Annotated in this window: 50 protein-coding genes and 2 tRNA genes (2 of these 52 running past the window's edge); 29 read left to right on the forward strand and 23 right to left on the reverse strand. The window is 68.1% G+C overall.

Going from position 1 to position 56,728, the window contains the following annotated elements; translation table 11 throughout:
• Together KK7_RS0102705 and KK7_RS0102710 are read left to right on the forward strand one after the other, a co-directional pair.
• Nucleotides 1-148, forward strand: partial view of an isopenicillin N synthase family dioxygenase gene (locus tag KK7_RS0102705; protein WP_010543108.1) — the 3' portion only. 803 nt of this gene lie to the left of the window's left edge; 148 of the gene's 951 nt are visible here — the last part of the coding sequence; its start codon lies off the left edge, out of view; its stop codon occupies nt 146-148.
• 135 nt (nt 149-283) lie between these two features.
• The gene (locus KK7_RS0102710) at nt 284-1,576 is read left to right on the forward strand and encodes a homoserine dehydrogenase (RefSeq protein ID WP_010543109.1); all 1,293 of its coding nucleotides are present in this window, start codon (nt 284-286) and stop codon (nt 1,574-1,576) included.
• 15 nt (nt 1,577-1,591) lie between these two features.
• Here KK7_RS0102710 and KK7_RS0102715 read toward each other — a convergent pair whose 3' ends face one another.
• Together KK7_RS0102715 and KK7_RS0102720 are read right to left on the reverse strand one after the other, a co-directional pair.
• A complete protein-coding gene (locus KK7_RS0102715; RefSeq protein WP_010543110.1) occupies nt 1,592-1,921 on the reverse strand; it encodes a hypothetical protein in 330 nt (109 codons plus the stop codon).
• Between the two features lie 79 nt (nt 1,922-2,000).
• On the reverse strand, nt 2,001-2,336 hold the full coding sequence (locus tag KK7_RS0102720; protein ID WP_237709116.1) for a hypothetical protein: 336 nt from the start codon (nt 2,334-2,336) through the stop codon (nt 2,001-2,003).
• Nucleotides 2,337-2,512: 176 nt separating this feature from the next.
• Between KK7_RS0102720 and glpX the strand changes: the two genes are divergently transcribed.
• Both glpX and KK7_RS0102730 read left to right on the forward strand, forming a co-directional pair.
• On the forward strand, nt 2,513-3,481 hold the full coding sequence (glpX, locus tag KK7_RS0102725; protein WP_010543112.1) for a class II fructose-bisphosphatase: 969 nt from the start codon (nt 2,513-2,515) through the stop codon (nt 3,479-3,481).
• Between the two features lie 82 nt (nt 3,482-3,563).
• Entirely contained in the window at nt 3,564-5,411 is a 1,848-nt protein-coding gene (locus KK7_RS0102730; protein WP_010543113.1) for a CocE/NonD family hydrolase, read from the forward strand.
• A gap of 131 nt (nt 5,412-5,542) precedes the next feature.
• On the opposite strand, the gene KK7_RS0102735 is transcribed toward KK7_RS0102730, so the two are convergent.
• From KK7_RS0102735 to KK7_RS0102755, 5 genes are all read right to left on the reverse strand, one after another.
• Nucleotides 5,543-6,313, reverse strand: coding sequence for an ABC transporter permease (locus KK7_RS0102735; protein ID WP_010543114.1), 771 nt, complete (start codon nt 6,311-6,313; stop codon nt 5,543-5,545).
• Complete coding sequence (locus KK7_RS0102740) at nt 6,310-7,236, reverse strand: ABC transporter ATP-binding protein (protein ID WP_010543115.1); 927 nt, start codon at nt 7,234-7,236, stop codon at nt 6,310-6,312. Before KK7_RS0102740 ends, KK7_RS0102735 begins: the two co-directional genes overlap by 4 nt.
• 142 nt (nt 7,237-7,378) lie before the next feature.
• The gene (locus KK7_RS0102745) at nt 7,379-8,143 is read right to left on the reverse strand and encodes a DsbA family protein (protein WP_010543116.1); all 765 of its coding nucleotides are present in this window, start codon (nt 8,141-8,143) and stop codon (nt 7,379-7,381) included.
• A complete protein-coding gene (locus tag KK7_RS0102750; protein WP_010543117.1) occupies nt 8,143-9,519 on the reverse strand; it encodes a M48 family metalloprotease in 1,377 nt (458 codons plus the stop codon). The genes KK7_RS0102745 and KK7_RS0102750 overlap by 1 nt, the downstream gene beginning before the upstream one ends.
• Before the next feature lie 105 nt (nt 9,520-9,624).
• Complete coding sequence (locus tag KK7_RS0102755) at nt 9,625-12,282, reverse strand: Rne/Rng family ribonuclease (protein WP_010543118.1); 2,658 nt, start codon at nt 12,280-12,282, stop codon at nt 9,625-9,627.
• Here KK7_RS0102755 and KK7_RS22800 point away from each other — a divergent pair.
• The 5 genes from KK7_RS22800 to KK7_RS20010 all read left to right on the forward strand — a co-directional run bounded on the left by KK7_RS22800 (nt 12,275) and on the right by KK7_RS20010 (nt 18,231).
• Nucleotides 12,275-12,556, forward strand: a complete 282-nt coding sequence (locus KK7_RS22800) for a hypothetical protein (RefSeq protein WP_157999974.1) — start codon at nt 12,275-12,277, stop codon at nt 12,554-12,556. The two genes, KK7_RS0102755 and KK7_RS22800, sit on opposite strands and share 8 nt — an antisense overlap.
• Nucleotides 12,557-12,689: 133 nt before the next feature.
• Entirely contained in the window at nt 12,690-13,688 is a 999-nt protein-coding gene (locus tag KK7_RS20005; protein WP_010543119.1) for an N-acetylmuramoyl-L-alanine amidase family protein, read from the forward strand.
• A gap of 65 nt (nt 13,689-13,753) precedes the next feature.
• Nucleotides 13,754-16,255, forward strand: a complete 2,502-nt coding sequence (locus KK7_RS0102765; protein ID WP_029622699.1) for a penicillin-binding protein 1A — start codon at nt 13,754-13,756, stop codon at nt 16,253-16,255.
• Between the two features lie 81 nt (nt 16,256-16,336).
• Complete coding sequence (gene prfB, locus KK7_RS0102770; protein WP_029622701.1) at nt 16,337-17,464, forward strand: peptide chain release factor 2; 1,128 nt, start codon at nt 16,337-16,339, stop codon at nt 17,462-17,464.
• Nucleotides 17,461-18,231: a class I SAM-dependent methyltransferase gene (locus KK7_RS20010; protein ID WP_010543122.1), complete on the forward strand. Its 771-nt coding sequence runs from the start codon at nt 17,461-17,463 to the stop codon at nt 18,229-18,231. Before prfB ends, KK7_RS20010 begins: the two co-directional genes overlap by 4 nt.
• A gap of 29 nt (nt 18,232-18,260) precedes the next feature.
• Here KK7_RS20010 and KK7_RS0102780 read toward each other — a convergent pair whose 3' ends face one another.
• Both KK7_RS0102780 and KK7_RS0102785 read right to left on the reverse strand, forming a co-directional pair.
• Nucleotides 18,261-18,503 (reverse strand): hypothetical protein, encoded by a 243-nt coding sequence (locus KK7_RS0102780; protein WP_010543123.1) that lies wholly within the window; start codon nt 18,501-18,503, stop codon nt 18,261-18,263.
• A 107-nt stretch (nt 18,504-18,610) separates the two neighbouring features.
• Nucleotides 18,611-18,955 carry an L-rhamnose mutarotase gene (locus KK7_RS0102785; protein WP_010543124.1) on the reverse strand — a complete coding sequence of 115 codons (345 nt, stop codon included), beginning with the start codon at nt 18,953-18,955 and terminating at the stop codon, nt 18,611-18,613.
• Nucleotides 18,956-19,090: 135 nt separating this feature from the next.
• Here KK7_RS0102785 and KK7_RS0102790 point away from each other — a divergent pair, with 135 nt between their 5' ends.
• Nucleotides 19,091-20,125 (forward strand): LacI family DNA-binding transcriptional regulator, encoded by a 1,035-nt coding sequence (locus KK7_RS0102790; protein ID WP_010543125.1) that lies wholly within the window; start codon nt 19,091-19,093, stop codon nt 20,123-20,125.
• Here KK7_RS0102790 and KK7_RS0102795 read toward each other — a convergent pair.
• Together KK7_RS0102795 and KK7_RS0102800 are read right to left on the reverse strand one after the other, a co-directional pair.
• A complete protein-coding gene (locus KK7_RS0102795; protein WP_010543126.1) occupies nt 20,122-21,423 on the reverse strand; it encodes an ATP-binding protein in 1,302 nt (433 codons plus the stop codon). The genes KK7_RS0102790 and KK7_RS0102795 overlap by 4 nt on opposite strands.
• On the reverse strand, nt 21,420-22,091 hold the full coding sequence (locus KK7_RS0102800; protein WP_010543127.1) for a response regulator: 672 nt from the start codon (nt 22,089-22,091) through the stop codon (nt 21,420-21,422). The genes KK7_RS0102795 and KK7_RS0102800 overlap by 4 nt, the downstream gene beginning before the upstream one ends.
• Before the next feature lie 111 nt (nt 22,092-22,202).
• Here KK7_RS0102800 and KK7_RS0102805 point away from each other — a divergent pair, with 111 nt between their 5' ends.
• Nucleotides 22,203-22,817: a hypothetical protein gene (locus KK7_RS0102805; protein WP_010543128.1), complete on the forward strand. Its 615-nt coding sequence runs from the start codon at nt 22,203-22,205 to the stop codon at nt 22,815-22,817.
• Nucleotides 22,818-22,856: 39 nt separating this feature from the next.
• Here the strand turns inward: KK7_RS0102805 and KK7_RS0102810 are convergent, their stop codons facing one another.
• Nucleotides 22,857-24,488: an alpha-L-fucosidase gene (locus KK7_RS0102810; RefSeq protein WP_010543129.1), complete on the reverse strand. Its 1,632-nt coding sequence runs from the start codon at nt 24,486-24,488 to the stop codon at nt 22,857-22,859.
• 331 nt (nt 24,489-24,819) lie between these two features.
• Nucleotides 24,820-24,906: transfer RNA gene (locus KK7_RS0102815), tRNA-Leu, on the reverse strand.
• A gap of 145 nt (nt 24,907-25,051) precedes the next feature.
• Here KK7_RS0102815 and KK7_RS0102820 point away from each other — a divergent pair.
• The 8 genes from KK7_RS0102820 (at nt 25,052) to KK7_RS0102855 (ending at nt 35,985) form a co-directional block, all read left to right on the forward strand.
• Nucleotides 25,052-25,987: a complex I NDUFA9 subunit family protein gene (locus KK7_RS0102820; RefSeq protein WP_010543130.1), complete on the forward strand. Its 936-nt coding sequence runs from the start codon at nt 25,052-25,054 to the stop codon at nt 25,985-25,987.
• Nucleotides 25,988-26,062: 75 nt separating this feature from the next.
• Nucleotides 26,063-26,869, forward strand: a complete 807-nt coding sequence (locus KK7_RS0102825; RefSeq protein WP_010543131.1) for an undecaprenyl-diphosphate phosphatase — start codon at nt 26,063-26,065, stop codon at nt 26,867-26,869.
• Between the two features lie 122 nt (nt 26,870-26,991).
• Entirely contained in the window at nt 26,992-28,455 is a 1,464-nt protein-coding gene (locus KK7_RS0102830; protein ID WP_010543132.1) for an NAD(P)-dependent oxidoreductase, read from the forward strand.
• Nucleotides 28,452-29,141: a DUF2059 domain-containing protein gene (locus KK7_RS0102835; protein WP_010543133.1), complete on the forward strand. Its 690-nt coding sequence runs from the start codon at nt 28,452-28,454 to the stop codon at nt 29,139-29,141. The genes KK7_RS0102830 and KK7_RS0102835 overlap by 4 nt, the downstream gene beginning before the upstream one ends.
• A complete protein-coding gene (locus tag KK7_RS0102840; protein WP_010543134.1) occupies nt 29,141-29,905 on the forward strand; it encodes a DUF2059 domain-containing protein in 765 nt (254 codons plus the stop codon). Before KK7_RS0102835 ends, KK7_RS0102840 begins: the two co-directional genes overlap by 1 nt.
• Before the next feature lie 46 nt (nt 29,906-29,951).
• Nucleotides 29,952-34,472 (forward strand): glutamate synthase large subunit, encoded by a 4,521-nt coding sequence (gltB, locus tag KK7_RS0102845; RefSeq protein WP_010543135.1) that lies wholly within the window; start codon nt 29,952-29,954, stop codon nt 34,470-34,472.
• 171 nt (nt 34,473-34,643) lie between these two features.
• Nucleotides 34,644-35,315: a glutathione S-transferase family protein gene (locus KK7_RS0102850; RefSeq protein ID WP_010543136.1), complete on the forward strand. Its 672-nt coding sequence runs from the start codon at nt 34,644-34,646 to the stop codon at nt 35,313-35,315.
• A gap of 55 nt (nt 35,316-35,370) precedes the next feature.
• Complete coding sequence (locus KK7_RS0102855) at nt 35,371-35,985, forward strand: YbhB/YbcL family Raf kinase inhibitor-like protein (RefSeq protein WP_010543137.1); 615 nt, start codon at nt 35,371-35,373, stop codon at nt 35,983-35,985.
• Between the two features lie 18 nt (nt 35,986-36,003).
• On the opposite strand, the gene KK7_RS0102860 is transcribed toward KK7_RS0102855, so the two are convergent.
• The 4 genes from KK7_RS0102860 to KK7_RS0102885 form a co-directional block, all read right to left on the reverse strand.
• The gene (locus tag KK7_RS0102860; protein WP_010543138.1) at nt 36,004-36,861 is read right to left on the reverse strand and encodes an SDR family oxidoreductase; all 858 of its coding nucleotides are present in this window, start codon (nt 36,859-36,861) and stop codon (nt 36,004-36,006) included.
• 497 nt (nt 36,862-37,358) lie between these two features.
• A complete protein-coding gene (locus tag KK7_RS0102875; RefSeq protein WP_010543139.1) occupies nt 37,359-38,414 on the reverse strand; it encodes a GGDEF domain-containing protein in 1,056 nt (351 codons plus the stop codon).
• Nucleotides 38,415-38,671: 257 nt separating this feature from the next.
• On the reverse strand, nt 38,672-39,223 hold the full coding sequence (locus KK7_RS0102880; protein WP_010543140.1) for a peroxiredoxin: 552 nt from the start codon (nt 39,221-39,223) through the stop codon (nt 38,672-38,674).
• Nucleotides 39,224-39,276: 53 nt separating this feature from the next.
• A complete protein-coding gene (locus KK7_RS0102885; RefSeq protein WP_237709117.1) occupies nt 39,277-40,338 on the reverse strand; it encodes a phospholipase A in 1,062 nt (353 codons plus the stop codon).
• Between the two features lie 70 nt (nt 40,339-40,408).
• Between KK7_RS0102885 and hisN the strand changes: the two genes are divergently transcribed.
• Entirely contained in the window at nt 40,409-41,191 is a 783-nt protein-coding gene (hisN, locus tag KK7_RS0102890) for a histidinol-phosphatase (RefSeq protein WP_010543142.1), read from the forward strand.
• A gap of 7 nt (nt 41,192-41,198) precedes the next feature.
• Here hisN and KK7_RS0102895 read toward each other — a convergent pair whose 3' ends face one another.
• Both KK7_RS0102895 and KK7_RS0102900 read right to left on the reverse strand, forming a co-directional pair.
• A complete protein-coding gene (locus tag KK7_RS0102895; protein WP_010543143.1) occupies nt 41,199-42,314 on the reverse strand; it encodes an SGNH/GDSL hydrolase family protein in 1,116 nt (371 codons plus the stop codon).
• A 41-nt stretch (nt 42,315-42,355) separates the two neighbouring features.
• The gene (locus tag KK7_RS0102900; RefSeq protein ID WP_010543144.1) at nt 42,356-44,488 is read right to left on the reverse strand and encodes an AsmA family protein; all 2,133 of its coding nucleotides are present in this window, start codon (nt 44,486-44,488) and stop codon (nt 42,356-42,358) included.
• Nucleotides 44,489-44,640: 152 nt separating this feature from the next.
• On the opposite strand from KK7_RS0102900, the gene rpmI reads away from it, so the two are divergent.
• The 7 genes from rpmI to KK7_RS0102935 all read left to right on the forward strand — a co-directional run bounded on the left by rpmI (nt 44,641) and on the right by KK7_RS0102935 (nt 50,075).
• Nucleotides 44,641-44,844, forward strand: coding sequence for a 50S ribosomal protein L35 (gene rpmI / locus KK7_RS0102905; protein ID WP_010543145.1), 204 nt, complete (start codon nt 44,641-44,643; stop codon nt 44,842-44,844).
• 14 nt (nt 44,845-44,858) lie between these two features.
• Nucleotides 44,859-45,224, forward strand: a complete 366-nt coding sequence (rplT, locus tag KK7_RS0102910) for a 50S ribosomal protein L20 (RefSeq protein WP_010543146.1) — start codon at nt 44,859-44,861, stop codon at nt 45,222-45,224.
• Between the two features lie 89 nt (nt 45,225-45,313).
• Nucleotides 45,314-45,931 carry a LysE family translocator gene (locus tag KK7_RS0102915; protein WP_010543147.1) on the forward strand — a complete coding sequence of 206 codons (618 nt, stop codon included), beginning with the start codon at nt 45,314-45,316 and terminating at the stop codon, nt 45,929-45,931.
• 71 nt (nt 45,932-46,002) lie between these two features.
• Nucleotides 46,003-47,094 (forward strand): phenylalanine--tRNA ligase subunit alpha, encoded by a 1,092-nt coding sequence (pheS, locus tag KK7_RS0102920; protein WP_010543148.1) that lies wholly within the window; start codon nt 46,003-46,005, stop codon nt 47,092-47,094.
• Nucleotides 47,091-49,514 (forward strand): phenylalanine--tRNA ligase subunit beta, encoded by a 2,424-nt coding sequence (gene pheT / locus KK7_RS0102925; protein ID WP_010543149.1) that lies wholly within the window; start codon nt 47,091-47,093, stop codon nt 49,512-49,514. The genes pheS and pheT overlap by 4 nt, the downstream gene beginning before the upstream one ends.
• Before the next feature lie 4 nt (nt 49,515-49,518).
• A complete protein-coding gene (locus KK7_RS0102930; RefSeq protein ID WP_010543150.1) occupies nt 49,519-49,935 on the forward strand; it encodes a hypothetical protein in 417 nt (138 codons plus the stop codon).
• 63 nt (nt 49,936-49,998) lie between these two features.
• Nucleotides 49,999-50,075: transfer RNA gene (locus KK7_RS0102935), tRNA-Arg, on the forward strand.
• Between the two features lie 58 nt (nt 50,076-50,133).
• On the opposite strand, the gene KK7_RS0102940 is transcribed toward KK7_RS0102935, so the two are convergent.
• The 4 genes from KK7_RS0102940 to gyrB all read right to left on the reverse strand — a co-directional run bounded on the left by KK7_RS0102940 (nt 50,134) and on the right by gyrB (nt 55,495).
• Nucleotides 50,134-51,393, reverse strand: a complete 1,260-nt coding sequence (locus KK7_RS0102940; RefSeq protein ID WP_051121221.1) for a DUF445 domain-containing protein — start codon at nt 51,391-51,393, stop codon at nt 50,134-50,136.
• A 37-nt stretch (nt 51,394-51,430) separates the two neighbouring features.
• On the reverse strand, nt 51,431-52,165 hold the full coding sequence (locus KK7_RS0102945; RefSeq protein WP_010543152.1) for an SDR family NAD(P)-dependent oxidoreductase: 735 nt from the start codon (nt 52,163-52,165) through the stop codon (nt 51,431-51,433).
• A gap of 242 nt (nt 52,166-52,407) precedes the next feature.
• The gene (locus KK7_RS22435) at nt 52,408-52,896 is read right to left on the reverse strand and encodes a hypothetical protein (RefSeq protein ID WP_138983907.1); all 489 of its coding nucleotides are present in this window, start codon (nt 52,894-52,896) and stop codon (nt 52,408-52,410) included.
• Nucleotides 52,897-53,002: 106 nt separating this feature from the next.
• Nucleotides 53,003-55,495, reverse strand: a complete 2,493-nt coding sequence (gene gyrB, locus KK7_RS0102955; protein ID WP_010543153.1) for a DNA topoisomerase (ATP-hydrolyzing) subunit B — start codon at nt 55,493-55,495, stop codon at nt 53,003-53,005.
• Between the two features lie 92 nt (nt 55,496-55,587).
• Here gyrB and KK7_RS0102960 point away from each other — a divergent pair, with 92 nt between their 5' ends.
• Nucleotides 55,588-56,583, forward strand: a complete 996-nt coding sequence (locus tag KK7_RS0102960; protein WP_010543154.1) for a ligase-associated DNA damage response exonuclease — start codon at nt 55,588-55,590, stop codon at nt 56,581-56,583.
• Between the two features lie 13 nt (nt 56,584-56,596).
• On the forward strand, nt 56,597-56,728 hold the start of the coding sequence (locus KK7_RS0102965; protein WP_010543155.1) for an SOUL family heme-binding protein. The gene runs 474 nt beyond the window's last position; the window shows 132 of its 606 coding nt (coding positions 1-132); it begins with the start codon at nt 56,597-56,599; its stop codon lies off the right edge, out of view.

Below are 56,728 nucleotides of genomic sequence, written 5' to 3' on the forward strand. Positions count from 1 at the left end.
GTTCTTCCTGCATCCGGCGCCGGATTTCCTGATCAAGACGCTGCCCGGCTGCATCAGCGCGGAAAAGCCGAACCGCTATCCGGAGCCGATCACCGCGCATGACTATTTGCACGAGCGGCTGGTCGAGATCGGCCTGATCAAGAAATAAACAGGGCGTGGGCCTGCCCGCCCGCGACAAAATCTGTCTTTCCTTCTGCAAAGGGAAGGCGCTAGGGACCAGGGACGGCGGCAGGGCGGAAGCGCTCGGCCGCCGCCTTGCTGTACGGATCTAGAGGAACGACGAATGGCGGAAGCGTTGCGCGTGGCATTGGCGGGGCTCGGGACGGTGGGCGGAGGCGTGATTCGCCTGCTCGACGCCAATGCCGAGCTGATTAGCCGCCGCGCCGGCCGCCGAATCGAGGTGGTCGCCGTTTCCGCCCGCGATCGCACCAAGGACCGCGGCATCGACCTGTCGCGCTTCGACTGGGTCGACGATCCCGTCGAACTCGCCCGCCATGCCAAGGCGGACGTGGTGGTCGAGCTGGTCGGCGGGTCGGACGGCCCGGCCCTGGCGCTCGCCCGCGCGGCGCTGGGCGCCAACAAGAGCTTCGTCACCGCCAACAAGGCGATGATCGCGCATCATGGGCTGGAGCTTGCGCAGGCGGCGGAAGACGCTTCGGTCGCGCTGAAGTTCGAGGCGGCCGTCGCCGGCGGCGTGCCGGTGATCAAGGGCCTGCGCGAAGGTGCCGCAGCCAACGCGATTTCCCGCGTCTACGGCATCCTCAACGGCACCTGCAATTTCATCCTGTCGAAGATGGAGGCCGAGGGCCGCGACTTCGCCGAGATCCTCGCCGAGGCGCAGGCGCTGGGCTATGCCGAGGCGGACCCCACCTTCGACATCGACGGTATCGATGCCGCGCACAAGCTTTCGATCCTCGCCAGCATCGCCTTCGGCACCCAGCCCGCCTTCGGCGACCTGAAGGCGAGCGGCATCCGCCATATCCTGGCCGCCGACATCGCCGAGGCGGCGACGCTCGGCTACCGCGTGCGGCTGCTCGGCATTGCGGACGCGGGCGCGCACGGGCTGTTCCAGCGCGTCCATCCGCACCTCGTTTCGCTCAGCCATCCGCTGGCGCACGTGACCGGTTCGACCAACGCCGTGGTCGCGGAAGGCAATTTCGTCGGCCGGCTGCTGTTCCAGGGTGCCGGCGCCGGCGACGGCCCCACGGCCAGCGCGGTGGTGGCAGACCTGATCGACATCGCCCGCGGCGAATTCGGCCCGCCCTATGCGATGCCGGCGACGGCGCTCGTTTCCCAGCCCCCGGCGGACAGCGGCGAGCGGCGCGGCCGGTCCTATGTGCGCTTCACCGTGGCGGACCGGGTCGGCGTGCTGGCGGAGATCGCCGCGGCGATGCGGGATGCCGGCGTCTCGATCGAGAGCCTGATCCAGCGCGGCGTCAGCCCCGACGGCAGCGCCCTTGTCGCCATCGTCACGCACGAGGCGCCGGAACGGAGCATCGCCCAGGCGCTGGAAAAGCTGCGGGGGTCGCAGAGCCTCACCGGCGAGCCGATGTGGATGCACATCCTCGACGCGTGAGCGCCGGTCGATAGATCAGTAGTTCAGCCGCAACAGCCGGTGGCCGCTTCCCGGGCACACCGGCATGCCGGTGCGGTTGCAGGCAGGGCCCGCGGCCGCCTGAAGCATCTCCATCTTGCGGTCGATCACCGTCTCCTGTGCGCGGGTCAGGCGGAAGCGGTTGCGCGCGGCGCGGCTGCCGCAATCGCGCTCGACATCGCAGGTGCTGATCAGCGGAGATCTTTCAGGGGCAGGGCGTGCCGATCGGCGGAGCGTCGCGCGGATCACGGCCGGCCGCTCTGCCGGTGCCGCAGCCAGCGCGCCGGCCATGCTCGCGCTTTGCAACGCCAGTGCGATCAACAACATATGCCCTCCTGTCGTGTCCCGCGGACCGAACGCGCCGAAACACCGCCGGTTGCGCAGCCATGCAGGGCTTTCGCCGCGCTCACGGGGCGAGTTCCCGCTGCTGCGTCCGCACCGTGCCGTCGAACCCGACCGTCATGGTAACGCCGACCTTGCCGCACTTGGCCATGAAAGCCCCCTTGCCGCAGGCGACATAGCCCTGCTGCATCGGATCGCCGATCAGGCGGTTCAGCCGCGCGGCATCGGAATCACGGCTGAGATCGGGCGTGACGAAGGGGACGCGGTAGCGATCCGCCTCGCGCCGGGAACAGACGATGATCTCGCCCTGGTCGCTCGGGGCCCGGCACGGAACCTCCGCCCGCGTCAGCGTGCGGTAGTCCGCAACCGCGGTGGCGACCATGCTATTTTGCGCGAACATCAGTAATGCCAGCAACATCGTGTCGATCCTCCACGATTCCACGCAAGGATAGCGCGATTTCTTCTAGAAATCACTAAAGCTCTTCGGGGAACGTCGCTGACAACGTTAGCACGGTCGACAGCACGCCGGTGGGCTCCTATCGCGGTGCACAAATCGAACAGGGGATCACTGAAACGATGCCGAACGCAAGCCATGTTCTCGACCGTGTCCTGGTGCTCGAAATGGTGCGCGTCACCGAAGCCGCGGCGATCGCCGCCTCCAGCCTGATCGGCCGGGGCGACGAGAAGGCCGCCGACGCCGCCGCGGTCGAAGCGATGCGCGAGGCGCTGAACCAGCTCTACATGGACGGCACCGTGGTGATCGGCGAGGGCGAGCGCGACGAGGCGCCGATGCTCTATATCGGCGAGAAGGTCGGCTCTGCGATCGGCAAGGGTCCCAAGATCGACATCGCGCTCGATCCGCTGGAAGGCACCACGATCACCGCCAAGGCCGGCCCGAACGCGCTGGCGGTGCTGGCGGTGGCCGAAGAGGGCAACCTGCTCAACGCGCCCGACGTCTACATGGACAAGATCGCGGTCGGCCCCGGCTATCCGCAGGGCGTGATCGACCTCAACAAGACCCCGACCGAGAATGTGCAGGCAATCGCCGCCGCCAAGGGCGTGAAGCCCAGCGAGATCATCGCCTGCGTGCTCGACCGTCCCCGCCACGAGAAGCTGATCGCCGAGCTGCGCAGCATCGGCTGCGGCATCATGCTGATCTCCGATGGCGACGTGGCCGGTGTGATCGCGACCAGCGATCCGGATACGACCATCGACGTCTATATGGGCCAGGGCGGCGCCCCCGAGGGCGTGTTGGCCTGCGCTGCGCTGCGCTGCGTCGGTGGGCAGTTCCAGGGCCGGCTCATCTTCCGCAACGAGGACGAGCGTGCCCGCGCCCGTAAATGGGGCATCGAGGATCTGGACAAGGTCTATTCGCTGGAGGAACTCGCCAAGGGCGACTGCATCTTCGCCGCGACCGGCGTGACCGACGGCTCGCTCCTGTCCGGCGTCAAGCGCGTCCGCGGCAAGATGACCACCGAGAGCGTGGTGATGCGCGCCAGCTCGGGCACCGTCCGCTGGGTGAAGGGCGAACACCGCGTCGACTAACGGGCTGCAACGGCGCCGCCGGCTTGATCCCGGCGGCGTCTTGCTCCACTAAGTCACCCTGACTTCAGGGGGACGAACGAACATGCGGCATTGGCTGGTTTCCGTAGCGCTCGCGGCACTTGCCGCCCCTCTCGTGGGCGCTGCGCCGCCCCAGCTTACGCCTACCGCGACCGAGGCGCCCTTCGTGTTCGAAGAGGCGATGATCCCGATGCGCGACGGGGTGAAGCTCCACACCGTCATCCTGCGCCCCAGGGACGCCAGGGGGCCGCTGCCGATCCTGTTCCAGCGCAGCCCCTATGGCTCGCCCGATGCCGCGCCGCCGCGTGTGCCGAACAGCTGGGCGCCGCTGGTGCGCGACGGCTATATCTTCGTCTTCCAGGACATGCGCGGCCGCTTCAAGTCCGAAGGCGGCCCTTTCACCCTCTCCACCGAGGTGAAGACCGGCAAGGGCGCGGTCGACGAGGCGACCGACGCCTATGATTCGATCGACTGGCTGGTGAAGAACGTGAAGCCGAACAACGGCAAGGTGGGCATGTGGGGGGTGTCCTATCCGGGCTTCACCGCCGCGATCGCGCTCGCCAAGCCGCATCCGGCGCTCAAGGCAACCAGCCCGCAGGCGGCGTGGATCGACTATTGGAAGAACGACGACCTGCATCGCTGGGGCGCGATGCGGCTCACCTATGCCAGCGACTGGGTGAACAGCCTTCAGGCCGACAAGACCAACGACGGCATCCCCCTCTACGACCGCTACGACACGTACGACTGGTTCCTCCACGCCGGCTCGCCCGACGAGATCGAGAAGACCTATTTCAAGGGCCGGGTGCCGCGCTATCGCGAGATGATCGAGCATCCCGACTATGACGAGCACTGGAAGAAGCAGGTCTGGTCGAACGCGCTCGGCAAGACGACGGTGCCGACGCTCAACGTCGCGGGCTATTGGGACCAGGAGGATCCCTGGGGCAGCTGGAAGATCTGGGAAAAGCAGCGCGCCAACGATCCGAACAAGCTCGCGCTGATGGTCGCGGGACCCTGGGCGCACGGCACCTGGCACTCGCCCGCCAACAGCCTGGGGCGCATTCCGTTTGGCGTCGACAGCGGAGTGCAATTCATCGAGCAGATCGAGGCGCCGTTTTTCGCCTATTGGCTGCACGGCACCGGCACCAGGCCCGACTTCGCGCTGAAGAGCTTCCAGTCCGGCTCGTGGCAGTGGAAGACCTATCAAACCTACCCGCTGGCCAATGCGCAGGCGACCAACCTGTACTTGCACGCCGACGGCTCGCTCAGCTTCACCGCGCCGGCGGCGGGGGAGGGCTGCCGCGACTATGTGAGCGATCCGGCCCGCCCGGTGCCGTTCCGCCCGCGGCCGATGTCGGCCACCTATGCCACGCCCGACTGGCGCTGGTGGGAAGCCGAGGACCAGCGCTTCGTCGACGACCGGCCCGACGTGCTCAGCTATGTCTCCGCGCCGCTGGAGAACGACCTGACCGTCACCGGCGAGGTCACCGCCAAACTGATGGCCTCGACCAGCGGCACCGACAGCGATTTCGTCGTCAAGCTGATCGACGTGTTCCCCGAGAACTACGAGAAGGCGCCGACCGCGCCGGGGGCCTATGCGAAGGGCCTCAACGGCTATGAGCTGCCGATCGCGATGGAGATCCGCCGCGGCCGCTACTTGAAGAGCTTCGAGCAGGCGACGCCGCTGGTGCCCGACCAGGTGACCGCCTGGGACTTCCCGCTGCGCGACCACGACCATGTGTTCAAGAAGGGCCACCGGATCATGGTGCAGGTCCAGTCGAGCTGGTTCCCGGTAATCGACCGCAACCCGCAGACCTTCGTGCCGAACATCTACAAGGCCAAGCCGGAGGACTATCGCAAGGCGACGCAGCGGGTGTGTGCGGGGTCTGCGGTGACGCTGCCGGTGGTGAAGTGATCTGACTTCTTAAGCCCCTCCTCCTTGGAGGAGGGGTTGGTGGTGGAGGGATGCCAGACCAGACGTTGGTCTCGGTGAGACGCGCCCCACCCCAACCCCTCCCCTGAAGGGGAGGGGCTTAAGGTAGGCGTTCAGTTCTTCAGCCGATACCCGGTCCGGAAGATCCACACGATCAGCCCCAGGCACAGCAGCAGGAACACGCCGGTAAAGCCCAGGCTCCAGGCGATGCCGACATCGCCGTGCCCGAAGAAGCTCCAGCGGAAGCCGCTGACCAGGTACACGACGGGATTGAACAGGCTCACCGTGTGCCAGGGCTCGGGCAGCATGTCGATCGAGTAGAAGGCGCCGCCCAGGAAGGTGAGCGGCGTCACCAGCAGCGAGGGCACGATGTTGAGCTGTTCGAAGCTCTTCGCCCAGATGCCGATGATGAAGCCGAACATGCTGAAGGTAACCGCGGTCAGTACCAGGAAGGCGAGCATCGCGGCGGGATGGTCCACCCGCAGCGGCACGAACAGCGCCGAGGTGGCGAGGATGATCAGCCCGATCACCACCGACTTGGTCGCCGCCGCTCCGACGAACCCCACCACCAGCTCGATCGCCGAGATCGGTGCGGAGAGCAGCTCGAACACCGTGCCGGTGAATTTGGGGAAGTAGATGCCGATCGAGGCATTGGCGATGCTCTGCATCAGCAGCGACAGCATGATCAGCCCAGGCACCAGGAAGCTGCCATAGTTCACGCCGTGGATCGCATCGATCCGGCTGCCGATCGCCCCGCCGAACACAACGAAATAGAGCGAGGTGGTGATCACCGGGGTCGCGATCGACTGCCACAGCGTGCGGATCGTCCGCGCCATCTCGAACTTGTAGATCGCCCAGATGCCGGGAAAGTTGATGCCGTTCATGCCTGTGCCCCCACCAGGTCGACGAAGATGTCCTCCAGGCTCGACTTGGACGTGTCGAGATCCTTGAAGGCGATGTTGAGGTCGTGCAGCTTGCGCAGCAGCGACGGGATGCCGGTGCGCTCGGCCTGCGCGTCGAAGGTGTAGCGCAGCTTGTGGCCCTCGTCGGCGAGGCTCAGCTGCCATTCGCCGAGCTCGGCCGGGATCGCGGCGAGCGGCTCGACCAGGCTGAGGTCCAGCTCGCGCTTGCCGAGCTTCTTCATCAGCGCAGTCTTTTCCTCGACCAGCAGCAGCTGCCCCTTGTTGATCACGCCCACCCGGTCGGCCATTTCCTCGGCCTCCTCGATGTAATGCGTGGTCAGGATGATCGTGGTGCCGCGGTCGCGCAGGCGGCCGATCAGCTTCCACATGTCGCGGCGCAGCTCGACGTCGACGCCAGCGGTCGGCTCGTCGAGGAACAGGATGTCGGGTTCGTGGCTGAGCGCCTTGGCGATCATCACGCGGCGCTTCATGCCGCCCGACAGCTCCATGATCTTGGCGTCGCGCTTGTCCCACAGCGACAGGTCCTTGAGGAGCTGGTCGCAATAGGCGTGGTCGGGCGCCTTGCCGAACAGCCCGCGCGAATAGCGCGCGGCCGAGCCGACGCGCGAGAACATGTCGACCGCGATCTCCTGCGGCACCAGCCCGATCCGGGAGCGCGCCGCGCGCGGCTGGCGGATCGCGTCGTGCCCGTCGACCAGGATCGTCCCTGTGCTGGGCGTGACGATGCCGCAGATGATCGAGATGAGCGTGGTCTTGCCCGCGCCGTTTGGCCCGAGCAGGGCGAAGATCTCGCCGCGGTGGATGTCGAGATCGACATGGTCGAGCGCGGTATGGCCCGACGCGTAGGTCTTGGAGACCTGGCGTAGCGACAGGATGGGTTGCATGGGTGATGGAGCCCCGGCCGGAAGGAGCCTGTTAGCTAGGGTGGCGTTCATCCTGGGGCAAGGTGTGGAACCTCGCCCTTTCTTCTCAAGTGGTTCCTTCCCCTGCGGCGGGAGAATGCGCACGCGGCGGGAAGGCTGGTTCCTACTTCGTCTTGCGGGCGGCGGCGACGGCGTCGGCAAGAGCGGAATAGTCGCGCGCGCCGTAGAGGATCTGCTTGCCGACGACCCAGGCCGGCGTGCCGTTCATTGCCAGCTTCGCGCCCAGCTGGTGATTGGCCTCGATCTCCTTCGCGATCGCCGGGCTGGCCGCCAGTTTTTCCGTCGCGGCAGGGTCGAGCCCGGCCTTGGCGAGTGCCGCGCCGATGCTGGCGTTGCTCGGCCCGCCGCTGGCGAACAGCGCGTCGTGGAACGGGCGGAACTTGCCCTGCTGCGCGGCGGCCAGCGCGAAGCGCGCGGCGACCACGCTCGCCTCGCCCAGCACCGGATATTCGCGATAGACGACGCGGACGTTCGGATCCTTGGCGATCAGTTCGGCCAGCGCCGGCAGGCTGGCCCGGCAATAGCCGCACGCATAGTCCATGAACACGGCTATGGTGACGTCGCCATCGGGATTGCCCGCCCAGGCGCTGCCGAACGGCGTGGTGAGCGCGGGCAGCACCGCGGGCACGGCGGCCTGCGCGCCTTCCTGCGCCTTCTGCGCCGCCGCGGTTTCCTGCTGCTGCAGCCGCTCCATCATGTCTCGCAGGATGGCGGGGTTCTCGAGCAGATACGTCTGCACGATGCGCTCCACCTGTGCCTTGTCGCCGCCGATACCCGGGAGCAGCGCCTGCAGCGCCAGCGCGGCGAGGCCGCCGAGCAGGGCGGCGACGAGCAGCGCCCCGCCGAAGAACAGATTCGGGCGATTCATTACTGGCCGCGTCCCTTGTTGCGCTTGTCGTCCTTCATCGCCTGTTCGGAGACCATCGCGATGTCCTGCGCGCGGATCCATTCGGGCGAGCCCTGGGGCAGGCCGCCCATCGCGCGACGGGCGCTGACCATCGCGGTGCGCGCGTCGCCGATCAGGTTGGCCCGCTCGGCGGTGGCGAGGGCGGTTCGCGGCTCGTCGCCCTTGCGATCATAGACGGTGCCGAGGTTGATCCAGGCGAAGGGGTTGTCCCGGTCGCGCGTCAGTGAATCGCGCAGCACCTGCTCGGCCTCGTTCAGGTTCGCCTTGTCCTCGGTCGCGACCAGCGCGTGGCCGAAGGTGCTCGCGATCAGCGGGGAGTTGTTGGAGAGCTGGGTCGCCTTGCGCAGCGGGTCCAGCGCCGCCTGGGGCTGGCCGGATTCGAGCAGGATCTGGCCCTGCAGCTCGAGGAAATAGGGGTCGTTCGGCGCCAGCTTGACCAGCGCCGCCGTCTCCTCGGCGGCCTGCTCGGGATAGCCCGACTGATGATAGGCATAGGCACGCGCATAATGCGCCGGGATCGAATTGTCGGCCTTGGGATAGAGTCGCAGCGTCTTCTTGGGATCGTTGGTATAGCCGCGCAGCTTCGCCTGGACGCGCTTGAAGCGGCGCTCGAGATCGGGATCGAGCGGCTTGTTCCAGTTGGGGGATCCCTGGAGATCGGCCTTCAGCGTCTGCACGCGATCCTGCGACATCGGGTGGGTCTGGGCGAAGGGATCCACCTCGGGATCGGTGGCGTAATAGCCGTAGCGGTGCATCTCCTGCGTCAGCTTGTCGAAGAAGCCCAGCATCCCCTTGCCGCTGATGCCGGCGGTGTTGAGAAAGCGGACCCCGGCCGCGTCGGCCGAGGATTCCTGCACCCGGCTATAGGCGAGATACTTGCCGATCGCGGCGCGCTGGCCGGCCATCAGGATGCCCGTGCCGGCCTCGGCAGAACCGGCCGCCATCGCCGCGGCACCGAGCAGCAGGCTGAGGATGGAAATGTTGCCATAGCCGCCGTCGCGCTGGAACACGGCATGGCCGCCGACGATATGGCCGATTTCGTGGGCGACGACGCCCTGGACCTGATTGGCGCTATCCGCCGCGTCGATCAGGCCCGCATTGATGTAGACAATCTGGCCGCCGGCGACGAAGGCGTTGATCGACGGATCGGCGATCAGCACCACCTTGCCGTTGGCGGGGTTCAGTCCGGCGGCGGTGAACAGGGGCCTGGCCATGTCGGCCAGCAGCGCCTCGGTTTCGGCGTCGCGGAGCACCGATTGCGCCATCGCGGGGCGGGATGCGAACGATGCGAGGCAAAGCATCGCGAGCAGCGTGGCCAGTCGGTGGATGCGCGCCATGATCGAAACTCCCCGGGGCAAATTCAACGGGCCGCCCTGGCAATAAGGCCCTGAACCGACACTGAAAGCCCCGGCGCGGCGAGCAAGCCGCGCCGGGGATCTTCCTCAGGCGCCGAAGGTGCGCTGCCACCAGCCGCGGCGGGGCTGGCCTTCCTCTGCCGGCGCCTCTGCCTCGGCAGCGGGGGCCTCCTCGGCGGGCGTTACCTCGGCAGCGGCCGGCGCTTCCACCGCCGGTGCCTCGGCTGCCGTGTCCGCCTTCTTGCGGCGGGTGCGCTTGGGCTTGGCCGGCGCTTCCTCGGCCGGTGCTTCGGCCGCGGCGGGCTTCGCCTCGGCTTCGGCATCCGCCTTCTTGCGGCGGGTGCGCTTGGGCTTGGCCGGTGCTTCCTCGGCGGGTGCCTCGGACGCGGCAGGCGCCGCCTCGACCGGTGCGGCCTCGGCATCGACCTTCTTGCGACGGGTGCGCTTCGGCTTGGCCGGTGCTTCCGCCTCAGCCTCTACGGCTGCGGGCGCAGGAGCTGCTTCGGCGACGGGCTCGGGGGTCGCGATCGGGGCGTCGGCCTCGGCTTCCGCCGGCTCGCCGGCATCGTCGGCGGCCTGCTCGGCCCCTTCTTCGCCGGCACCGCGACGACCACCGCGACGGCCGCGACGGCGGCGCTTGCGATTGCGCTCGCCTTCCTCGCGCTGGGCGGCGCTTTCCTCGGTTTCGGCAGCAGCCTCGACATCGGCGTCGACGGTATCGGCCTCGGTCTCGGCCTCGTCGGCGTCGCCCTCGGTGCCTTCGGTTTCACCCTGCTCGTCCTGGCCGCCTTCCTCGCGACCGCGGCGCCCGCGACCGCGACGACGGCGACGGCGCTTGCTGCGGCCTTCGCCGTCGCGGTCGCCACGCTCCTGGCGCTCGCCGCGCTCGCGCGGCTCGGCGGCTTCGGCTTCCGCCTCGGTCTCGACCTCTTCTTCCTCTTCCTCGATCTCCTCGACGAAGTCTTCTTCCGGCTCCTCGAGCAGCGGCTCGATCTTGGGCGCATAGGCGGGCGGCGGGCCGGAGGCCTCCACCGTCATGCGCGCGCCTTCCAGCTCGCCGTCCGCTGCGATTTCGATCATCACGCCGTAGCGGTCCTCGATCTCGGCCAGCTCGCCGCGCTTCTTGTTGAGCACGTAGAAGGCCGCTTCCTGGCTGGCGCGCAGCAGGATCTGCGAGCCGCGGCCGCGGGCGGCCTCGTCCTCGATCATGCGCAGTGCCGACAGGCCCGCCGAAGAGGCGGTGCGCACCAGGCCGGTGCCCTCGCAATGCGGGCAGGTGCGGGTCGAGGCTTCGAGCACGCCGGTGCGCAGGCGCTGGCGGCTCATTTCCATCAGGCCGAAGGGCGAGATGCGGCCGACCTGGATGCGGGCGCGATCGTTCTTCAGCGCCTCCTTCATCGCCTTCTCGACCTTACGGACGTTGGACGAATGATCCATGTCGATGAAGTCGATGACGACCAGGCCCGCCATGTCGCGCAGGCGGAGCTGGCGGGCGATTTCCTGGGCGGCTTCGAGGTTGGTCGCGGTCGCGGTCTGCTCGATATTGTGTTCGCGGGTCGAGCGGCCGGAGTTGATGTCGATCGAGACCAGCGCCTCGGTCGGGTTGATCACCAGATAGCCGCCGGACTTCAGCTGCACCACCGGGTGGTACATCGCGGCCAGCTGGTCCTCGACGCCGGCACGCTGGAACAGCGGCACCGCATCGGCATATTGGCGCACCTTGCGGGCATGGCTCGGCATCAGGAGCTTCATGAAGTCCTTGGCCTGGCGATAGCCTTCCTCGCCCTCGACGATCACCTCGTCGATGTCGCGATTGTAGATGTCGCGGATCGCGCGCTTCATCAGGTCGCTGTCGCCATAGACGAGCGCGGGCGCCGACGAGGTGAGCGTGCGCTCGCGGATCTCGTCCCACAGCCGGGCGAGATAGTCGAAGTCGCGCTTGATCTCGGTCTTGGTGCGCTGGAGGCCGGCGGTGCGGACGATGCAGCCCATCGAGGCGGGCAGCTTGAGGTCCGCCATGATGCCCTTGAGGCGCTTGCGGTCGGCAGCCGAGTTGATCTTGCGCGAGATACCGCCGCCATGCGCGGTGTTCGGCATCAGCACGCAGTAGCGGCCGGCGAGGCTGAGATAGGTGGTCAGCGCCGCGCCCTTGTTGCCGCGCTCTTCCTTGACGACCTGGACCAGCAGCACCTGGCGCCGGCGGATCACGTCCTGGATCTTGTAGCGGCGGCGCAGGTTCATGCGGCGCTGGCGCAGCGCCTCGGCCTCGTCGCCATTGCCGCCACGGCCGCGGCGACGGCGGTTGCCCTGGGGCGCGTCCTCGCCCTCCGAGACTTCCTCGTCGTCGTGCGGGCGCTCAACGACCTCGACGCCATCCTCATGGTCGTCATGGTCGTGATCGTGGTGATCGTCGTCGTCTTCCCCATCGGCTTCGCGCAACGCCGCTTCCTGCGCGGCATGCTCGGCCTCTTCGCGCAGCAGCGCTTCGCGGTCTTCCTTGGGGATCTGGTAATAGTCGGGATGGATTTCCGAGAAGGCGAGGAAGCCGTGGCGGTTGCCGCCGTAATCGACGAAGGCCGCCTGCAGCGACGGCTCGACCCGGGTCACCTTAGCGAGATAGATATTGCCCTTGAGCTGCTTGCGCTCAGCGGACTCGAAGTCAAATTCCTCGATTCGATTCCCTTTGACGACGGCCACGCGGGTTTCCTCCCGGTGGCGTGCGTCGATCAGCATACGCATGGTCATTTATGATTCTCCGGGCGCGCCGGCACAGTTCCTCGAAGGAATGGGGCGCGAGCGCGCGATACAAGAAGCGCACCCGGCGGCCGGCAAGGCCGATTCGGGTGGCGCGGGTTTCAAAAACTGCTGTTGCTGCACGGGCACGAGCGGACCAGCGGTCCCCTTGCTCCACCATCGCCGCGCTGCCGGCCGCAAGGGCCTGGCGATGCGGACGGTGGGGAAATTGCCTCATGCGAACGTCAACCTGAACTGTCGCGACAAAGAAGCGTCGCGGGCCTGATCCGGCGCAGTGCCGGAAGCGTAACCTGCCTAGCACCGCTATGTCGTTGCGGCAACCGGGGGAGCATGGGCAAGATATCATCCCCCGGCCGCCACAAAGCATTTCGGGGAATTTCGATCCGTCGCTTTCGCAGATGGCGATTAGCATCCGGTTAACCAAGGTGGTGATCGCGGATTTCCGGGCTGGACCGGGTGGCGGCGCGCACGGCATAGCGGCGGCCGTGTCGTGGATCCTGCTTCTGCTCGCCGGTTGGGCGACCGGTCTGCCCGGCTGGGTCGACGCGGTCGCGCGGCTCCGCGTCGAGGACGGCGCGGTCGTCGTGCCGGTGCCCGCCGCGGGTGAGACGGGTGCGCTGCGTTTCGCGTGGCGCAGTCCTGACTACAGCGTGAGCCTGGCGATGCCCGCGCCCGTCGCCGCAGCCGGCGGTCCGCTGCCGAAGGTTCGGGGCGCCGCCGGGCTGCCGCTCGTGATGCTCGATCCGGGCCATGGCGGGCGCGACCCGGGTGCTCCCGGCGTCGACGGCACGACCGAAAAGGCGCTCACCCTGGCGGCGGCGCAGGCGATCCGCGACGCGTTGCTCGCTTCCGGTCGGGTTCGGGTGGCGATGACACGGGAGGACGATTCGTTCGTACCGCTCCAGCAGCGTACCGACATGGGTCGCCGGCTGGGTGCGGCGCTGTTCCTGTCGCTCCACTGCGACAGCGCGGCGGATCCGCTTGCCTCGGGCGGTACGCTCTACACGCTGTCCGATGTCGCGTCGGACAAGGAATCGGCGCGCTTGGCGGCGCGCGAGAACCGTGCCGACCTCATCGCCGGCATCGATCTGGGCAGCGAGCGCGCCGATATCGCCTCCCTGCTGATCGACCTCGCCCAGCGCCGCACCATGGGCGTCTCTGCGCGCTATGCCGATCTGCTCGCCCGCGAGGTCGCGCCTGTCATGCATCTCCACGCCCGCCCGCGAAGAATGGCGGCGCTGGTGGTGCTCAAGGCGCCCGACATGCCTTCGGTGCTGTTCGAGCTCGGCTATGTCTCGAACGAGGCCGACGCGACGGCGCTCACCTCGCCGGAAGGGCGCGCGCGGCTCGCCGCTGCGGTGCGCCGGGCGACCGAAATCTTCCTCGCGACGCGCTGAGCCGGGGCAAGCGCCGGGCACCGCTCCCTTTCCTCCGCCCGAAAAGGTGCTACACCGCGCGCCGCATGGCCGACGGCGTCCCCTCCGATACTCCCCAGCGCAGAGAAGGCGTGCCCGGCCGCTGGGCCCGGCTGCGGCGACGCTGGTGGTTCCGCATCCTTGCCGTGCTGGCGCTGCTCGCCGGGCTGTTGGTGCTCGCCCTGTGGCTGCTCGTCGCGCGCGATCTGCCCTCGGTCAACACGCTGCGCCGCTACGAGCCGCAGCTGCCCAGCTATGTCCGCTCGGCCGACGGCACGCCGATCCACGCCTATGCGCAGATGCGGCGCGTGCAGCTCAGCTACAACGAGTTCCCGCCGCTGCTCGTCCGCGCCTTCATGGCGGCCGAGGACCGCACCTTCTTCTCGCACCACGGGCTCGATTTCCCCGGCCTGGTGCGCGCCGCGGGCGAGGGGATCATCCGCGGCAAGACCCCGCGCGGCACTTCCACCATCACCCAGCAGGTGGTGAAGAACATCGCGGTCGGCAACAAGGCGACCTATACCCGCAAGCTGCGGGAGGCGATCCTCGCCTGGCGGATCGAGGATACGCTCACCAAGCCGCAGATCATGGAGCTGTACCTCAACACCATCGAGCTGGGGCGCAATTCCGGCGGTGTGGCGGCGGCGAGCGACGCCTATTTCGGCAAGCCGCTCGACAAGCTGACGCTCGCCCAGATGGCCTATCTGGCGATCCTGCCCAAGGGGCCGGCCAATTACGATCCCGACCGCAACACCCGGCGCGCGCTCGATCGCCGCAACTGGGTGCTCGGCGAGATGCTGCGCAACGGCTTCATCAACCAGGGACAGCATGACGCGGCGGTGGCCGCACCGCTCGGGACCGTGCCGCGCCAAACCCCGCGTTTCGAGCGGGTGGGCGGATATTTCGTCGAGGAAGTGCGCCGCCAGCTCGCCCGCACCTTCGGCGAAAACCCGCAGGACGGGCCGTACAGCGTCTATGGCGGCGGACTGTGGGTGCGCAGTTCGCTCGATCCGCGGCTCCAGGCCTATGCCCAGCGTGCGCTGCGCGACGGGCTGCTGCGGTTCGATCGCGGGCGCGGCTGGTCCGGCCCGCTTGCCAAGGTCGCGTTCGATGGCGACGGCTGGTATTCGGCCTTCGCCTCCAGGAACATCGGCGTCGATTACGACAATTGGCGCGCGGCGGTGGTGATCGCGCGGGATACGCGCAGCGTTCAGCTCGGCTTCGACGATGGCGAGACCGGTACCATGCCCGAGCGCGCGGCGCAGATGCCGATCCGCGGCAAGGGTGGCCGTGCCTTCGATGCGATCAAGGTGGGCGACGTGCTCGCCGTGGCGCCCGAGGGCGGCCAATGGGCCCTGCGCAGCATCCCCCGGATTTCCGGCGGCATGGTCGTCGAGGATCCCGCGACCGGCCGCATCCTCGCGATGCAGGGGGGCTTCGATTCCCGGCTCCAGCCATTCAACCGCGCCACCCAGGCGACCCGCCAGCCGGGATCGACGATCAAGCCGATCGTCTATGCCGCCGCACTCGAGAACGGGATGACGCCGGCCTCGATCGTGGTCGATGGTCCGTTCTGCGTGTGGCAGGGCGCCGGGCTCGGCCAGAAGTGCTTCCGCAACTTCGGCAATGCCCGTGGCGCCGGCCCGCGCACGCTGCGCTGGGGCATCGAACAGTCGCGCAACCTGATGACGGTCCAGATCGCCAACGCCACCGGCATGGACAAGGTGGTCGACGTGATCCAGCGGCTGGGCGTCTCGAAGAACCGGCTGCCGCCCTATCTCTCCTACGCGCTGGGCGCGGGCGAGACGACGGTGCTGCGGATGGTCAACGCCTATTCGATCCTGGTGAACCAGGGCCGCGCGCTGAACCCGACGCTGATCGACTTCGTCCAGGATCGCCGCGGCCGGGTGATCTTCCCCGCCGGCTGGCGCGCCTGCCAGGGCTGCAACGCCCGCGACTGGGACGGCAAGCCGATGCCCCGCCCGATCGTGCGCGCCCGGCAGCTGATCGATCCGATGGTGGCCTATCAGATGGTCCACATCACCGAAGGCGTGATCCAGCGCGGCACCGCGACCGTGCTGCGCGACCTGAACCGGCCGATGATGGGCAAGACCGGCACCACCACCGGCCCCACCGACGTGTGGTTCGTCGGCGGCACCCCGCAGATGATCGGCGGCCTGTATCTGGGCTACGACAATCCCTCGAACCTCGGCGGCTATGCGCAGGGCGGGGTGATCGCAGCACCCATCTTCAAGGAATTCGCGGTGCCCGCCTATGAAGGGCTGGACCCGCTGCCGTTCCGGGCGCCGCCGGGCATCCGCATGGTGCGCATCGATCGCGGCAGCGGCCGGCCGGTGCAGGGCGGCTGGCCGACCGACGATCCGCTGGCGCCGGTGATCTGGGAAGCGTTCCGCCCCGACAGCGATCCGCGCCGCACCCGGCGCACCGCCAATGCCGAAGCCGCGCCCGTCACGGCGGCCCCCGTGCAGCGCAAGGCCGAGCGCCAGAGCGACAGCGACTTCTTGCAACAACAGGGCGGAATCTACTAGCGGAGCGTCCGCACCCTATATGGCTAAAGATCGCCGCATCGTCCGTGGTGCGGCCGGCGGTTACTTCGGAAGGTTTGGAACATGCGCGCTGAAGCGCAGGCATATGTCGACAAGATCAACGCGGCCCTCGCGCTGCTGCGCCGCTCGCTCGACTGGGACCGCGCGCTGCGCCGCCTCGACGAGCTGAACGCGCGCGTCGAGGATCCGACGCTGTGGAACGACGCCAAGAAGGCGCAGGACGTGATGCGCGAGCGCCGTCGCCTCGACGAATCGATCAGCGCCACCCGCGCGATCGAGAGCGAGCTGAACGACACCGTCGAGTTGATCGAGATGGCCGAGGCCGAGGGCGACGAGGAAATGGCGGTCGACGGCACCGCCAGCCTGCGTGCACTCGCCGAGCGGTCCGATGCCGACAAGGTCAAGGCGCTGCTCTCGGGCGAGGCCGATCCCAACGACACCTATGTCGAGATCAACGCCGGCGCCGGCGGCACCGAATCGAACGACTGGGCCGAAATGCTCCAGCGCATGTACACGCGCTGGGCGGAGCGCCACGGCTACAAGGTGGAGCTGGTCGACTATCACGCCGGCGAACAGGCGGGCATCAAGTCGGCGACGCTCTTGTTCAAGGGTGAGAACGCCTATGGCTATGCCAAGACCGAGAGCGGCGTGCACCGGCTGGTGCGCATCAGCCCGTTCGATTCGAACGCGCGCCGCCAGACCAGCTTCGCCAGCGTCTGGGTCTACCCGGTGATCGACGACAATATCGACATCGAGATCAACGAGAGCGAACTGCGCATCGACACCTATCGCGCCTCGGGTGCGGGCGGGCAGCACATCAACACCACCGATTCGGCGGTGCGCATCACCCACTTGCCGACCGGCATCGTGGTGCAGTGCCAGAACCAGCGTTCGCAGCACAAAAACCGCGCCGAGGCCTATAACCAGCTCCGCGCCCGCCTGTACGAGCGCGAGCTGGCCGAGCGCGAAGCGGCGGCCAACGCGGTCAACGCCACCAAGACCGATATCGGCTGGGGCCACCAGATCCGCTCTTACGTGCTCCAGCCGTACCAGCTGGTGAAGGACCTGCGTACCGGCGTCACCTCCACCGCGCCGAGCGACGTGCTCGACGGCGACCTCGACAGCTTCATGGCCGCCGCGCTAGCACAGCGCGTGACGGGCGAAGCCGTCGTGGTGGAGGATGTCGATTGACCCTGGCGCGGCCCCTGCTGCTCGGCGCGACGCTGCTGCTCGCAGCATGCGACGGCAGCCCGCGGGGGCCGGGCAACGTCACCCGGGAATCGTCCAACACCGGCTTTCCGGCCGCGGACCGGCCGGTAGCGACGATCGTATCCTCGCGCTGGTCGAGCGAGGAAGAGCGTGACCGGCTGAACGAGGCCGCCAAGGTGATGGACCTGGCCGGGATCAAGCCCGGCATGACCGTCGCCGATATCGGCGCGGGCGAAGGCTATTACACGATCCGCCTCGGTCAGCGCGTGGGAGCCAAGGGCCGGGTCGTCGCCGAGGACATCGTCCCCGATTACATCAGCCAGCTCGCCACCCGGGTGGTGCGCGAGAAGCTGGACAATGTCAGCGTGCGATTGGGCCTGCCCGCCGATCCGCGACTGCCCGAGAACAGCTTCGACCGCGTGCTGATGGTCCACATGTATCACGAGATCGAATCGCCCTACGAATTCCTGTGGCGGCTGCGGCCGTCGCTGGCGCCGGGGGGCCAGGTAGTCGTGGTCGATGCCGATCGCCCGACCGAGAATCACGGCACGCCGCCGGCGCTGCTCAAGTGCGAGTTCGCGGCGGTCGGCTACAAGCAGGTGTCGATCCGGCCGATGGCGTCCGCCGGCGGCTATATGGCGGTGTTCGAGGCGAGCGGCGGTCGCCCCGAGCCGGAGACGATTCGCGCCTGCAAGTCCGGCGCGCATGCGCCCACGGTAACGCCCAAGCCCAACGGCGCACACGAATAGCGCGCACGCACCGTTGCTTGACGGGAGGTTCAGCTGGGATGCGCCTCGGGCTCGGCATCGTCGCCCCGCTCGCTGGCGGCGAAGTCGCATACCGTGTCGCTGAAGCCTTCCACCTCCACCAGCGGGTCCTCTTCGCCGGTCATCGGAATGCCGTCCCGGTCCTGACCGGCCAGCGCATCCACCCGGCCTTCGCGCGGCAGCGTCCCCTGCCGGTTCGCGGCGTGGACGCGGCGTTCGTGCTCGGTGCGCTCGCGCGGGGGATTGGCGGTCATTCGGCGGTCCTTCCGTTCAGCGTCCAGGCAGGGGTGAACGCACGCGGCGCGCGTGCTTTCCCCGAACCCTATCAGGAAAGCCGTCGCGCACCGAGCACGAACGCGGCTCAGGGCTGGTCGGCGAGCGCAAAGATCTGTTCGGTCGGCACCCACTTCACGCCAGGCTCGGCAAAGGCGAGGCGGCGTTGAAAGCCGTCCATCAGCGCCTCCCAGGCCTGCACGTCGGGATCGGCGGCGTCGTTCGCGCGCTTGGCCTCGGGATCGAAGGCGGGGCCGGTCTCCATCACCATCACCAGCCGGTCGCCGGCGTGCCAGATCTCCATCGATTCGATGCCCGCGTCGCGGATCGACCTGGTGACGGCCGCGGGTGGACCTCCCGGCCGATGCCAGTGGCGGTAGGCGGCAATCGCGTCGGGATCATCGTTCAGGTCGAGCAACAGGACATGGCGCATGGCAGGGCTCCGGCACGGGGGAGCGCCTGCATAGCCGCCGCCTGCCGGGGGACAAGCCTTGTTCCGCATCTCCGCTTTTCCGATCGGTGCGCATCGCGTACCTCCCCTTGATCTACGGGTGGAGGCAAGGACGACGTGGCGAAGGCGGGCAGGCCGGCACAGGGAGCCACGGTGATCGACGTGGCGGCGCGGGCAGGCGTTTCGGCGATGACGGTATCGCGCGTGATCAACGGCCGCAGCGGGGTGAGCGCCGCCACCCGCGAGGCAGTGGAGCGCGCCATCGCCGAGCTGAGCTATGTCCCCAACGTCGCCGCGCGCAGCCTGGTCACCTCGGCCGAGCTGCGGATCGGGGTGGTCTATTCCAATCCCAGCGCTGCCTTCATGAGCGAACTGCTGACCGGCGTGTTCGAAGAGGCATCCACCCGCGGCGCGCGGCTGGTGCTGTTGAAGGGCGAGGGCGGAAAGGCCCCCGATGCCGCGGCGCTGGCACGCTTCGCGGCCGCCGGCCTTTCCGGTATCCTGCTGGCGCCGCCGCTCGGCGAGGCGAGCGCCGTGCTGAAGGCGCTGCGCGGGCTCGACGTCCCCGTCGCCGCGATCGCCGCCTATCACGTGCCTGGCGCGACCTGCGTGCGCATCGACGATCGCCGCGCCGCCTGCGAGATGACCCGTCATCTGCTCGATCAGGGGCATCGCCGTCTCGGCTTCGTGACCGGGAACCCAAACCAGGCCGCCAGCGCCGAGCGGCGAGCGGGCCTTGAGGATGCGTTGCGGGACGCGCCCGATGCGAGCGTGCAACTGGTCCAGGGCGATTTCAGCTATGCCTCGGGCCTGCGCGCCGGCGAGGAACTGCTCGACGGGCCATCACCGCCGACCGCGATCTTCGCCAGCAATGACGATATGGCGGCGGCGGTCGTCTCGGTTGCGCATCGCCGCCAGCTCGACGTTCCGCGCCAGCTCACCGTCGTCGGATTCGACGATACGACCGCGGCGGTGACCCTGTGGCCGCCGCTGACCACCATCCACCAGCCCGTACGGCGGCTCGCCGCCGAGGCGCTGGCGCTGGTCGCGGATGCGGCGCGCGGCAGCGAGGGGCGGACGCCTACCGGACGCGACCTGGTGCTGGAGCACGAGATGGTCCTTCGCAGCTCGACGGCCGCGCCGCCTGCCTAGGCCCTTCCGTCCGGGCAGTGCAGCGTGACGCGCAGCCCGCCGAGTGCGCTGTCTTCCAGCGCCAGCCGCCCGCCATAGAGCGCCAGCAGGTCGCGCACGATCGCCAGGCCGAAGCCGTCGCCGGCAGGCCCCTCGTCCAGCCGCACCCCAGGCTGCAGCACCTGCTCCCGGCGCTCGGGCGGGATGCCCGGTCCGTCATCCTCGATCGTCACGCAGGCTTCTCCGGGGGATGCACCGGCTGCCGTAACGGAAACCGTGGCGCGCGCGTGGCGGGCGGCATTGTCGAGCAGGTTGCCGAGCATCTCGGCCAGGTCGTGCGCGTCGATCGCCACGCGGAGGCCGGCGGGGATCGCGAGCCCGATGGCGATGGCGGGCCGCAGCCGGCCGATCACGGCCGCGACATCGCCGGCAATCGGCGCGATCTCGCTGCTCGCCCGCTGGTTGACCGCGACGGCGCGGGCGCGCGCGAGCGTGTGGCGGATCACCCCTTCGATGCGGCGCACCTGCGCGGCCTCGGGGCTGCCCGGCGCCACGGTCAGCGCCAGCGTCGCCACCGGCGTCTTGAGCGCATGGGCAAGGTTGGCGGCCGAGGCGCGTGCGGCAGCGAGCGTGGCCGCGTTGGCCGCGGCGAGCGCGTTGAGTTCGCTGGCGAGCGGCTGCAGTTCCTGCGGCTGTGCTTCGTCCACGGACTCGCGCTCGCCCCGGCGGATCGCGGCGATCTGGCCGACCAGCACCGCCAATGGGCGGAGCGCGAAGCGCAGCTGCAGCCAGGCGGACAGCGCGAAGATCAGCGCGAGCAGCAGGATCACCGTGGCTAGCGGCACCAGCGCGTCGCGGATCGGCCGGCCGATGACCCGGCCGGGGGCCGAGGCGGTGAGCGTCACCGGCCCCGCGCTGCTCGCCAGCACGAGGCGTCGGGCATGGACGCGGCCGTGGCGGTCCTGACCCTCCAGCGGCATCGGCGGCAGGTCCGCACCGCCCGGGCCGGGCAGATGCGGGCGCAGCGCCGGAAAGTCCGCCGAACCATAGGTGCCCGTCGGCCCCTCGATCCGCCAGCGCCAGCCCGGCGCGGCGGCCAGGCTGCCCTGGCGGGCCGCCAGACGGTCGCGATCGACGCTGCCGTCGTCGCGCACCACGCTCGCGAGTACGGCGATCTGCGCATCGAGCCGCTGGTCGATCCCGCCGGTGACGACCCGGCCGAGCACGCCCGCCATCGTCCAGCCGGCCAGCCCCAGCGCGACCAGCGTCGCCAGCGCGGAGAGCAGGATCATGCGGGTGCGCAGCGAGCGGCGCTTCATGCCGCGGGCTCGCCGCAGGTCAGCCGATAACCGCGTCCGCGGACCGTCTCGATCCGCTCGGCGCCGATCTTGCGGCGCAGTCGACCGATGATGACCTCCAGGCTGTTCGAATCGACATCGGCATCGCCTTCATAGACTCGTTCGAGCAGCTCCAGCCGCTCGATCACCACCTCGCGGCGCAGGATCAGCTGCGACAGCACACGCCATTCGAAGGCGGTTAGCTTGAGCGGCAGGCCGTCCAGCTCGAACTGTCCGGTCTGGCTCTCGAAGGCGAGGGGGCCGCAGGCGATGCGAGTCTGGGCATGCCCGGCGGCGCGGCGGACCAGCGCGCGCAGCCGCATCATCAGTTCCTCGACGCGAAAGGGCTTGGTCAGATAGTCGTCGGCGCCCGCCTTGAACGCGGTTACCTTGTCCGCCCAGGCCTCGCGCGCGGTGAGCACCAGCACCGGCAGGGTGCGGTCCGCGGCGCGCCAGGCGGCAAGGATCTCCGCTCCGGTGCGCCCCGGCAGTCCCAGGTCGAGCACCGCCGCATCATAGGCCTCGGTCTCGCCGAGATGCTGCGCATCGATGCCGTCCGCCGCCAGATCGACCGCGCAATGCTCCGCCCGCAGCGCCCGCGCGATGGCGGGGCCGAGATCGGGGTCGTCTTCTACCAGCAGGATCCGCATGGGTATCGCCTAGCTCCCCGCCCTAAACCCAATCTGAACCACCGGGTTCAGCGCGGGTCGGGACCGACTCGGTAGAACGGCTGCATCGAACACCCAAGAGGAGTTGATGGAATGACCGATTGGAAGACCCGGATCTCGCCGCGCCACCGCCTGACTGCCGCCGCCGTCGCGCTGCTCGTGGCTGGGGCGACGGGCGGCGCCGGCGCGGTGCAGCTCACCCGGCCGCCGGTGGAGATGGCGCCCGCGACGCTGACCGCGACCGCGAAGCTGTCGCAGACCAGCGGCATCGTGACGGTGAAGGGCCGCGTCGCCGAGACCTATGGCGATCGCTTCGTGCTGCAGGATGGGTCGGGCCGCGCGCTGGTCGATGTCGGACCCGCGGGGGACCGCGTGACCAGCGGCAGCACGGTGACGGTGCAGGGCCGCTATGCCGACGGGCAATTGCACGCCTCGTTCCTGGTCGACGGGCAGGGCAATGTGCAGGCTGTCGGCAGGCCGCCGCACGGGCCGCACGATCGTCGCGGAGGCCCGCCGTTCCCGCCGGGCGGCCCGGGCACTCCGCCGCCGCCGGGTGCCGGCGCACCGCCGCCTCCGCCGCCCGGTGCGGTTCCGCCGCCGCCCGAGGGGAGCGTGGCATCGCCCCCCGTGGCATCTGCGGCACCGGTCGCCGGGGCGGCCGTGCCGCCCCCACCCGCGCCCGCGCCCAGCGCGGCGCCGCGCCGCTAGGGCATGTCCCGGCCCTCGCACCGTCCGGTGCGGGGGCCGTTACACCAGCTGGTCGCCCTCCACGATCAGCGCCACGCCGATCGCGTTGCGGCGCGCCTCGGGCAGGGTGACCTGCACGCCCTCCGGGCCGGTGCGGAAGGCGAGGGGCGCGCTGTGCCCGGGCAGCGTCACGCGGCGGACGGTGCAGCCCTTGGCGAGCGCGGGCAGCGTCGCCACCCCGTTGTCGGGCCAGCCGAGCACCAGCGCGTGCACCGCCATGCCCTTGCGGACGTAGCGCACGTCCTGCGCGGTATAGGGCGAGTCCTTGGTGCCTTCGTTGAAGTCGCCGCTCTTCGGCCGCGTGGGGCCTTCGCCGAACAGTCGCCAGGGCCGGGTGCCGTAGATCGCGTCGCCATACTGCCCCATCCAGGCGGCGATCCCTTCCACGACCTTTTCTTCCTTCTCGTCGATCGTGCCGTCGCCGCGGATCGGCACCGACAGCATCAGGTTGCCGTTCTTCGACACCACGTCGCATAGCGTGTGGAGCACCTTGGCGGGCGTCTTGTAGCCGTCGCGCTCGTAGAGTGCGCGGTCATAATGCCAGTTGCCGATGCAGGTGTCGGTCTGGAACGGATAGGGCTGGATGTCGTCGTGCACGCCGCGCTCGACATCGTCGACGATGCCGGCGCGCCGTTCGGCCGGCGTGCCCTTGGCCGTCACCACCGCCTCGTTGCGCCCGCCATGCCAGCGCATCGACTGGTTGTAGAAATGGGCGGTGATGTCGAGGCCCGCCTGCCCCAACGGCAGGGTGAAATTGTCGAAATAGACCATGTCGGGTCGATACTGGTCGATCAGGTCCTGGCAGCGCGCATACCAGTTCTTGGTGAACCAGGGGTTCGCCGCCGGCGCCGCCTCGTCCCACACCCGGTCGTGCTTCTCGTGCCAGGCATTGGCATCCTTGATCGTGGTGAAGCCGTCCGGCAGCTTCATGGTCGCGCCGGTATAGAGCTGCTGCGGGTCCAGCCCGTCCCACCATTTGCCGCGACCACCCGCCTTGTTCAGCCAGGCCGCGTCGTAGCGCTTGCCCGCCATCGGGCCTTCGGGATCATAGCCATAGGCCGACTGGTACCAGTGCCAGGCATGTGCCGAATGGTTCGACACGCCGAATCGCATGCCTTTCGACCGCGCCAGCTTCGCCCAGCGCCCGACAATGTCCTGCCGGGGGCCGATCCGCGTCGCGTTCCAGGCGTGATGGCGCGAGGCGTAGCAGTCGAAATTGTCGTGATGGTTGGCCAGCGCCATGAAGTATTTGGCGCCTGCGCGGTGATAGAGATCGATCAGCCGCTCGGGGTTCCAGTTCGCCGCCGTCCAGCGCGGGTACATCTCCATGAATCCGGTCTGCGACGGGTGGCCATAGGTGGCGAGGTGATGCTTGTAGGCGCGCGAGCCCTGCAGGTACATTTCGCGCGCATACCAGTCCCCCGCCTCGGGCACGCACTGCGCCGACCAGTGCGCCCAGATGCCGAACTTGGCATCGCGGAACCAGTCGGGGGCTTGATAGCCCTGCACCAGCGACTGCCAGCTGCCCGTGAACGGCCCTGCCGCGCCGGCCTGCGCGGCGCGCGCCCTTGCGGCAAGCGAGGCGAGCCCCAGCCCGGTGGCAGACAGCATCGATCGACGATCCAGGCGCATCGTATCTCCTCCACGGTTCGCCGGTGCCCGGCCCGCTTTCGGCGAAGACGCTAGTCCCGCGTTTCAATTTCGCAAGTGCTTATAAGATTTCACGAGCGATATTGATTACACGAACGCGGGGGATGTGCCCAACGATCGACGTGGCGCAAGCGGCCGTGCTCGCCGTGCACCGGTGCGCGGGAATCAGGCCGGGAAGAGGACGTGCCGGGAAGGACAAGGCGGCATCACCGGAGGGCGGTGGTGACAAACCAACCGCAGCGCTGCCGGCCATGAGGCCAGCGCGCAGGGTTTTGATGCATTGGGGTTTTGTGTCCCCGCCCGATGGGGGAAGTGGTGCCCAGAAGAGGACTCGAACCTCCACGACCTTGCGATCGCCAGCACCTGAAGCTGGTGCGTCTACCAATTCCGCCATCTGGGCACGGGGTAGGCCGGCGCCTCTAGTGGAGGTTTGCGGGGGGTGTCAAACACTTTTTGCGAAAAATATTGGACTTCGCGTCGCGCTTGCCGTTTAGCCGTCCAGGCGGCATTGGGGCCGCGAGCTACGCGAGGCAATGAGGCGCAAGATGAAGGATCGGCTGGTAACCCTGATCGGCGGTGGTGGCTTTCTGGGCCGCTACGTGGCGCAGGAGCTGCTCGCCGCCGGCGCGCGCGTCCGCGTTGTCGAACGCAAGCCCCGCGACGCCTGGTTCCTGAAGACGCAGGGCGGCCTCGGCCAGACCCAGCTCGTCGTCGGTGACATCACCAGGCCGGAAACACTCGCCCGCGCGCTGCAGGGCAGCGATGCCGTGGTCAACTTCGTCGGCATCCTATCGGGCGATTTCGAGAAGGTGCATGTCGACGGCGCGCGCAACGTTGCCGAAGCCGCCAGCGCGGCCGGCGCCGGCGCGCTGGTGCACATCTCGGCGCTTGGCGCCGATGCCGCGTCGCCGTCCGCCTATGGCCGCAGCAAGGCGGCCGGCGAGCAGGCGGTGCTCGCCGCCTTCCCGGGTGCGACGATCCTGCGCCCCTCGATCGTGTTCGGCCGCGAAGACGCGTTCGTGAATCGCTTCGCGGGCATGATCGCGGGTGCGCCGCGCGGCATCGTGCCGGTGGTGCGCGGCGAAACCCGGTTCCAGCCGGTGTTCGTCGCCGATGTCGCCCAGGCGGTCACGGCCGCGCTCGCCGATCCGGCCGCGCATGGCGGCAAGACCTATGCGCTGGGCGGCCCCGACGTGCTGAGCATGACCGGCCTGCTGCGCTGGATCGCCGGTGCGATCGGCCGCAAGCCGTGCCTGATCGAGCTGCCCGATTCGGTGAGCGGCCTGATCGCCGCGCTGCCCGGCACGCCGATCACCCGCGACCAGTTCGCGATGCTCCAGGCCGACAATGTCGTGCCCGCGGGCGCCGAGGGGCTCACCGCGCTGGGCGTGACGCCGACGCCGATGGCGGCGGTGGCACCGAGCTGGCTCGTGCGTTTCCGCCAGGCCGGCCGCTTCAGCCGCTTCCGTACCGCCGCCTGATTTCTTCCCGACCGGGCGGCCTTGTCAGGGCCGCGCGGCGCGGATCTGCCACGCGAACCTGCAAGGAGCCTCCCCATGACCACGCTGCTGGTGGCGATTCTGCTCGGCATCGTCGAAGGCGTCACCGAGTTCCTGCCGGTCTCGTCGACCGGCCACCTGGTCCTCGCCAGCGAGCTGATGGGCTATGATTCGTCCCGCTGGGCGATGTTCAACGTCGTCATCCAGCTGGGCGCGATCCTGGCGGTGGTGGTCCTCTACTGGCGCACCTTCTGGGCGGTGCTCGAAGGGCTGATCAAGCTGAACCCGGTGTCGATCCGCTTCGTGCGCAACCTGCTGATCGCCTTCATTCCCGCCGCGGTCATCGGTCTGGCGCTCCACAAGCATATCGAGGCGCTGCTCGGCGCACCCAAGGTGGTCGCCTGGGCACTGATCGTCGGCGGCGTCGCGATCCTGGTGATCGAGCGTCTGGTCAAGTCGGCCACCATCCACGGCATCGCTGAGATTCCGGTGCTACGCGTGATCGGCATCGGCTTCGTCCAGTGCCTCGCGATGGTGCCGGGTGTCAGCCGTTCGGGTGCCACGATCATGGGCGCGCTGTCGTTGGGCGTCGAGCGGCGCACGGCGGCCGAGTTCAGCTTCTTCCTCGCCATCCCGACGATGCTCGGCGCCACCGCGCTGGAGCTGGTCAAGAACCGCGAGATGCTGACGACCAGCGGCGTGGGCTGGGGCGAGATCGGCGTCGGCTTCGTCGTGGCCTTCATCGTTGCGCTGGCGGTGATCAAGTGGTTCGTGGGCATTGTGAGCAAACATGGCTTCGCGCCCTTCGCCTGGTATCGAATCGTTGCCGGCGCGACCGCGCTGATTTGGCTTTCCATGCGTTAAGGCCGATACGGACCTATATGATTGCAGTTTTTAGGCGTAAACGCTCTTTTTTAGAGCTCTAAAGGTATATAGGTCAGTATTGCTGTCTTTATAGTCGTTTCGCTCTCCTGTACGGGGGCGGCATGGCTGACGATCCCATGCTCAAATTCGTCGGACGCCCCCAGGCGTATCCGGCCAAGCGCCCCGCCCAGCTGCGTGCGGAAGATTTTCGCGAGATTGCGGAACGCTATGCGGTGCCCGATGCGGAATCGCAGGCCGGTCGCTGCAGCCAGTGTGGCGTGCCCTATTGTTCGGTGCACTGCCCGCTCCACAATCATATCCCGGACTGGCTGCGCCTGACCGCCGAGGGGCGGCTCAAAGAGGCCTATCAGCTCTCCAACAGCACTTCGACCATGCCCGAGATCTGCGGCCGCATCTGCCCGCAGGACCGGCTGTGCGAGGGCAATTGCGTGATCGAATTCTCGGGCCACGGCTCGGTGACGATCGGCTCGGTCGAGAAGTTCATCACCGACACCGCCTGGGCCGAAGGCTGGGTGGAGCCGGTGCAGGTCGGGCGCGACCGCGGCCAGTCGGTCGGCATCATCGGTGCGGGGCCCGCGGGCCTTGCAGCCGCAGAGTATCTGCGCGGCTATGGCTATGCCGTGCACGTCTATGACCGCTACGACCGGTCGGGCGGGCTGCTCACCTATGGCATCCCCGGCTTCAAGCTGGAGAAGGACGTGGTGATGCGCCGTGTCGAGCGGCTCGAGCAGGCTGGCATCGTCTTCCACCGCAATTTCGAGGTCGGCCGCGACGCGACGCTGGGTGAACTCCGTGCACGCCATGATTCGATCCTGGTCGCCACCGGGGTCTACAAGCCACGCGGCATCAAGGCGCCGGGCGTCGGTGCCAAGGGCGTGGTCGACGCGCTCGACTATCTCACCGCTTCCAACCGCAAGAGCTTCGGCGACAGCGTGCCGGCGTTCGAAGACGGCAGCCTCAACGCGCTCGGCAAGCATGTCGTGGTCGTCGGCGGCGGCGACACCGCGATGGACTGCGTCCGCACCGCGATCCGCCAGGGCGCGGCATCGGTGAAGTGCCTCTACCGCCGCGACCGGGCGAACATGCCGGGCTCGCAGCGCGAAGTCGCCAATGCCGAGGAGGAAGGCGTGGAGTTCGTCTGGCTCTCCGCGCCCGAGGCGTTCGAAGGCCCCGAACAGGTGACCGGCGTGCGCGCCTCCAAGATGCGGCTGGGTGCGCCCGACGCCTCGGGCCGCCGCGCGCCGGAAGTCGATCCCGGCGGGGCGCTGCAGATGCCGGCGGATCTCGTCATCAAGGCGCTGGGCTTCGAGCCCGAGGACCTGCCCAAGCTGTTCGGCGCCGAGGAACTGGGCGTCACCCGCTGGGGCACGCTGCGCACCGACGGCAAGACGATGATGACCAGCATGGACGGCGTGTTCGCCGCCGGTGACATCGTCCGCGGCGCCAGCCTGGTCGTTTGGGCGATCCGTGACGGCCGCGACGTGGCCGCGCACATGCACGCCTGGATGAAGGCGCATGCCAAGGTGCCGGTCGCGGCACCGGCACGGGAAGCGAGCCTGGCATGAAGGCCTTCGCCGCCGCGCTGCTGTTCGCGCTGGGCACGCCCGGCCTCGCCGTCGCGCAGACCCGGCCCGAGACGCGTGCGCCCCAGGCGGGCGACGCCGCGCGGCTTGCCGGGCTGATCATCCCCGAGGCGCAGATGCCCGCGCTGATCGGCATCGGCTTCCGCCAGGGCTTCGGCGCCAGCCTGGCCGGCAATCCCGAGGTCAAGAAGACCTATGACGCAAATCCCGGCATGCAGGATTTCGTCGCCGAACGCGTCTCGCAATACCTCGCCCGGCTCGCCATCGCCGATCTGCCCAGCCTGCGCGAGCAACTGGCCGCGGTGGTGCGCGACGAGCTGGAGGCCGAGGAGATCGTCGACACGATCACCTTCTTCGAAAGCCCGACGGGCATGAAGATGCGCGCCCGGGCCACTGCCGCGCTGCAGGAAAAGGGGGCGACCAGCGCCGAGGAGGGGCAGAAGACCGCGGTTGCGGCAGCGGTGGCCGACCTGACCGAGGACGATTATCCTGCCCTCACCGCGTTCGGCGCCAGTTCGGCGGCCAAGAAGATGCAGCTGGTCAACACCCGGATCATGGAGGTTACCAAGGCCTGGGGCCGCCAGCTCGCCACCGGCAACGCGGCGTCGCTGGAAACCGAGCGGGTGGCTGCCGAGAAGGCGTTTCTCGCGAAGGGGAAGGCAAAGTGATGCGGACCGTTGGGTGGAGCGCCGCCTGCGCGCTGGCGGGAACGATGATCGCCGCCGCGCCCGCCGTCGCGCAGACCGCGACGACGCACGCCGTGGCCGTCGGGTCGTCGGCACCTGCCCCTGTCGAGGCGCAGGACCCCGCCCGTCTCGCGGTCGCGCGCGAGCTCGCCGACAAGCTGATCCCGCCGGGCATGTACCAGCGGATGATGGGCGAGAACCTCAACCACATGATGGAAACGGTGGTCGGCAGCGCCGCCGATCTGCCGATACGCGACTTTGCCCAGATCGGCGGGTTGTCCGAGGAGGAGGTGGCCCAGCTCGGCAAGACCACGCTGCGCGAGGTGATGGAGATCTATGATCCGCACTGGAAGGAACGCCAGCAGCGGACGCTGCGCGCGATGATGGGCGAGATGGGCAAGCTGATGTCCACGCTGGAGCCGAAGGTGCGCGTTGCGTTCGCCCGGGCCTATGCCCGCGCCTATACGCTGCCCGAGCTGCAGGAGCTCCAGCGCTTCTTCGCGACACCGGCAGGCGATCACTATGCCCGCAGCTCGATGGAGCTAATGATGGGGCCGGACATGGCGCAGGCCATGGCCGAAGCCATGCCGGAGATCATGAAGCAGATGCCGGCGGTGATCCAGGCGGCCCAGGCCGGCACCAAGGATCTGCCGCCGCCGCGCAAACCGGCCGACCTGACGCCGCAGGAGCGCGCGAAGATCGAGAAGTTGCTGGGAAGCAAGGCCGCCCAGCCCACCAAGAAGTAAGCACCGCGTCCCCCCGAGGATGCGCGAACGAAGATCGAGGAAGACCATGGACGACATCAAGCTGGCCGCCGAGCGCGAACGCCTCGCCCGCGAGGGCATGTACCGCCCCGAATATGAAGGCGATGCCTGCGGCGTGGGCATGGTTGCGGCGACCGACGGCCAGTCGTCGCGCCGCGTGGTCCAGTCGGCGATCGACGCCCTGAAGGCGGTGTGGCACCGCGGCGCCGTCGACGCGGACGGCAAGACCGGCGACGGTGCCGGTATCCATGTCGACCTGCCGCTGCGCTTCTTCGACGAGCAGATCGTCGGCAGCGGCCACCGCGTGCTGCCGAACCGCCTCGCCGTCGGCATGATCTTCCTGCCGCGCACCGATCTCGGGGCGCAGGAAACCTGCCGCACCATCGTCGAGAGCGAGATCATCGAGGCGGGCTACACCATCTATGGCTGGCGCCAGGTGCCGGTCGACGTGTCGGTGATCGGCATGAAGGCGCAGGCGACGCGCCCCGAGATCGAGCAGATCATGATCGCCGGGCCGATGCCCGAGGCGATGGACGCCGCCGAGTTCGAGCGCCAGCTCTACCTGATCCGCCGCCGCATCGAGAAGCGGGTGATCGCAGCCCAGGTCGGCGGCTTCTACATCTGTTCGCTGTCGTGCCGCTCGATCATCTACAAGGGCCTCTTCCTCGCCGAATCGCTGTCCGACTTCTATCCGGACCTCAAGGATTCGCGCTTCGAGAGCCGCGTGGCGATCTTCCACCAGCGCTATTCCACCAACACCTTCCCGCAATGGTGGCTGGCGCAGCCGTTCCGCTGCCTCGCGCATAACGGCGAGATCAACACGATCCGCGGCAACCAGAACTGGATGCGCAGCCACGAGATCAAGATGGCGAGCATCGCGTTCGGCGAGCAGAGCGAGGACATCAAGCCGGTGATCCCGGCGGGCGCGTCGGACACCGCCGCGCTCGACGCGGTGTTCGAGGCGATCTGCCGCTCGGGCCGCGACGCGCCCACCGCCAAGCTGATGCTGGTGCCGGAGGCCTGGCAGCAGGACGAGGATACGCCGGCCTCGCACGCCGCGATGTACCAGTATCTGGCCTCGGTGATGGAGCCGTGGGACGGCCCCGCCGCGCTTGCGATGACCGATGGCCGCTGGGCGGTTGCCGGCATGGACCGCAACGCGCTGCGCCCGCTGCGCTATACCCAGACCTCGGACGGGCTGCTGATCGTCGGCTCCGAAACCGGCATGGTGCCGGTGCCGGAGGCGAACGTCGTCGCCAAGGGCCGGCTGGGGCCGGGCGAGATGATCGCGGTGGACCTGGACGAGGGCAAGCTGCTCCACGACCGTGCGATCAAGGACCAGATCGCCGGCGAGGCCGACTACGCCTCCATGGTGCAGGGCTTCCTGTCGATCGACGACCTGCCCGCGGCACCCGCCGAGACCTATTATGAGCGCGCGGAACTGTCGCGCCGCCAGGTCGCGGCAGGGCAGACGCTGGAGGACATGGAGCTGATCCTCGCGCCGATGGTCGAGACCTCGAAGGAGGCGATCGGCTCGATGGGCGACGACACGCCGCTGGCGGTCATCTCCTCCAAGTCGCGGCTGATCAGCCAGTTCTTCCGCCAGAATTTCAGCCAGGTCACCAACCCGCCGATCGACCCGTTGCGCGAGCGCTATGTGATGTCGCTCAAGACGCGGTTCGGCAACCTCGCCAACATCCTCGATACCGAGGGCGCGGGGAGCCCGGTGCTGGTGCTGGAAAGCCCGGTGCTGACCAATGCCGACTGGCATCGCCTGCGCGCGCATTTCGGTGCCAATGCGGCCGAGATCGACTGCACCTTCCCGGCGGACGGAGATCCCGAATCGCTCAAGCTCGCGATCAAGCGCATCCGCCACGAGGCGGAGCAGGCGGTCCGCGCCGGCTGCACCGAGCTGTTCCTCACCGACGAGCATAGCGGGCCGGACAAGGCCGCGATCGCCGGCGTGCTGGCGGCGGCGGCGGTGCACACGCACCTCGTGCGGCGGGGCTTGCGCTCCTATGCCAGCGTCAACGTCCGCACCGCCGAGTGCCTCGACACCCATTATTACGCGGTGCTGATCGGCGTCGGCGCGACCACGGTGAACGCCTATCTGGCCGAAGCCGCGATCGCCGATCGCCACGCGCGCGGCCTGTTCGGCGAGATCAGCCTGGCCGATTGCCTCAAGCGCCACCGCAAGGCGATCGACGAGGGGCTGCTCAAGATCCTGTCGAAGATGGGCATCGCGGTGATCAGCTCCTATCGCGGCGGCTATAATTTCGAGGCGGTGGGCCTCAGCCGCGCGCTGGTGAACGACCTGTTCCCCGGCATGCCCGCCAAGATTTCGGGCGAGGGCTATGCCTCGCTCCACCTCTCGGCGATGATGCGGCATGAGGCCGCCTATGATGCGGGAGTCGCGACGCTGCCGGTCGGCGGATTCTATCGCCAGCGCGCGGGCGGCGAGGCGCATGCCTATTCGGCGCAGCTGATGCACCAGCTGCAGACGGCGGTGTCGAACGACAGCTATTCGAGCTACCTCGCCTTCTCGCGCGGGGTGCGGGACTTGCCGCCGGTGTACCTGCGCGATCTGCTCGAGTTCAACTTCCCGGAAACCGGCGTCGCGATCGACCAGGTCGAGGCGATCACCGAGATCCGCAAGCGGTTCGTGACCCCGGGCATGTCCTTGGGCGCGCTCAGCCCCGAGGCGCACGAGACGCTGGCCATCGCGATGAACCGGATCGGCGCGCGCGCCGTCTCGGGCGAGGGCGGCGAGGATTCGGCGCGCTACAAGCCCTATGAGAATGGCGACAACGCCAACTCCTCGATCAAGCAGGTCGCCTCGGGCCGGTTCGGCGTGACGGCGGAATATCTCAACGCCTGCGACGAGATCGAGATCAAGGTGGCCCAGGGCGCCAAGCCCGGCGAGGGCGGGCAGCTGCCCGGCTTCAAGGTGACCGAGTTCATCGCCAAGCTGCGCCATGCGACGCCGGGCGTGACGCTGATCTCGCCGCCGCCGCACCACGACATCTATTCGATCGAGGATCTGGCGCAGCTGATCTACGATCTGAAGCAGATCAATCCGCGCGCGCGAGTGTGCGTGAAGCTGGTCAGCTCGGCCGGCATCGGCACGGTCGCGGCGGGCGTGGCGAAGGCGCATGCGGATGTGATCCTGGTCGCCGGCCATAATGGCGGGACCGGTGCGTCGCCGTTCACCTCGATCAAATATGCCGGCACGCCTTGGGAAATGGGCCTGTCCGAGGTGAACCAGACGCTGACGCTCAACGGCCTGCGCGGCCGCATCAAGCTGCGCACCGATGGCGGGCTGAAGACCGGGCGCGACATCGTCATCGCCGCGATCCTCGGCGCCGAGGAGTTCGGCATCGGCACGCTCAGCCTGGTCGCGATGGGCTGCATCATGGTCCGCCAGTGCCATTCGAACACCTGCCCCGTGGGCGTGTGCACCCAGGACGAGAAGCTGCGCGCCAAGTTCGTCGGCACGCCGGAAAAGGTCATCAACCTGATGACCTTCATCGCCGAGGAAGTGCGCGAGATCCTCGCCAAGCTGGGCTTCCGCAGCCTGGACGAAGTGATCGGTCGCACCGAGCTGCTCCGCCAGGTCAGCCGCGGCGCCGAGCATCTCGACGATCTCGATCTCAACCCGATCCTCGCCAAGGTGGATGCGGATGATTCCGAGCGGCGCTTCAGCCTCAGCACCTTCCGCAACGCGGTGCCGGACAGCCTCGACGCGCAGATGATCAAGGATGCCGCCCCCGTGTTCGCGCGCGGGGAGAAGATGCAGCTCAGCTATTCGGTGCGCAACACGCACCGCGCGGTGGGCACGCGGCTCTCGGCCGAGGTGACCAACAAGTTCGGCATGTCGACGCTGGCGGACGGGCATGTCCATGTCCGGCTGCGCGGCTCGGCGGGCCAGTCGCTCGGCGCGTTCCTGTGCAAGGGCATCACGCTCGAAGTGTTCGGCGACGCCAACGATTATGTCGGCAAGGGCCTGTCGGGCGGCGTGATCGTGGTGCGGCCGATGGTCAGCTCGCCGATCGAATCCTGGAACAACACGATCATCGGCAACACCGTCCTCTACGGCGCGACCTCGGGCCGGCTGTTCGCCGCGGGCCAGGCGGGCGAGCGTTTCGCGGTGCGCAACTCGGGCGCCGATGTGGTGGTCGAGGGCTGCGGCGCGAACGGGTGCGAGTACATGACCGGCGGCACCGCCGTGGTGCTGGGACGCGTCGGCATGAACTTCGGCGCGGGCATGACCGGCGGCATGGCGTTCGTCTATGATGTCGACGGCAGCTTCGAACGCCACGCCAACCCGGAGAACATCACCTGGAACCGGCTGGCTTCCAGCCATTGGGAAGCCAAGCTCCGGTCGCTGGTCGAGGCGCATGCCGAGGCGACCGACAGCAAGTGGTCGAAGGGCCTGCTGGAGGACTGGGACCGCGAGGCGGGCAAGTTCTGGCAGGTGGTGCCGAAGGAAATGCTCACCCGTCTGCCCCAGCCGCTGAACGACACGGTCGAGGCGGTGGCAGCAGAATGATCGACAGGGGGTGGGGCCCGTCCCCACCTCCTGGACATTGGCGGGAGCTTGGAAACCTTCGCCCGTCGTGCCCCGAATGGGGCGCGCCCGGCATCCGCTGGATCCCCGGAAATGCGGCGAGCCGTATAACGAGTCTTCCCCGGCCCATTTCCGCTGCTTATGGCTTCTCCCATGTGGCAGCTCCTTCAATTTCCGCTCTGTCCCTTTTCGCGCAAGGTCCGGCTCCTGCTCGGCGAGAAGGGCATCGCCTATGAGCCGGTGCGCGAATCGCCCTGGCTGCGGCGCGACGAATTCCTCGACCTCAATCCCACCGGCCAGACGCCGGTGATGATCGACGGCGAGCGCCATGTGACGCTGATCGACTCGACCGTGATCTGCGAGTTCTTCGAGGAGACGGTGAGCAAGAATGCGCTGCTCAACGGTTCCGCCGTCGACCGCGCCGAGATCCGCCGGCTGGTGGTGTGGTTCGACAACAACTTCTACAGCGACATCACCGCGCCGCTGCTCCACGAGCGGATGATCAAGCGGATCGTCTATCGCCAGCCCCCCGACGCCAAGCTGCTGCGCGACGCGATGAAGGCCGCAGTCGGCCATCTGGATTATATCGATTATCTGCTCGACCACCGCACCTGGCTGGCGGGCGCGACGATGAGCCTTGCCGATATCACGGCGGCGGCGCAGATTTCGGTCGCCGATTATCTGGGCGGGATCGACTGGAAGAGCCACGAGCTCGCCAAGCGCTGGTATATCGGGATGAAGAGCCGCCCGAGCTTCCGCCAGCTGCTCGCCGAGCGGATGGAGGGAATCACGCCGCCGGCCGATTACGAGAAACTCGACCTCTGACCGCGGGATAATCGCGGGACCAGGCGCGTTTGGCTGCCAAACGGGAGAGACCGCGATGCTCGAACACATACCGCACTGGCTGGGAAGCGCGCTCAAGGGCTTGCGTGCCGGGGCCAGGAAGCTGGCGATCGTCCAGCCGGAGCTCGGCAGCTTCGAGGTGCTGCATCTCGCCAGTCCGGCCTTCGCTAATGGCGGCCGCCTGCCGGAGCGTTTCACCGCAGACGGCGCAGGCGTATCGCCGCCGCTTTTCTGGACGGGCGCGCCGGAAGGCACCGAATGTCTCGCGCTGATCGTCGAGGATCCCGACGCACCCGCGCCCCAGCCGCTGGTCCATGCGGTGGTCTGGGGCCTTCCCGTCGATGGGGACCTGAAGGAAGGCGCCATCCGCGCCGATGGCGCCGGCGATGCCGAAGGCAAGGATGTCGGCCGCAACAGCTATCTCGGCGAAGGCTGGCTGCCGCCCGATCCGCCGACCGGCCATGGGCCGCACCACTATGCCTTTCAGCTGTTCGCGCTGGGCGGCGGCTGCGAGATCGGGGAAAATCCCGGCCGCAGCGCGCTGGTGAAGGCGATGGCCGGGCATGTGCTGGCAGCCGGCTTGCTCACCGGTGTCTATTCCCGCGGCGAGGAAGCGCCGACGGGGCTGGTCGGTGAGGCCGCGCCGGTCTGAGACCGGCGCGGCGCATGCTCAGCCGTTGACGACGGTGCCGCCGTTCGGGTGGAGCACCTGCCCCGACATGTAGCTCGAATCCTCGCAGGCGAGGAACAGGAAGGCGGGGGCGACCTCGTTGGGCTGGCCTGGGCGGCCCATCGGCACGCTCTCGCCGAAATGCTCGAGCTTCTCGGGGCTCGCGCCGCCGCTGGGGTTGAGCGGCGTCCAGATCGGGCCCGGCGCCACCGCGTTCACGCGGATGCCCTTCTCGATCAAGTTCATCGACAGGCTGCGGGTGAAGGCCGTGATCGCGCCCTTGGTCGCGCTGTAGTCGAGCAGCTCGGGCTCGCCCTGATACATCGTCACCGAGGTGCAGTTGACGATCGCGGCGCCTTCCTTGAGATGCGGCGAGGCGGCCTGCACCAGAAAGAACATCCCGAAGATGTTGGTCTGGAAGGTGCGGCGGAGCTGCTGCTCGGTGATGTCGGTGATATCCTTGTCCGGGTGCTGCTCCCCGGCATTGTTGACGAGGATGTCCAGGCGGCCGAACTCGGCAATTACCTTGGAAACGGCCTCTTCGCAGAACGCCTTGTCGCCGACGTCGCCAGCAATCGTTATTGCTCGGCGCCCTTCGGCACGCACCGCTTGCGCGGTGTCCTCGGCATCCCGGTGCTCGTTCAGATAGACGATGGCGACATCGGCGCCTTCGCGGGCATAGAGCGCGGCGACCGCGCGGCCGATCCCGCTATCGGCGCCGGTGACGATGGCCACCTTGCCGTTCAGGCGATCCGATCCGCGGTAGCGCGGCTGCCATTCGGGTTTGGGATCGAGGGAGCGCTCCTCACCGGGGAGCGCATCCTCGTGGACTCGGTCTATGGTGTATTGGTCGGACATCGGCTCGTCTCCGGGAACAGGGGGGAGGGGTGCCGAACAAGCGGGCGTAGCCGCGGTAAGTTCCTGAAAATTGGGCCGTCGGGGCGGCCGCCAGGGTCAGCCGATGAGGCTGGAGCCCTGCAGGCCGCTGCCGAGGATCATAACGCTGGTGATGGCGAACGACGCGACGCCGAACATGAAGCTGCGGAACATGCTGATCTTCTCCTGCACTGCGAGGGGGCTCAGGCGACCGGGATCACCGGGGTCGAGAACAGCACCAGCGCGGCGGTGAGCAGGACGGCGGCGCTGACGGCAACGGTCTGGTGCAGCGAGACGAAACGAGCGGTCATGATGGATACTCCCTGATCTTCCGGCTGGCGGACCCTTCCGCCAACCGATGCCAGATGTTATGCAGGGAGCGTGCCAGATTACATAAGTGACTGATTATATTGATTCACTAGCCCTGGCGCGGGTAAAGCTGGTTCGAAGACGCATCCGCAATCGGCGAAAAATGCCATTTATCGGCGGTTTTTGCCGCCACCTTCGCCAATCTGTATCTGGTTTCGGCCCGCATTCTTCGCTGCGTACAGCAGCCTGTCGGCGCGGTGGAAGGCGGTCTGGTGCATTTCGCCGGGGGCGACCGGCGTCAGGCCGGCGGAGAAGGTGATGGCTCCCAGCGGTTCGTCGTTGTCGCGCAGCTTGTAGCGCTTGGCCTGGACCGTCGCGCGCGCGCCCTCCAGCACCAGCTGCGCGCGCTCGAGCGAGACGCCGGTGAACAGGATCGCGAACTCCTCGCCGCCATAGCGCGTGACGAGGTGGCCCCGGCAGCTCTGGCTGAGCGCATCGGCGATGACGCGCAGCACGCGGTCGCCCACGGCGTGGCCGAAGCGATCGTTGACCGACTTGAAATGATCGATGTCGCACACCGCGATGCACATCCGGCCGCCGGCGCTTTCCTGCGCGGCGAAGGCTTCTTCGAAGGCGCGGCGGTTGGGCAACTGGGTCAGCGGGTCGCGCCGGGCGTTGTCGCGCGCTTCCTCAAGCTTCTGGCGAAGATCGTTCGCCTCGCGGGTGGTTGTCTCCAGTTTCTCCTCGGCGACGCGGACGCGCTCGAGCATCGCGGCGGTGATCCGGGCGATGTCGTCCGCCTGGGGCGCATCGCTCGCGCTGGAGATCGCTTCGGCGCTTGCCGCAAGATCGCGACCGAACCCGACGGTTTCGGCACGCATCGCCGTCACCATGTCGGCAAAGCCCTCGACCTGCATCTGCGTGCGGGCGACCAGTCCTTCCGCGCGTGCCTTCAGGTCGACGTCCGATTCCGCGCGTTCCTCGGTGCGCTCGTCGGCGGTCAGGGTCTGGATGTCGCGCGGCGTGATGCGGACGCCGCGGTCGGTGATGAGTTCCACCGCACGGGCCAGCGTGTCATCCGGGTCGGTGAACAGCCGGTGCGCGAAGGCGTAGTGGGTCGGGGTCGGATCGAGGCGCTGATCCACCAGGAACGCGCCGATCCGCTCGAACAGCGCTCGGCCCTCTCCCTGTCCTGCTTCCGAACGAACGGCACGCGCGATGCGCATACGCTCCCAACCCCCGTGCAATCACGGCTTCCAGATCGCCATGTTACCAAAAAGGAATAAGCGGAGAGTGCTAATATCTGGTTGCCAATCGCTTCACGATGGCCGTCGGCGGACAAGTCCGTCGACGATCCAGTCGCATATTGCCGGCTAAAATCAGCGCTTTTCAATATGTAGCACACGCAACCATTCCGATTCGGAGGATTAACGCCTCCGGATCGGCGATGGCATGGGGAGCGATATCGGCTCCCGACTCGGGATCAGCCCTTGTGCGTCTTCCGGTAGTTCTGCACCGCCGCCAGGGTCAGGCGGATATGGTCGGCCGGATTCGGATCCGAATGAACGAACAGCACCTTGCCGTCTGGCGCGATCACGAAGCTGGTGCGGGTGGTGTATTTGGCCGCGGTGCCGTCCGGCTTCTTCATCAGCACGTCATAACCCTGCGCGATCTCGGGCGACGCGGCCGCAACCGCGAACTTGCCGGCGCAATACTGGCTGCTGAACTGCTCCAGCTGGTCGACATTGCCGGCGGTCATGCCGATCACGGTGGCGCCCGCCTTGGTGAAATCGGGCAGCGCCTCGGCGAAGGCATGCGCCTCGGCATTGCACCCCGAGGTGAAGGCGGCCGGGAAGAAGTAGAGCACGACCGGGCCCTTCTTCAGCGCGGCCTTCAGGTCGACGTTGATCGGCTTGCCGGCCACCGCGCCCTTGGCGGTGAACACGGGGGCCTTGGCACCGGCGGGAAGGGACGCATTCGCCGGCATCATGGCGAGGGGCAGGGCAAGGGCGGCAAGGGCGAGCTTCAGGCGCATATCGGTCTCCCTGGATGGTTGCGCATCTGTCTACGCCAGCATCCGCGCGGCGGCTAGCGGGTGAAGGCGATGCCGATCCGCGCGTGCGTGTCGTTGACGTTGTACCGGTCTAGCGCCTCCCCATGGCCGGTGAATGCCTGTCCGAAGAGGTAGATGCCAAGGCCGCCGCCCAACCGGCGCAGCGGGTAGGAGACGAACGCTTCGGCCGCGCCGCGCCCGGTCTTCACATTGCCGCGGGCGGTAAGCGCCAGCTTGATCCCGTCCTTCTGCTGGATCGAGGCGGCGAGGCCGGTATAGCCGAAATACTCCTTCATGTCGTGGAAGGTGCCGCTGTTGCCGACATAGACCCAGGCCTGCGGCGCCACGTCCAGCCGCCAGTCGCTGCCCAGGTCGAACGTCTTCTCGCCGCGCAGGAAGATGCGGTTGATGTCGACCGAGTCGAGCTCGCCGCGCCCGTTTGAATCGTGCCGCCAGCCGATCGCCACGCGGGTCGACTCGTCCACGGGGATGTCGGCGTAGAGTTCGGGGGCATAGTTGGTCGAGCGGAAGGGTCCCGACGGCTCGTTCAGCGCCCAGAACATCGTCTGGGTATAGGCGAAGCGGAGGTTGCCCAGTTGCAGCGGCGCATCCTCCGCGAACGGCCGCACCGCGAAGCTCAGCTGCAGCTTGCCGCCCGCGTCGCTCAGGCCGAAGGCGCCATAGACCGGCTCATGCGGCTCGAACCGGGCCAGCAGGCCGCTGGAGCTGCCGGTCGAGCTTTGCACCACGGTCTCCTGCTCGGGGATCTCGGCGGGTCGATGCTGTGCGGCAGGCGGCAGCGCGACGCCGGCGACGCCCACCGGCACATAGCGTGCCTTGGCGAACCCATGGGGGGCGATGGTCGGCGTGGGGCCGGGGGTGCGCTCCAGCATCAGCCTTGTGCCGTCCGCGGCCGTCACTTCGATCTGGCGGGGGCCGGCATCGGCGATCGGCGCCTCGGTCTCGTTGACGAGGAACACCTCCACCCCGCGGAGTGCCGCCTGCTCCGAGGCGGGCTGCGCCGGCACCGCACGGACCTGCGCCAGCGCGGGAACCGCGATAATGGACAGGCCGAGCATCGGAAGAGCAGCGAACACACGCATGTTCGGCGAAGTGACAGGCGTTTGTGACCTTGGCGAGTCAAAATCGGCCTTGTAGGGCAGGACCATGGCCGTTTCCCAAACCGACATCGCGCTTGCCGCGCGCCTCGCCGACGCGGCGGGTGCTGCGATCCGCCCCTATTTCCGCGCCGAACACGGCGTCGAGGCGAAGGAGGACCAGTCTCCAGTCACCCTCGCCGATCGCGCGGGCGAAGAGGCGATGCGCAAGCTGCTGATCGCCGAGCGGCCGATGGACGGGATCATCGGCGAGGAATTCGGCGTGCGCGAAGGTACCAGCGGGCGGCAATGGGTGCTCGATCCGATCGACGGCACGCGCGCGTTCATCGCCGGGCGGCCGGTATTCGGCACGCTGATCGCGCTGGTCGACAACGGCTGGCCGGTACTGGGCGTGATCGACCAGCCGATCATCAACGAGCGCTGGCTGGGTGTCACCGGGCGACAGACGCTGTTCAACGGCAAGCCCGCCAGCACGCGTATCTGCCGCGAGTTGGGCCAGGCGATCCTCGGCACCACCTCGCCCGCTTTGTTCGACGACGGCCAGCTCCACGCCTTCGAGCATCTCGACGCGCAGGTGATGAGCACCGTGCTGGGCGGCGACTGCTACAATTATGGCTGCGTGGCGAGCGGCTGGCTCGACATCGTCGTCGAGGCCGGCCTCAAGCTCCACGACTTCGCGGCGCTGGTCCCGGTGATCGAAGGCGCGGGCGGGCGGATGTGCGACTGGCAGGGCGATCCGCTCCATGCCGGCAGCAAGGGCGAAGTGATCGCGGCTGGCGACCCGGCGCGGATCGACGATATCCTCGACGCGATGGCCTGCCGGGGGCACTGAGCCGGAATCAGCGCCCGTCCCAGAAGCCGGGATGGGCGTCGATGGCGTGAACCAGCCAGTCGGCGATCTGGCGCTGCGCCTCGAGGCCATAATGACCGTGGCAGGCGGTGCCGCGGGACTCGGTGGCGGGAAAGGGCAGAAACAGCAGGTCGCGCACGCCGGCCGTACGGGCGGCATCGCTGATCCGCGTTTCCGCGTTGCGCAGCATCGCGGCCTGTTCAGGCGGGGCGCCGCTGGTGTCGAACCACCAGAGGATGAACACGGCACGTGGATAGCGGGCATGGAGCTGGACGAGGAAGCGGCCATAGCTGGCCGCATAATCGGCGACCAGCGCTTCAAGCGTCGGCCAGCGCGCATCGGGGCGGAAGCCGACGAAATCGGCCTGCAGCTTGAGCACCACGATCTGCGGCTGCCAGGCGAGATCCTGGTACGGGGCGGGCTCGACGGGCAGGCGACGCGGCCATAGCTTTGCCATGGTCCCATCCGGCGCCGTGCCATCGAAATTGCGGATAAGCCCGCGGCCGGAGACGGCGTTTATCTGATAATCCGCATTCTCATGCTGCGCAGCAAGCGCTGCGAAGGCGTCAGGCGTATCGGTGGTGGTTCGAACCTCTGCCTGCGTGCAATCGACATGGTCGGCGCGGGCGCCATAGCCTGTCATGGACGAGTCGCCGATGAACTCGATCTGACGTTGGCGAGGCGGCGGTGCGGGTAGGGTCTGTCCTTTGGCAACGAAAGCACCAAGGAAACGGGCCGGAGCGGTGCTCTCGGTCATCTTGTCGATCCGGAGGCGGTGGTCGCCCGGCGCCAGGTTGTCGATCGTCACGTCGGAGCGGCCGGGGCGATCGATGGTCACCGCCGGACTGCCGTCGACGCTCAGCCGCCATTCGTTGATCGGGTCGTCGAAGCGCAGCGTCGCCGCGCTGCCCCGGAACGCCGCCTCGACATAGATGCCGGGCCATTGATGGCGGAATCCGTCTCCGGAGCGATCCACGCGGCCGCCGACGTGGAGGGGCAGCGCGTCTACGGCGCCCGGGTGCTGGCCGCCGACGATCACCCGGAGCGGCGGGCGCACGTCTCCGCCGATCACGAGCGCAGCGGCGAGGCAAAGGAAGCGCAGCATCGCGGGCACTCTGCGCGCACCGCCCAGCGGGTCGCAAGCGTTCAGAAGATGCCGAGGAACTTCTTGCGCTGCCGCTTGGCCTCGCCCGCGTTCGTTCTGCCGTTCTCCGCCTTGGCGGTGGTGCCGCGGCCGACATCCTCGCGCGGACGGCCCGTCACGTCGCGCTGGCCTGCGGCGGTGGCGCCCGCCAGTACGGGCCCACAATCGGCAGCCTTGGCATCGCCGAAGTCAACGAACGCCAGCACGCTCGCGAGCGGCGAGGCGACGAGACCGAGGCCGAGCCCGGCGCCCGCGCGCCCGACCAGCTCCGGGCTGATCACGTCGATTCCCGGCTTGGCGAAATAACCGCCGATTCCCACAGGCGACTGGCCGGAGAACAGGCTGAACCGCTTCGAATCGGCGCGGAAGGCGAGGTCGATCGTTTCGTTCCGGAAGCTGAACCCGCCGCGGCCGAGCATCACGTTCTTCTGCGTGTCGATCAGGATCGGGTCCGCCGCCGCCACGCCGTCGCGCACGGTGAAGCCGATCAGCCCGCAATTTATCTGCACTGGCTCCTTCAGCTTCTTCTCGAACATCTTCTGGACGAAGGTGCCGATGTCGAACTCGGCGAGCTCGGTGTTGCGCGTCCAGAAATCGCCCTTGGGGAGGATCACGGCGATCCGGCCGTTCGCGGTGCCGAGCGAATCACGCACGCTGTTGCCGCTGCCGTTCATCTGGACACGCGCCTTGAGCATGCCGGTGGTGCCGGACTGCTCCGCGCCGAAGCCTGCGAGCAGCACGCCCATCGGCGTCGGCGACAGGCGGATGTCGTAGGTGGTGAACACCGGCGTCTTGCGCGCGTCGATGCTGATGTCCGAGGTGACCGTGCCGCGCGCCAGGCTGAAGTTGAGCGGGCTCAGCTTGAGCAGCCGGTCATTGAGGTCGAGGCCCAGTTCGATGTTCGACACGGGCAGATTGGGCGCGCGGACGGTGCGCACCTGCCACTGCACCTTGGCATCGAAATTCTTGAGCGCCTCGATCCGCAGCGGCGCGTCGGGCAGCAGCCGCGGCGTGCCCGAGACCTGCGTCACCGCCGCCTGCGCACCTTGGGCCGCCAGTGCATTGGGATTGTAGCCGATGAACGGCCCGGCATCGACGATGTCGAGCACATGGGTGAACAGGTCGGCAGTCAGCAGCATGCGCGGCTCGCCGAGCTTCACCGTGAACTTGCCGGCGAGATCGCTGTCGCCGAACCGGCCCTTCATGCCGGTGAAGCGCCATTCGTCGCCCGCCCTGGTGACGACCGAGGTCAGCCGATAGGTCCGCGTGTCGGGCACGGCGATGCCGGCGAGCAGGAAGACGTCGGCAAGGTTCTGCCCGCGCAGGTCCATATGGAGCTTGGCGCCTTCCAGCACCGTCGCGCCGGGCAGGGTGCCGGCGATATCGACCTGGCTGCGCACGCCCTCGGCATGGAGCCGCAGCCGGTTCTCGCCGCCCGCCAGCGTCGCGTTCGACGACAGCAGGGCGCCCGCCAGCGTGAAGCGGGCGCCGCGCGCGGTGCCGTTGCCGTCGAAGCGGATCGTGTCGGCGAAGCGATTGTCCTCGGCCGCCACGGTGTCGACGCGAATCGCCGCGTCCAACTGATGGCGCGGATCGAGATAACGGATCTGGGTGCCGGCGATTCTCGCGCGCTGGATCAGCGGCATGGTCAGCGGTTTTCCACCGCCGCTGCCGAAGGTCCATGTATTCTGCTTGCCGTCGCGGTCCCACTGCAGGTCGATTCGCCCGTCGGTGAGGCCGAGCCACCGGAAGCGCTTCTGGTCCGCGAGAAGCGAGAAGGTGGCGATTCGCGCGTCGATTCGCTTCGCGGTGAAGAAGGGGCTGGTGCCGGCCCAGTCCGGGTTCTCGACGCTGAGGCTCTCGGCAACGAACTTCAGGTTGAACGGCGCGAAATAGAGCTGGAAGTCGCCCGCCACCCGCACCTTCCGATCCGCGCTCGAACTGGCGATCGATTCGAACGTCCCCTTGAGGAACCGGCCCTTGGTGACGAACAGGATGGCCCAGGCAAGCACCATCAGCCCCACCAGGCTGGTGACGACCGCGATCGTCGCGGCGAGCGGCGCGCCCATCGCGCGCACCGGTCGGGGCGGCGGCGCCTGTTCGGCGGCGAGAACGGGGCTGTCCGGATCGGCCATGAACCTCAAAATCCCTTCTGCACGTGCAGTTCCCCGGTGGTTGCATATCGCGGATCCATCCGCTAATGGGCCGCCTTTCCGCGATCGAGAGACCGTCCGGCTAATAGGGCTGCCGAGGCTGTCTGCAATCGTCGAACCATAAGGAGACGAAAATGCCCAAGCTCAAGACCAAGAGCGGTGTGAAGAAGCGCTTCAAGTTCACCGCCACGGGCAAGGTGAAGCACGGCGTCGCCGGCAAGCGCCACCGCCTGATTTCGCACAATTCGAAGTATATCCGTACCAACCGCGGCACCAGCGTGCTGGCCGACGCCGACGTGGCACACGTCAAGGCGTGGGCGCCGTACGGCCTGAAGTAAGGGAGTCCTGAAAAATGGCACGAGTGAAGCGTGGTACGACCACCAAGGCGAAGCATAAGCGGATTTTGGATCAGGCGAAGGGCTATTATGGCCGTCGCAAGAACACCATCCGTATCGCGCGCCAGGCCGTCGAAAAGGCCGGCCAGTACGCCTATCGCGACCGCAAGGTAAAGAAGCGCAGCTTCCGCGCCCTGTGGATCCAGCGCATCAACGCCGGCGTCCGCGCCGAAGGCCTGACCTATTCGCAGTTCATGCACGGCCTCAAACTGGCCGGTATCGAACTCGACCGGAAGGTCCTGGCCGACATCGCGATGCACGAGGGTGAGGCGTTTACCGCCATCATCGCGCAGGCGAAGGCGGCACTGCCCCAGGCCGCCTGAGCGGACCTGCGCGCAAGCTGATTTGGGGCGTCGAGGCTACGGCTTCGGCGCCCTTTTTCATTCCAACCGGGAGGGACGATCCCGTGGCGATGAAGACCTGGTGGCTCTACGTCACCGCCGTGTTTTTCGTGTCGATGACGCCGGGGCCGAACATGCTCCACGTGATGGTGCAGAGCATCCGCGAGGGCGCGCGCAGCGTGCTGCCGACCACGGCGGGGCTGATGAGCGCGAACCTGTTCTGCCTCATCGCCTCGGCGGCGGGGCTGGGGGCGCTGCTCAAGGCGTCGCCGGGGCTGTACGACGTGCTGCGCTATGCGGGCGTCGCCTATCTGCTGTGGCTGGGCATCAAGGCCTGGCGCGCCCCGGTGGCGGAGGCCCATGCCGATGCGGCCGTGCCGGTGCGCCAGTCGGTACGGGCCCGCTATCTGACCGGGCTCGGCACGGGGCTGTCCAATCCCAAGCTGATCGTCTTCGCAGCCGCGCTGTTCCCGCAGTTCCTCGACGTCGGTCGGCCGTTCCTGCCGCAGCTGGCGATCCTGATCGCGACCTTCGTCGTGATCGAGGCCTTCTGGTTCTCGGTCTATGCGCTGGGCGGCCGCTCGCTCGCGGCTTGGCTGGCACCTGCGGCGCGCCAGCGGATGTTCAACCGCGTTACCGGCGGCGTGTTTGTCGCCTTCGGCGCCGCACTGCTCGGCAGCCGGGTGTAGCGGACCCTCAAACGCCTTGACCTAGGGGCCCGTCTAGGGTTCCAGCCATCTCGCACAGTGAACGGAAAACGATGACCACCGATCTCGATACCCTGCGCGGCGAGCTGCTTGCCGCGATCGATGCCGCCACCGCGCTCGATGCGCTGGAGGCGGTGCGCGTCCAGGCGCTCGGCAAGCAGGGCGCGATCACCGGCCTGCTCAAGACGCTCGGCAAGCTCACCCCAGAAGAGCGGCAGGAGCAGGGGCCGCGCATCCACGGGCTTCGCGAGGCCGTCACCGAGGCGCTCGCCACCGCCAAGGCGGCGATGGAGCAGGCCGCGCTCGATGCGCGCCTCGCCAGCGAGACGGTGGACATGACGCTGCCGGTCGACGGCGTCGCGCCGGGATCGGTCCACCCGGTCAGCCAGGTGATGGACGAGCTGGCCGAGATCTTCGCCGATCTGGGCTTCGCGGTCGCCACCGGCCCCGAGGTCGAGGACGACTGGCACAATTTCACCGCGCTCAACATCCCGGAGACGCATCCGGCGCGCGCGATGCACGATACCTTCTACCTCGCCGGCGAGCATGAGCGGCCGATGGTGCTGCGCACGCACACCTCGCCGGTGCAGATCCGCACGATGACCAGCAGCAAGCCGCCGATCCGCATCATCGCGCCGGGTCGCGTCTATCGCTCGGATTCGGATGCGACGCACACGCCGATGTTCCACCAGATCGAAGGCCTGGTGATCGACAAGGGCATCACCCTCGGCCACCTCAAATGGACGCTGGAGACCTTCCTCAAGGCGTTCTTCGAGCGCGACGACATCGTGCTGCGCCTGCGCCCCAGCTATTTCCCCTTCACCGAGCCTTCGGCCGAAGTGGATGTCGGCTTCACCTGGAAGGACGGCAAGCGGGTGATCGGCGGCAGCGGCGACGCGCCCGGCGGCGGCTGGATGGAAGTGCTGGGCAGCGGCATGGTGCACCGGCGGGTGATCGAGGCCTGCGGGCTCGATCCCGAGGAATGGCAGGGCTTCGCCTTCGGCACCGGCGTCGACCGGCTGGCGATGCTCAAATATGGGATGGACGATTTGCGCCCCTTCTTCGACGGCGATCTGCGCTGGCTCAAGCATTACGGTTTCTCAGGCCTAGACGTGCCCACGCTGAGCGGGGGAGTCGGCGCATGAAGTTCACCCTGCGCTGGCTCAAGGAGCATCTGGAAACCGAGGCCTCGCTGACCGGGATCCTCGAGGCGCTGACCCGTGTCGGCCTCGAGGTCGAGGGCGTCGAGAACCCCGCCGAGCGGCTGGCCGGCTTCCGCGTCGCCCGCGTGCTGTCCGCCGAGCGCCACCCCCAGGCCGACAAGCTGCAGGTGCTCAGCGTCGATTTCGGCGAAGGTCCGCTGCAAGTGGTGTGCGGCGCGCCGAACGCGCGGGCAGGGCTGGTCGGCGTGCTGGGCCTGCCCGGCGCGGTGGTGCCGGCCAACGGCATGACGCTCAAGGTCGCGGCGGTGCGCGGCATCGAATCGAACGGCATGATGTGCTCGACCCGCGAGCTGGAGCTGGGCGAGGACCATGACGGCATCATCGAACTGCCGGTAGATGCGCCGGTCGGCACGGCGTTCGCCGACTATGCGGGCCTCGACGATCCGGTGATCGACGTGTCGATCACGCCGAACCGGCAGGACTGCATGGGCGTGCGCGGCATCGCGCGCGACCTCGCCGCGGCGGGGATGGGCACGCTCAAGCCGCTCGACGCGGTGGTCGCGGACCTGCCGACGATCGTGCCGCAGGGCGCGGGCCCCGACGTGCGCACCGACGACGCGGCGGGCTGCCCGGCCTTTTACGGCCAGATCGTGCGCGGCGTGAAGAACGGGCCGTCGCCCGACTGGCTCCAGCAGCGCCTCAAGGCGGTGGGGCAGAAGCCGATTTCCGCGCTGGTCGACATCACCAACTTCGTGATGTTCGGGCTTGGCCGGCCGCTCCACGTCTATGACATGGCGAAGCTCTCCGGCGGGCTGGTCGCGCGCAAGGCGAAGGACGGCGAGACCGTGCTCGCGCTGAACGGCAAGACCTACACGCTCACCGACAGCATGACCGTGATTGCCGATGATATGGCGGTGCACGACATCGGCGGCATCATGGGCGGCGAGCATTCGGGCTGTTCGGACGACAGCACCGACGTGCTGATCGAATGCGCCTATTTCGATCCCGAGCACATCGCCCGCACCGGCCAGAAGCTGCTGCTGACCAGCGATGCACGCACCCGCTTCGAGCGCGGCGTCGATCCCGCGTTCCTCGACGAGGGGCTGGCGATCGCCACCCGGCTGGTGCTGGCGCTGTGCGGCGGTACCCCGAGCGAGGTCACCCGCAGCGGCACGCCGCCGAAGGTGGGCGCGGTCGTCGGCTATGATCCCGATCTGGCCGAGACGCTGGGCGGCCTCGCCGTCCCGGCCGCTAGCCAAGTCGAGATCCTGGAGAGCCTCGGCTTCGTCGTGCAGCCGCTGGACGGCAATGGCGATCCGGTGGAGCTAGGCGAGGGCTTCGAAGCCTTCCGCGTCACCGCACCCAGCTGGCGCCGCGATGTCGATGGCCCGGCCGACATCGTCGAGGAAGTGATCCGCATCGCCGGCATCGACAATGTCCCCTCGACGCCGCTGCCGCGCACGCCCGGCGTCGCGACGCCTACTGCCACGCCCGAGCAGAAGCTCGAGCGCCGGATGCGTCGCACCGCCGCCGCGCGCGGGCTGAACGAAGCGATCACCTGGAGCTTCCTCCCCGAGGCCCAGGCCGAGGTGTTCGGCGGTGGCGCCTGGACGCTCGCCAACCCGATCAGCGAGGACATGAAGGTCATGCGCCCCTCGCTGCTGCCCGGCCTGCTGGCGGCGGCGGAGCGCAACCTCAAGCGCGGCGCCACCAGCGTCCGCCTGTTCGAGGTCGGCCGCCGCTATCTGGCGGACAAGGAGCGGCTGACGCTCGGCGTGGTGCTGGCCGGTTCCAAGGCCGCGCGCGGCTGGCAGGGCGGCAAGGCCCAGCCCTTCACCGCGTTCGACGCCAAGGCCGAGGCGCTGGCGCTGCTGGAGGCTGCCGGCGCACCGGTCGCCAACCTGCAGGTGATGGGCGAGGCGGGTGCCGCTTACCATCCCGGCCAGTCGGCGACGCTGCGGCTGGGGCCCAAGAACGTCCTCGCCAGCTTCGGCATGGTGCACCCGAGCGTGCTCAAGGCGTTTGATCTGGACGGCGCGGTGGCGGCGGTGGAAATCCATCTCGACGCGCTGCCCGCCAAGAAGGCGACCGGCTTCACCCGCCCCGCCTTCACGCCGCCTGCGCTGCAGGCGGTGACGCGCGACTTCGCCTTCCTGGTGCCGACCGCGCTCGCGGCGGGGGACCTCGTCCGCACCGTGAAGGGCGCGGACAAGGGCGTTATCGTCGATGCGCGGCTGTTCGACGTCTTCACCGGCCAGGGCGTGCCCGAGGGGCAGAAGTCGCTGGCCATTGAAGTCACGCTCCAGCCGGGCGACAAGAGCTTCACCGACGCGGACCTGAAGGCGGTGGCCGACAAGGTCGTCGCGGCGGCGGCGAAGCTGGGCGCAAGCCTGCGAGGATGATGCGATGATCGAGCGGTTCCTTCCCGGGCTCGACGCCCTCATGGCGGAGCCGCTCGACACGCATGCGGTGTCGGTCGCCTTTCCCGGCGACATGGATCCGCACGAGCGCGAGGGCCGGTTCGGCGTGTTTCTCGACGCCGAACTACGCATCGCCGGGCTGGGCAGCTGCGGCGGCGGCACGCTGATCGAGACGCTGGACGATGCCGGCCAGTGGCGCCCGGCCTGCGCGATCCTCGATGTCGATCTGATCGATCTGGAGCGCGGGCGCGTCTTTTGCCGCGACGAGCTGGTTGCGCTGGGCTGCCCGCCCGGCACGCTCCTCCAGTTCGGCACGCTGGAAGACCGGTGGGACGGGGCGCTGTGGCATCTCGATCTGCCGCGCTCGTTCGACGAGGACATGCTGCCCTATCGCGATAATTGAGGGGCGGATGCAAAAAGGGGTTGCGCTACCCCCGATCCTCGGTTAGGCGCCGCACCTCACCGCGCGCCCGTAGCTCAGCTGGATAGAGCATCAGACTACGAATCTGAGGGTCGGACGTTCGAATCGTTCCGGGCGCGCCATTTCTCCTGACATCGCAAACGCCGTACCGCACCTCATCGTGCGGGCCCCGGCACATGCTCAGAGCAGGACGTCGACCGCGTGGATCGCCACGCCGACCAGCCCGCCGACGACGGTACCGTTGATCCGGATATATTGCAGGTCGCGCCCCACGGCGTTTTCCAGCCGCGAGGTGACCGTCTCCGCGTCCCAGCCGCGAATCGTGTCGGAGACGAGCCGGACGATACCGTCGCCATAGTCCGATGCCGCCCCCACCGCGGCGCGGCGCACGAAGCGGTTGATCGTCCGCGCAAGCTTCGCGTCGGTCTGCAGGGTGCCGCCGAACTGGCGCAGCGCCTCGCCCATGCGGCCGCCCAGCGCCCGCTCGGGATCGCGCGCCAGCCGCAACATCGCGGCGCGGCTCTGCTCCCACAACCCGTCGATCCAGCGCTGGAAGCCCTGATTCTCCAGCATCTCGAGCTTGAAGCTCTCCACCCGCGCCTGCAGCTCGGGATCGTGCTGGAGGCGCTCGGCGAGGCTCTCCAGCCCCTCCTCGATCTTGGCGCGGACGGCATGGTCGGGATTTTCCGCCATCTCGTCGATCAGCTTCTTCAGCCCCTCGATGATCTTGGTGGCGAGCGTCTCGTCCAGCCCGGTCCAGCGCATCACCGATCCCGCGCGGGCATGGACCATCTCGCGGATCAGATGCTCGTTTGCCTCCAGGATGCGGGCGGCGCCCCGGATGATCGAGTCGAGCAGCGGCAAATGCCGGCCGTTGGCGATCGCCGCCGCCAAGGCCTGGCCGAACAGCGGCGCCACCTCGATTGCCCGGAGTCGCGCGGCGATCGCGCCCTTGGCCATGCCGCCCAGCCGCTCCTGATCGAGCGATTCGAGGATGTTCGCCGCCAGCCGCGACGCACCCGCGCCGATCCGCCCGGTGCCGTGCGACGGCGCCGCCAGCCAGCGCCCGGCGGCGCCGGCCACGTCCAGCCGCTGCATCCGCCGCGCGACCACGCGCGGGATCAGGAAATTGGCGCGGAGGAACTGGCCGAGCGTCTCGGCGATGCGATCCTTGTTGCGCGGAATGATCGCGGTGTGCGGGATCGGCAGGTGCAGCGGGTGGCGGAACAGCGCGGTCACCGCGAACCAGTCGGCCAGCCCGCCGACCATCGCCGCTTCGGCAAAGGCGCGGACGAAGGGCAGCGCCGGGTGCAGGCCCTGGAAATGGCGGGCGGCGAGGAACAGCGCCGCCATCGCCAGCAGCAGCCCGGTCGCGACCATCCGCATCCGGCGCAGGCCGGCGGGCGGAGGATCGCTCCGAAGGCGGGGGGGGAGGCTCATGGCAGGTGCAACGCCGCGAAGGCCCCGTCCGCTCCGCTCACCCTTCGCGATGCACCGCGAACGGGCCGTTGCCCTGGTTCACCGGCATCAGTTCCAGCGTGTTGACCGCGAAGTGCGGCGGCAGCGTCGCCACCCACAGCATCGTCTCGGCGATATCCTCGGCGGTCATCGGGTTGACGCCTGCATAGACCTTGTCCGAGGCTTCCTGGCTGCCGGTGCGGACCAGGGTGAACTCGGTCTCGACCATGCCCGGCTCGATCGAGGTGACGCGCACGCCGGTGCCGATCAGGTCGGCGCGCAAGTTGAGCGTGAACTGGCGGACGAACGCCTTGGTCGCGCCGTAGACGTTGCCGCCCGGATAGGGATAGGTGGCGGCGACCGACGACAGGTTGATGATCCCGCCCTTGCGCGCGACCAGGCCCGGCAGCAGCTTGTGGGTGATCGAAACCAGTGCGGTGACGTTGGTGTCGATCATCGTCCGCCAGTTTTCGAGCGACGCCTTGTGCGCGGGCTCAAGGCCGAGCGCGAGGCCGGCATTGTTGATCAGCAGGTCGATCTCGGAAAAGGGCGCGGGCAGGCTGTCCAGCGCCGCATCGCGCGCGGCGTCGTCGCGGATGTCGAAGGCGAGGGTGTGGACGCGCTCGCCGGCCAGCTTTTCCAGGCGATCGGCGCGGCGGCCGGTCGCCACCACATGCCAGCCGGCGTCCGCAAAGGCACGGACCGAAGCTTCGCCGATCCCGGCGGTGGCGCCGGTGATGAGTACGGTAGGCATGGAAAACTCCTGGGATGACGGGTTTGGCTTCCTATACGCGCGTCGCGACGGTTTGGATCAGCTTTTTGCGGGGTTGCAGCCGGAAGCGCCAGTTCCGGCGGGGCCGCTGACCGACCGGCACAGCATCGGCTGTGCGTCGGCGGGGTAGAGCGGCATCCGTGTCTCCATCTCCCTCGCCCGCTTGCGGGAGAGGGAAAGTACGCCCGGTTCGCATTGGACCACCGTGGCCTGAAAGCGAGCGGTTAGCTGCCGTTCACCCGTGCGAACGAATACCGTCCGCCATCCGCAGCATCACCAAGCAATTCTAATTGGCGAGGATGAGCTGGATCGTCGATACGTAGCTTCAGCGGGTAAGCATCAGACCTGACCACGATGGCATGCGCTGACGCTCCAACGTATGCCGTTGGCAGAACATACGGGCCTGCCTTATCCCGCTCGACGATGTAATCAACGCGCTGATTTGCAACGGTCATCACCCCGTCGTGCAAAACGATCGTGCCGCAACAGCCGTTCGAATATCGGCCGTTTGCGATGCTCGTCGGCAAACGCGGTTCTCCCGAGAGCGCAATGTAAACCCACGCGCAAAGAACCATGACGACGGTGGCGATCCCAACAGTCTTGCTCGCGCGCATAATGCCTGTTTGAACTGGCATAGGCATGTCCGCAACCAGGCGCGAACAGCCAGCTGGCTTCAGGATGCCACCACCCAGAACGCCGACGATGCACGACATGGCGCTGCCGGAAAGGAGGCAAGGGGACAATCGAAGGTCGAAACCGACTTCAACCGCCCCCTCGCTGGTCCGCTAACCCCTCGCCGGCCGCCCGTCGAGCGACAGATCAAACGTCGAGATTGGCGACGCTGAGCGCATTCTCCTGGATGAAGTCGCGGCGTGGTTCGACCACGTCGCCCATCAGCTGGGTGAAGATCGCGTCGGCGACATCGGCCTGGTCGATCGCGACCTGCAGCATCGAGCGGTTCTGCGGATCGAGCGTGGTTTCCCACAGCTGCTCCGCGTTCATCTCGCCCAGACCCTTGTAGCGCTGGATGGCGAGGCCCTTGCGCCCGAAGGCGAGGATCGCGTCGAGCAGCTGCGAGGGACGCGACACCAGGCTTTCGCCCTTGCCCACCGCGACGGGCGCCTCGTCCTCGGGCACCGGCGCATCCACCTCGGTCGCGAGGCCCTTGTTCGAGACCAGTTTCGACGGCGTCAGATACGCCGCCGCCTGCTCGCTCGCCAGCGTGTGCAGCTTGCGCGCCTCGGCCGAGACGAGGAAATTCGCCTCGACGATGTGGTGATCGGTCACCCCGCGCCACAGCCGCTCGAAATGATAGCCGCCATCCTCGGTGATGCGTGCGCTCCACCGGGCTTCGGTATCGGCGGCGTCGAGCCGGTGGACGACCGTCTTGAGCTCCTCGGCATGGCGCTCGCGGCTGACCGAGGGATCCAGCGCGCCGCCCAGCGCCAGCGATTCGATGATCATCGGATCGTAGCGGCGCGGCACGTAGCGCATCAGCGTTCGCATGCGGCGGGCATGCTCGACCAACGTGCGCAGGTCCTCGCCGGAGCGCTGGCTGCCATTGGTGTCGAGCACCGTGCCGCCCACGCCCGCATCGACCAGATACTGGTCGAGCGCGGCATCGTCCTTCAGATACACCTCGGACCGGCCCTTGGTCGCCTTATAGAGCGGCGGCTGGGCGATATAGAGGTGCCCGTTGGTGATGATCTCGGGCATCTGGCGGTAGAAGAAGGTCAGCAACAGCGTGCGGATGTGCGCGCCGTCCACGTCGGCGTCGGTCATGATGACGATCTTGTGGTAGCGCAGCTTCTCGATGTTGAAGTCGTCGCGGATGCCGGTGCCGAGCGCGGTGATGATCGTGCCGATTTCGCGGCTGGCGAGCATCCGGTCGAAGCGCGCGCGCTCGACGTTGAGGATCTTGCCGCGCAGCGGCAGGATCGCCTGGAAGTGGCGATCGCGGCCCTGCTTGGCCGAGCCGCCGGCCGAGTCACCCTCGACGAAGAAGAGTTCGGACTTGGCGGGATCGCGCTCCTGGCAGTCGGCGAGCTTGCCGGGCAGGCTGGCGATGTCCATCACGCCCTTGCGGCGGGTGAGCTCGCGGGCGCGCTTGGCGGCCTCGCGCGCGGCGGCGGCGTCGATCACCTTCTGGATGATCTGCTTGGCGACCGCGGGGTTCTCTTCCAGCCACTCGGCCAGCTTGTCGGCCATCAGGCTTTCGAGCGGCTGGCGGACTTCGGAGGAGACCAGCTTGTCCTTGGTCTGGCTGCTGAACTTGGGGTCCGGCAGCTTGACCGAGACGATCGCGGTGAGCCCCTCGCGCATATCGTCGCCGGTGAGGGAGACCTTCTCCTTCTTCAGCATCCCCGACTTGTCGGCATAGTTGTTGAGCGTGCGGGTCAGCGCCGCGCGGAAGGCGGCCAAGTGGGTGCCGCCGTCGCGCTGCGGGATGTTGTTGGTGAAGCAGAGGACGTTTTCGTAATAGCTGTCGTTCCACTCGAGCGCGACGTCGATCGTCACGTCGTCGCGGGTGCCGCTGATCGCCACCGGATCGGGCATCAGCGCGACCTTGTTGCGATCGAGATACTTCACGAACGCGGCGATGCCGCCTTCGTAGAACAGCTCTACTTCCTTCACTTCCTCGTGCCGCGCGTCGCGCAGGAACAGGCGTACGCCCGAATTGAGGAAGGCGAGCTCGCGATAGCGGTGCTCGAGCTTCTCGAAATCATATTCGGTGATCTTGAACGTGTCTGGGCTGGCGAGGAAGGTCACGCGGGTGCCCTTCTTGCCGTTTGCCGGGCCGATCACCTTCAAGGGCGCTTCGGCATCGCCGTGGCGGAAGCGCATGTAATGCTCCTCGCCGTCGCGCCAGATGTTGAGATCGAGCCACTCGCTGAGCGCGTTGACCACCGACACGCCCACGCCGTGCAGACCGCCCGAGACCTTGTAGGCGTTGCTGTCCGAGGTGTTCTCGAACTTGCCGCCCGCATGGAGCTGCGTCATGATCACTTCGGCGGCGGACACGCCCTCTTCGGAGTGGATGCCGGTCGGGATGCCGCGGCCGTTATCCTCGACCGAGACTGATCCGTCGGCGTTGAGCGTGATCTGGATCAGGTCGCAATGCCCGGCCAGCGCCTCGTCGATCGCGTTGTCGGAAACCTCGAACACCATGTGGTGCAGGCCCGAGCCGTCGTCGGTGTCGCCGATATACATGCCGGGGCGCTTGCGGACCGCATCCAGGCCCTTGAGGACCTTGATCGAGTCGGCGCCATATTCGTTCGCGTTGGGATCGTTCGTCTTGGGAGTGTCTGCCATGCCGAGGATATAGGGATTCGAGGGGCGGAACGAAAGCAAAATGGCGGCCGCCGCGCCTCGCAATCGAGGCCGGCGATCCCATATCGACCGCCATGGCGCTTGGCAGCTGGCTCACCCCCGATCCTACCGGGATCTATCTCCCGGCGGCGGATGCGTGGATCGACCCGTCCAAGCCGGTTGCCCGCGCGATCGTGACGCACGGCCATGCCGATCACGCCCGCGGCGGGCATGGCGAGGTGTGGGCGACGCCGGGCACGCTGGCGATCATGGCGGCGCGCTACGGGCCGCAGAACGGGCGGCCGGTCGACTATGGCGAGCGCGTCACGCTCGGCCCGATCGAGGTGGGCTTCGTCCCCGCCGGGCATGTGCTGGGCTCGGCACAGGTCGTGCTCGACCATGCCGGCGAGCGGATCGTGGTCTCGGGCGACTATAAGCGCCGCCCCGATCCCACCTGCACGCCCTTCCAGCCGGTGCAGTGCGACGTGTTCATCACCGAGGCCACCTTCGGCCTTCCCGTATTCCGCCACCCCGAGACGACCGACGAGATCGACAAGCTGCTGACGGCACTCCGCACCGAGCCCGAACGCTGCGTGCTGGTCGGCGCCTATGCGCTGGGCAAGGCGCAGCGGGTGATCGCCGAGCTGCGCGGCATGGGCTTCGACGATCCGATCTACCTCCACGGCGCGCTGCAGGCGCTGTGCGACCTCTATGTCGAACACGGCGTGGCGCTGGGCGAGCTCCGCCCGGCCACCGGCGTCGCGAAGAAGGAACTGGAGGGGCGGATCATCCTCTGCCCGCCGGGGGCGCTGAGCGATCGCTGGTCGCGGCGGCTGCCCGACCCGATCACCGCGATGGCGAGCGGCTGGATGCGCGTCCGCCAGCGCGCCCGCCAGCGCAACGTCGAGCTGCCGCTGATCCTGTCCGACCATGCCGATTGGGACGAACTGACCCGCACTATCGAGGAACTGGCCCCCCGCGAAGTGTGGGTGACACATGGCCGTGAGGATGCGCTGGTACATTGGTGCAGGCTCCGGCAGATCCGCGCGCGAGCGCTCGATCTCGCCGGGTTCGAGGACGAAGACGATTGAGGGAGTTTCGGTGATGGCGAACGGCAAGACCTGGGCCTGGGTGGGCGGCCTGCTGGGCGGCGCGGCGATCGCGGGCGCGGCGACCTATTACGCGTTCGAGAAGGCGAGCGAGCAGCCGCCCTTCACGCTGGTGGAAAAGGACGGC

The sequence above is a fragment of the Sphingomonas elodea ATCC 31461 genome, assembly GCF_000226955.1.
Taxonomy (GTDB): Bacteria; Pseudomonadota; Alphaproteobacteria; order Sphingomonadales; family Sphingomonadaceae; genus Sphingomonas; species Sphingomonas elodea.

Coding starts and splice junctions, on each gene's coding strand:
- KK7_RS0102710 (WP_010543109.1), top strand. CDS start 284: ATGGCGGAAGCGTTGCGCGTGGCATTGGCGGGGCTCGGGACGGTGGGC.
- KK7_RS0102715 (WP_010543110.1), bottom strand. CDS start 1,921: ATGTTGTTGATCGCACTGGCGTTGCAAAGCGCGAGCATGGCCGGCGCG.
- KK7_RS0102720 (WP_237709116.1), bottom strand. CDS start 2,336: ATGTTCGCGCAAAATAGCATGGTCGCCACCGCGGTTGCGGACTACCGC.
- glpX (WP_010543112.1), top strand. CDS start 2,513: ATGCCGAACGCAAGCCATGTTCTCGACCGTGTCCTGGTGCTCGAAATG.
- KK7_RS0102730 (WP_010543113.1), top strand. CDS start 3,564: ATGCGGCATTGGCTGGTTTCCGTAGCGCTCGCGGCACTTGCCGCCCCT.
- KK7_RS0102735 (WP_010543114.1), bottom strand. CDS start 6,313: ATGAACGGCATCAACTTTCCCGGCATCTGGGCGATCTACAAGTTCGAG.
- KK7_RS0102740 (WP_010543115.1), bottom strand. CDS start 7,236: ATGCAACCCATCCTGTCGCTACGCCAGGTCTCCAAGACCTACGCGTCG.
- KK7_RS0102745 (WP_010543116.1), bottom strand. CDS start 8,143: ATGAATCGCCCGAATCTGTTCTTCGGCGGGGCGCTGCTCGTCGCCGCC.
- KK7_RS0102750 (WP_010543117.1), bottom strand. CDS start 9,519: ATGGCGCGCATCCACCGACTGGCCACGCTGCTCGCGATGCTTTGCCTC.
- KK7_RS22800 (WP_157999974.1), top strand. CDS start 12,275: ATGGTCATTTATGATTCTCCGGGCGCGCCGGCACAGTTCCTCGAAGGA.
- KK7_RS0102755 (WP_010543118.1), bottom strand. CDS start 12,282: ATGACCATGCGTATGCTGATCGACGCACGCCACCGGGAGGAAACCCGC.
- KK7_RS20005 (WP_010543119.1), top strand. CDS start 12,690: ATGGCGATTAGCATCCGGTTAACCAAGGTGGTGATCGCGGATTTCCGG.
- KK7_RS0102765 (WP_029622699.1), top strand. CDS start 13,754: ATGGCCGACGGCGTCCCCTCCGATACTCCCCAGCGCAGAGAAGGCGTG.
- prfB (WP_029622701.1), top strand. CDS start 16,337: ATGCGCGCTGAAGCGCAGGCATATGTCGACAAGATCAACGCGGCCCTC.
- KK7_RS0102780 (WP_010543123.1), bottom strand. CDS start 18,503: ATGACCGCCAATCCCCCGCGCGAGCGCACCGAGCACGAACGCCGCGTC.
- KK7_RS0102785 (WP_010543124.1), bottom strand. CDS start 18,955: ATGCGCCATGTCCTGTTGCTCGACCTGAACGATGATCCCGACGCGATT.
- KK7_RS0102795 (WP_010543126.1), bottom strand. CDS start 21,423: ATGAAGCGCCGCTCGCTGCGCACCCGCATGATCCTGCTCTCCGCGCTG.
- KK7_RS0102800 (WP_010543127.1), bottom strand. CDS start 22,091: ATGCGGATCCTGCTGGTAGAAGACGACCCCGATCTCGGCCCCGCCATC.
- KK7_RS0102805 (WP_010543128.1), top strand. CDS start 22,203: ATGACCGATTGGAAGACCCGGATCTCGCCGCGCCACCGCCTGACTGCC.
- KK7_RS0102810 (WP_010543129.1), bottom strand. CDS start 24,488: ATGCGCCTGGATCGTCGATCGATGCTGTCTGCCACCGGGCTGGGGCTC.
- KK7_RS0102820 (WP_010543130.1), top strand. CDS start 25,052: ATGAAGGATCGGCTGGTAACCCTGATCGGCGGTGGTGGCTTTCTGGGC.
- KK7_RS0102825 (WP_010543131.1), top strand. CDS start 26,063: ATGACCACGCTGCTGGTGGCGATTCTGCTCGGCATCGTCGAAGGCGTC.
- KK7_RS0102830 (WP_010543132.1), top strand. CDS start 26,992: ATGGCTGACGATCCCATGCTCAAATTCGTCGGACGCCCCCAGGCGTAT.
- KK7_RS0102835 (WP_010543133.1), top strand. CDS start 28,452: ATGAAGGCCTTCGCCGCCGCGCTGCTGTTCGCGCTGGGCACGCCCGGC.
- KK7_RS0102840 (WP_010543134.1), top strand. CDS start 29,141: ATGCGGACCGTTGGGTGGAGCGCCGCCTGCGCGCTGGCGGGAACGATG.
- gltB (WP_010543135.1), top strand. CDS start 29,952: ATGGACGACATCAAGCTGGCCGCCGAGCGCGAACGCCTCGCCCGCGAG.
- KK7_RS0102850 (WP_010543136.1), top strand. CDS start 34,644: ATGTGGCAGCTCCTTCAATTTCCGCTCTGTCCCTTTTCGCGCAAGGTC.
- KK7_RS0102855 (WP_010543137.1), top strand. CDS start 35,371: ATGCTCGAACACATACCGCACTGGCTGGGAAGCGCGCTCAAGGGCTTG.
- KK7_RS0102860 (WP_010543138.1), bottom strand. CDS start 36,861: ATGTCCGACCAATACACCATAGACCGAGTCCACGAGGATGCGCTCCCC.
- KK7_RS0102875 (WP_010543139.1), bottom strand. CDS start 38,414: ATGCGCATCGCGCGTGCCGTTCGTTCGGAAGCAGGACAGGGAGAGGGC.
- KK7_RS0102880 (WP_010543140.1), bottom strand. CDS start 39,223: ATGCGCCTGAAGCTCGCCCTTGCCGCCCTTGCCCTGCCCCTCGCCATG.
- hisN (WP_010543142.1), top strand. CDS start 40,409: ATGGCCGTTTCCCAAACCGACATCGCGCTTGCCGCGCGCCTCGCCGAC.
- KK7_RS0102895 (WP_010543143.1), bottom strand. CDS start 42,314: ATGCTGCGCTTCCTTTGCCTCGCCGCTGCGCTCGTGATCGGCGGAGAC.
- KK7_RS0102900 (WP_010543144.1), bottom strand. CDS start 44,488: ATGGCCGATCCGGACAGCCCCGTTCTCGCCGCCGAACAGGCGCCGCCG.
- rpmI (WP_010543145.1), top strand. CDS start 44,641: ATGCCCAAGCTCAAGACCAAGAGCGGTGTGAAGAAGCGCTTCAAGTTC.
- rplT (WP_010543146.1), top strand. CDS start 44,859: ATGGCACGAGTGAAGCGTGGTACGACCACCAAGGCGAAGCATAAGCGG.
- KK7_RS0102915 (WP_010543147.1), top strand. CDS start 45,314: ATGAAGACCTGGTGGCTCTACGTCACCGCCGTGTTTTTCGTGTCGATG.
- pheS (WP_010543148.1), top strand. CDS start 46,003: ATGACCACCGATCTCGATACCCTGCGCGGCGAGCTGCTTGCCGCGATC.
- pheT (WP_010543149.1), top strand. CDS start 47,091: ATGAAGTTCACCCTGCGCTGGCTCAAGGAGCATCTGGAAACCGAGGCC.
- KK7_RS0102930 (WP_010543150.1), top strand. CDS start 49,519: ATGATCGAGCGGTTCCTTCCCGGGCTCGACGCCCTCATGGCGGAGCCG.
- KK7_RS0102940 (WP_051121221.1), bottom strand. CDS start 51,393: ATGAGCCTCCCCCCCCGCCTTCGGAGCGATCCTCCGCCCGCCGGCCTG.
- KK7_RS0102945 (WP_010543152.1), bottom strand. CDS start 52,165: ATGCCTACCGTACTCATCACCGGCGCCACCGCCGGGATCGGCGAAGCT.
- KK7_RS22435 (WP_138983907.1), bottom strand. CDS start 52,896: ATGTCGTGCATCGTCGGCGTTCTGGGTGGTGGCATCCTGAAGCCAGCT.
- gyrB (WP_010543153.1), bottom strand. CDS start 55,495: ATGGCAGACACTCCCAAGACGAACGATCCCAACGCGAACGAATATGGC.
- KK7_RS0102960 (WP_010543154.1), top strand. CDS start 55,588: ATGGCGCTTGGCAGCTGGCTCACCCCCGATCCTACCGGGATCTATCTC.